General features: G+C 68.3%; 58 protein-coding genes and 1 pseudogene. 49 read left to right on the top strand and 10 right to left on the bottom strand.

Translation table 11 applies throughout. From position 1 onward, the window contains the following. Nucleotides 1–411: 411 nt before the first annotated feature. Nucleotides 412–3,270, bottom strand: coding sequence for a TonB-dependent receptor domain-containing protein (locus AC1RRS_RS24475; RefSeq protein WP_492857445.1), 2,859 nt, complete (start codon nt 3,268–3,270; stop codon nt 412–414). 357 nt (nt 3,271–3,627) lie between these two features. Between AC1RRS_RS24475 and fdhD the strand changes: the two genes are divergently transcribed. The 5 genes from fdhD (at nt 3,628) to AC1RRS_RS24450 (ending at nt 9,870) form a co-directional block, all read left to right on the top strand. Then, nucleotides 3,628–4,443: a formate dehydrogenase accessory sulfurtransferase FdhD gene (fdhD, locus tag AC1RRS_RS24470; RefSeq protein ID WP_492857444.1), complete on the top strand. Its 816-nt coding sequence runs from the start codon at nt 3,628–3,630 to the stop codon at nt 4,441–4,443. Then, nucleotides 4,443–6,752, top strand: coding sequence for an FdhF/YdeP family oxidoreductase (locus AC1RRS_RS24465; protein ID WP_492857443.1), 2,310 nt, complete (start codon nt 4,443–4,445; stop codon nt 6,750–6,752). The genes fdhD and AC1RRS_RS24465 overlap by 1 nt, the downstream gene beginning before the upstream one ends. 52 nt (nt 6,753–6,804) lie before the next feature. Then, nucleotides 6,805–7,974 (top strand): GNAT family N-acetyltransferase, encoded by a 1,170-nt coding sequence (locus tag AC1RRS_RS24460; RefSeq protein ID WP_492857442.1) that lies wholly within the window; start codon nt 6,805–6,807, stop codon nt 7,972–7,974. A gap of 45 nt (nt 7,975–8,019) precedes the next feature. Then, nucleotides 8,020–8,925 carry a transcriptional regulator gene (locus AC1RRS_RS24455; protein ID WP_492857441.1) on the top strand — a complete coding sequence of 302 codons (906 nt, stop codon included), beginning with the start codon at nt 8,020–8,022 and terminating at the stop codon, nt 8,923–8,925. 102 nt (nt 8,926–9,027) lie between these two features. After that, nucleotides 9,028–9,870: a GIN domain-containing protein gene (locus AC1RRS_RS24450; protein ID WP_492857440.1), complete on the top strand. Its 843-nt coding sequence runs from the start codon at nt 9,028–9,030 to the stop codon at nt 9,868–9,870. Between the two features lie 210 nt (nt 9,871–10,080). Here AC1RRS_RS24450 and AC1RRS_RS24445 read toward each other — a convergent pair whose 3' ends face one another. Beyond that, on the bottom strand, nt 10,081–10,836 hold the full coding sequence (locus AC1RRS_RS24445) for an outer membrane protein (RefSeq protein ID WP_487289602.1): 756 nt from the start codon (nt 10,834–10,836) through the stop codon (nt 10,081–10,083). A gap of 616 nt (nt 10,837–11,452) precedes the next feature. On the opposite strand from AC1RRS_RS24445, the gene rpsJ reads away from it, so the two are divergent. The 27 genes from rpsJ (at nt 11,453) to rplQ (ending at nt 25,923) form a co-directional block, all read left to right on the top strand. After that, entirely contained in the window at nt 11,453–11,761 is a 309-nt protein-coding gene (gene rpsJ, locus AC1RRS_RS24440; protein WP_004616952.1) for a 30S ribosomal protein S10, read from the top strand. A gap of 14 nt (nt 11,762–11,775) precedes the next feature. Then, the gene (rplC, locus tag AC1RRS_RS24435; RefSeq protein ID WP_110119910.1) at nt 11,776–12,540 is read left to right on the top strand and encodes a 50S ribosomal protein L3; all 765 of its coding nucleotides are present in this window, start codon (nt 11,776–11,778) and stop codon (nt 12,538–12,540) included. Further along, on the top strand, nt 12,540–13,178 hold the full coding sequence (gene rplD, locus AC1RRS_RS24430) for a 50S ribosomal protein L4 (RefSeq protein WP_110119911.1): 639 nt from the start codon (nt 12,540–12,542) through the stop codon (nt 13,176–13,178). The genes rplC and rplD overlap by 1 nt, the downstream gene beginning before the upstream one ends. After that, nucleotides 13,178–13,474 (top strand): 50S ribosomal protein L23, encoded by a 297-nt coding sequence (locus tag AC1RRS_RS24425; RefSeq protein ID WP_110119912.1) that lies wholly within the window; start codon nt 13,178–13,180, stop codon nt 13,472–13,474. The genes rplD and AC1RRS_RS24425 overlap by 1 nt, the downstream gene beginning before the upstream one ends. A 3-nt stretch (nt 13,475–13,477) precedes the next feature. Continuing rightward, a complete protein-coding gene (gene rplB, locus AC1RRS_RS24420) occupies nt 13,478–14,314 on the top strand; it encodes a 50S ribosomal protein L2 (RefSeq protein WP_110119913.1) in 837 nt (278 codons plus the stop codon). 3 nt (nt 14,315–14,317) lie between these two features. Continuing rightward, complete coding sequence (gene rpsS, locus AC1RRS_RS24415) at nt 14,318–14,596, top strand: 30S ribosomal protein S19 (protein ID WP_012285669.1); 279 nt, start codon at nt 14,318–14,320, stop codon at nt 14,594–14,596. 2 nt (nt 14,597–14,598) lie between these two features. Further along, nucleotides 14,599–14,979 carry a 50S ribosomal protein L22 gene (gene rplV, locus AC1RRS_RS24410; RefSeq protein ID WP_058348435.1) on the top strand — a complete coding sequence of 127 codons (381 nt, stop codon included), beginning with the start codon at nt 14,599–14,601 and terminating at the stop codon, nt 14,977–14,979. Further along, nucleotides 14,979–15,728: a 30S ribosomal protein S3 gene (gene rpsC, locus AC1RRS_RS24405; RefSeq protein WP_110119914.1), complete on the top strand. Its 750-nt coding sequence runs from the start codon at nt 14,979–14,981 to the stop codon at nt 15,726–15,728. The genes rplV and rpsC overlap by 1 nt, the downstream gene beginning before the upstream one ends. 12 nt (nt 15,729–15,740) lie before the next feature. Further along, nucleotides 15,741–16,172: a 50S ribosomal protein L16 gene (gene rplP, locus AC1RRS_RS24400; protein ID WP_109455088.1), complete on the top strand. Its 432-nt coding sequence runs from the start codon at nt 15,741–15,743 to the stop codon at nt 16,170–16,172. Nucleotides 16,173–16,177: 5 nt separating this feature from the next. Next, nucleotides 16,178–16,369 carry a 50S ribosomal protein L29 gene (gene rpmC, locus AC1RRS_RS24395; RefSeq protein WP_110119915.1) on the top strand — a complete coding sequence of 64 codons (192 nt, stop codon included), beginning with the start codon at nt 16,178–16,180 and terminating at the stop codon, nt 16,367–16,369. A 10-nt stretch (nt 16,370–16,379) separates the two neighbouring features. Further along, entirely contained in the window at nt 16,380–16,619 is a 240-nt protein-coding gene (rpsQ, locus tag AC1RRS_RS24390; RefSeq protein ID WP_101715813.1) for a 30S ribosomal protein S17, read from the top strand. Nucleotides 16,620–16,638: 19 nt separating this feature from the next. Beyond that, the gene (gene rplN, locus AC1RRS_RS24385; protein WP_058348440.1) at nt 16,639–17,007 is read left to right on the top strand and encodes a 50S ribosomal protein L14; all 369 of its coding nucleotides are present in this window, start codon (nt 16,639–16,641) and stop codon (nt 17,005–17,007) included. After that, nucleotides 17,007–17,321 (top strand): 50S ribosomal protein L24, encoded by a 315-nt coding sequence (gene rplX, locus AC1RRS_RS24380; protein ID WP_110119916.1) that lies wholly within the window; start codon nt 17,007–17,009, stop codon nt 17,319–17,321. Before rplN ends, rplX begins: the two co-directional genes overlap by 1 nt. Next, nucleotides 17,314–17,871 (top strand): 50S ribosomal protein L5, encoded by a 558-nt coding sequence (rplE, locus tag AC1RRS_RS24375; protein ID WP_487289607.1) that lies wholly within the window; start codon nt 17,314–17,316, stop codon nt 17,869–17,871. Before rplX ends, rplE begins: the two co-directional genes overlap by 8 nt. A gap of 22 nt (nt 17,872–17,893) precedes the next feature. Further along, nucleotides 17,894–18,199, top strand: a complete 306-nt coding sequence (gene rpsN, locus AC1RRS_RS24370; RefSeq protein WP_110119918.1) for a 30S ribosomal protein S14 — start codon at nt 17,894–17,896, stop codon at nt 18,197–18,199. Nucleotides 18,200–18,209: 10 nt separating this feature from the next. Then, nucleotides 18,210–18,608 carry a 30S ribosomal protein S8 gene (rpsH, locus tag AC1RRS_RS24365; RefSeq protein ID WP_110119919.1) on the top strand — a complete coding sequence of 133 codons (399 nt, stop codon included), beginning with the start codon at nt 18,210–18,212 and terminating at the stop codon, nt 18,606–18,608. Between the two features lie 18 nt (nt 18,609–18,626). Beyond that, nucleotides 18,627–19,160, top strand: a complete 534-nt coding sequence (gene rplF, locus AC1RRS_RS24360; RefSeq protein ID WP_110119920.1) for a 50S ribosomal protein L6 — start codon at nt 18,627–18,629, stop codon at nt 19,158–19,160. Nucleotides 19,161–19,163: 3 nt separating this feature from the next. Next, on the top strand, nt 19,164–19,514 hold the full coding sequence (rplR, locus tag AC1RRS_RS24355) for a 50S ribosomal protein L18 (protein WP_487289608.1): 351 nt from the start codon (nt 19,164–19,166) through the stop codon (nt 19,512–19,514). A 10-nt stretch (nt 19,515–19,524) separates the two neighbouring features. After that, a complete protein-coding gene (gene rpsE, locus AC1RRS_RS24350; RefSeq protein WP_110119922.1) occupies nt 19,525–20,130 on the top strand; it encodes a 30S ribosomal protein S5 in 606 nt (201 codons plus the stop codon). Between the two features lie 3 nt (nt 20,131–20,133). Continuing rightward, complete coding sequence (gene rpmD, locus AC1RRS_RS24345) at nt 20,134–20,319, top strand: 50S ribosomal protein L30 (RefSeq protein ID WP_099579521.1); 186 nt, start codon at nt 20,134–20,136, stop codon at nt 20,317–20,319. Between the two features lie 151 nt (nt 20,320–20,470). Beyond that, on the top strand, nt 20,471–20,956 hold the full coding sequence (rplO, locus tag AC1RRS_RS24340; protein WP_110119923.1) for a 50S ribosomal protein L15: 486 nt from the start codon (nt 20,471–20,473) through the stop codon (nt 20,954–20,956). Nucleotides 20,957–21,239: 283 nt separating this feature from the next. Further along, nucleotides 21,240–22,595: a preprotein translocase subunit SecY gene (gene secY / locus AC1RRS_RS24335; RefSeq protein WP_487289611.1), complete on the top strand. Its 1,356-nt coding sequence runs from the start codon at nt 21,240–21,242 to the stop codon at nt 22,593–22,595. Nucleotides 22,596–22,715: 120 nt separating this feature from the next. Beyond that, nucleotides 22,716–23,285: an adenylate kinase gene (locus AC1RRS_RS24330; protein ID WP_492857439.1), complete on the top strand. Its 570-nt coding sequence runs from the start codon at nt 22,716–22,718 to the stop codon at nt 23,283–23,285. Between the two features lie 172 nt (nt 23,286–23,457). Continuing rightward, nucleotides 23,458–23,826 (top strand): 30S ribosomal protein S13, encoded by a 369-nt coding sequence (gene rpsM, locus AC1RRS_RS24325; RefSeq protein ID WP_110119926.1) that lies wholly within the window; start codon nt 23,458–23,460, stop codon nt 23,824–23,826. Nucleotides 23,827–23,839: 13 nt separating this feature from the next. After that, nucleotides 23,840–24,229 (top strand): 30S ribosomal protein S11, encoded by a 390-nt coding sequence (gene rpsK, locus AC1RRS_RS24320; RefSeq protein ID WP_058348453.1) that lies wholly within the window; start codon nt 23,840–23,842, stop codon nt 24,227–24,229. A 73-nt stretch (nt 24,230–24,302) separates the two neighbouring features. After that, nucleotides 24,303–25,319 (top strand): DNA-directed RNA polymerase subunit alpha, encoded by a 1,017-nt coding sequence (locus tag AC1RRS_RS24315; RefSeq protein ID WP_101715822.1) that lies wholly within the window; start codon nt 24,303–24,305, stop codon nt 25,317–25,319. A 190-nt stretch (nt 25,320–25,509) separates the two neighbouring features. Further along, nucleotides 25,510–25,923 (top strand): 50S ribosomal protein L17, encoded by a 414-nt coding sequence (gene rplQ, locus AC1RRS_RS24310; RefSeq protein ID WP_110119927.1) that lies wholly within the window; start codon nt 25,510–25,512, stop codon nt 25,921–25,923. A 91-nt stretch (nt 25,924–26,014) separates the two neighbouring features. On the opposite strand, the pseudogene AC1RRS_RS24305 reads toward rplQ, so the two are convergent. The 4 genes and pseudogenes from AC1RRS_RS24305 to AC1RRS_RS24290 form a co-directional block, all read right to left on the bottom strand. Further along, nucleotides 26,015–26,122 (bottom strand): annotated as a pseudogene (locus AC1RRS_RS24305) (hypothetical protein); the annotation flags it as partial. Nucleotides 26,123–26,170: 48 nt separating this feature from the next. Then, nucleotides 26,171–26,818 carry a hypothetical protein gene (locus AC1RRS_RS24300; protein ID WP_492857438.1) on the bottom strand — a complete coding sequence of 216 codons (648 nt, stop codon included), beginning with the start codon at nt 26,816–26,818 and terminating at the stop codon, nt 26,171–26,173. Continuing rightward, complete coding sequence (locus AC1RRS_RS24295; protein ID WP_492857437.1) at nt 26,815–27,621, bottom strand: DUF2705 family protein; 807 nt, start codon at nt 27,619–27,621, stop codon at nt 26,815–26,817. The genes AC1RRS_RS24300 and AC1RRS_RS24295 overlap by 4 nt, the downstream gene beginning before the upstream one ends. Next, on the bottom strand, nt 27,611–28,513 hold the full coding sequence (locus AC1RRS_RS24290; protein ID WP_487289618.1) for an ABC transporter ATP-binding protein: 903 nt from the start codon (nt 28,511–28,513) through the stop codon (nt 27,611–27,613). The genes AC1RRS_RS24295 and AC1RRS_RS24290 overlap by 11 nt, the downstream gene beginning before the upstream one ends. Nucleotides 28,514–28,674: 161 nt before the next feature. Here AC1RRS_RS24290 and AC1RRS_RS24285 point away from each other — a divergent pair, with 161 nt between their 5' ends. The 11 genes from AC1RRS_RS24285 to AC1RRS_RS24235 all read left to right on the top strand — a co-directional run bounded on the left by AC1RRS_RS24285 (nt 28,675) and on the right by AC1RRS_RS24235 (nt 38,038). Beyond that, complete coding sequence (locus AC1RRS_RS24285) at nt 28,675–29,934, top strand: alkaline phosphatase family protein (protein ID WP_492857436.1); 1,260 nt, start codon at nt 28,675–28,677, stop codon at nt 29,932–29,934. Between the two features lie 99 nt (nt 29,935–30,033). Next, nucleotides 30,034–30,477, top strand: coding sequence for a VOC family protein (locus tag AC1RRS_RS24280; protein WP_492857435.1), 444 nt, complete (start codon nt 30,034–30,036; stop codon nt 30,475–30,477). Continuing rightward, nucleotides 30,474–30,815, top strand: a complete 342-nt coding sequence (locus AC1RRS_RS24275) for an MmcQ/YjbR family DNA-binding protein (RefSeq protein WP_492857434.1) — start codon at nt 30,474–30,476, stop codon at nt 30,813–30,815. Before AC1RRS_RS24280 ends, AC1RRS_RS24275 begins: the two co-directional genes overlap by 4 nt. Further along, nucleotides 30,812–31,132: an ArsR/SmtB family transcription factor gene (locus AC1RRS_RS24270; protein ID WP_492857433.1), complete on the top strand. Its 321-nt coding sequence runs from the start codon at nt 30,812–30,814 to the stop codon at nt 31,130–31,132. The genes AC1RRS_RS24275 and AC1RRS_RS24270 overlap by 4 nt, the downstream gene beginning before the upstream one ends. Beyond that, complete coding sequence (locus tag AC1RRS_RS24265; RefSeq protein ID WP_492857432.1) at nt 31,129–31,602, top strand: SRPBCC domain-containing protein; 474 nt, start codon at nt 31,129–31,131, stop codon at nt 31,600–31,602. The genes AC1RRS_RS24270 and AC1RRS_RS24265 overlap by 4 nt, the downstream gene beginning before the upstream one ends. Before the next feature lie 167 nt (nt 31,603–31,769). Continuing rightward, on the top strand, nt 31,770–33,035 hold the full coding sequence (locus AC1RRS_RS24260) for a TCR/Tet family MFS transporter (protein WP_492857431.1): 1,266 nt from the start codon (nt 31,770–31,772) through the stop codon (nt 33,033–33,035). Between the two features lie 101 nt (nt 33,036–33,136). Then, the gene (locus AC1RRS_RS24255; protein WP_487289627.1) at nt 33,137–34,567 is read left to right on the top strand and encodes a Do family serine endopeptidase; all 1,431 of its coding nucleotides are present in this window, start codon (nt 33,137–33,139) and stop codon (nt 34,565–34,567) included. 69 nt (nt 34,568–34,636) lie between these two features. Continuing rightward, nucleotides 34,637–35,938 carry a replication-associated recombination protein A gene (locus tag AC1RRS_RS24250; protein WP_492857430.1) on the top strand — a complete coding sequence of 434 codons (1,302 nt, stop codon included), beginning with the start codon at nt 34,637–34,639 and terminating at the stop codon, nt 35,936–35,938. Continuing rightward, nucleotides 35,935–36,711 carry a hypothetical protein gene (locus tag AC1RRS_RS24245; protein WP_492857429.1) on the top strand — a complete coding sequence of 259 codons (777 nt, stop codon included), beginning with the start codon at nt 35,935–35,937 and terminating at the stop codon, nt 36,709–36,711. The genes AC1RRS_RS24250 and AC1RRS_RS24245 overlap by 4 nt, the downstream gene beginning before the upstream one ends. Continuing rightward, nucleotides 36,708–37,493 carry an RluA family pseudouridine synthase gene (locus AC1RRS_RS24240; protein ID WP_492857428.1) on the top strand — a complete coding sequence of 262 codons (786 nt, stop codon included), beginning with the start codon at nt 36,708–36,710 and terminating at the stop codon, nt 37,491–37,493. Before AC1RRS_RS24245 ends, AC1RRS_RS24240 begins: the two co-directional genes overlap by 4 nt. Before the next feature lie 38 nt (nt 37,494–37,531). Next, nucleotides 37,532–38,038 (top strand): CC0125/CC1285 family lipoprotein, encoded by a 507-nt coding sequence (locus AC1RRS_RS24235; RefSeq protein WP_487289630.1) that lies wholly within the window; start codon nt 37,532–37,534, stop codon nt 38,036–38,038. Between the two features lie 48 nt (nt 38,039–38,086). On the opposite strand, the gene AC1RRS_RS24230 is transcribed toward AC1RRS_RS24235, so the two are convergent. Both AC1RRS_RS24230 and AC1RRS_RS24225 read right to left on the bottom strand, forming a co-directional pair. Continuing rightward, nucleotides 38,087–39,319: a hypothetical protein gene (locus AC1RRS_RS24230; RefSeq protein WP_492857427.1), complete on the bottom strand. Its 1,233-nt coding sequence runs from the start codon at nt 39,317–39,319 to the stop codon at nt 38,087–38,089. Between the two features lie 137 nt (nt 39,320–39,456). Further along, complete coding sequence (locus AC1RRS_RS24225; RefSeq protein WP_492857426.1) at nt 39,457–40,626, bottom strand: hypothetical protein; 1,170 nt, start codon at nt 40,624–40,626, stop codon at nt 39,457–39,459. Nucleotides 40,627–40,739: 113 nt separating this feature from the next. On the opposite strand from AC1RRS_RS24225, the gene crcB reads away from it, so the two are divergent. The 3 genes from crcB to AC1RRS_RS24210 are packed head-to-tail and all read left to right on the top strand — an operon-like array spanning nt 40,740 to nt 43,596. Next, entirely contained in the window at nt 40,740–41,123 is a 384-nt protein-coding gene (gene crcB / locus AC1RRS_RS24220) for a fluoride efflux transporter CrcB (protein WP_110118190.1), read from the top strand. Then, on the top strand, nt 41,120–42,109 hold the full coding sequence (locus AC1RRS_RS24215) for an RluA family pseudouridine synthase (protein ID WP_110118191.1): 990 nt from the start codon (nt 41,120–41,122) through the stop codon (nt 42,107–42,109). The genes crcB and AC1RRS_RS24215 overlap by 4 nt, the downstream gene beginning before the upstream one ends. Continuing rightward, nucleotides 42,106–43,596, top strand: coding sequence for a putative 2OG-Fe(II) oxygenase (locus AC1RRS_RS24210; protein ID WP_492857425.1), 1,491 nt, complete (start codon nt 42,106–42,108; stop codon nt 43,594–43,596). Before AC1RRS_RS24215 ends, AC1RRS_RS24210 begins: the two co-directional genes overlap by 4 nt. 133 nt (nt 43,597–43,729) lie before the next feature. Here the strand turns inward: AC1RRS_RS24210 and AC1RRS_RS24205 are convergent, their stop codons facing one another. Then, nucleotides 43,730–44,986 (bottom strand): DUF1501 domain-containing protein, encoded by a 1,257-nt coding sequence (locus AC1RRS_RS24205; RefSeq protein WP_492857424.1) that lies wholly within the window; start codon nt 44,984–44,986, stop codon nt 43,730–43,732. Beyond that, nucleotides 44,983–46,422 carry a DUF1800 domain-containing protein gene (locus tag AC1RRS_RS24200; RefSeq protein ID WP_492857423.1) on the bottom strand — a complete coding sequence of 480 codons (1,440 nt, stop codon included), beginning with the start codon at nt 46,420–46,422 and terminating at the stop codon, nt 44,983–44,985. Before AC1RRS_RS24200 ends, AC1RRS_RS24205 begins: the two co-directional genes overlap by 4 nt. Nucleotides 46,423–46,527: 105 nt before the next feature. Between AC1RRS_RS24200 and AC1RRS_RS24195 the strand changes: the two genes are divergently transcribed. From AC1RRS_RS24195 to AC1RRS_RS24185, 3 genes are all read left to right on the top strand, one after another. After that, a complete protein-coding gene (locus tag AC1RRS_RS24195; RefSeq protein ID WP_492857422.1) occupies nt 46,528–47,256 on the top strand; it encodes an ATP12 family chaperone protein in 729 nt (242 codons plus the stop codon). After that, nucleotides 47,253–47,579 carry a YnfA family protein gene (locus tag AC1RRS_RS24190; RefSeq protein ID WP_492857421.1) on the top strand — a complete coding sequence of 109 codons (327 nt, stop codon included), beginning with the start codon at nt 47,253–47,255 and terminating at the stop codon, nt 47,577–47,579. The genes AC1RRS_RS24195 and AC1RRS_RS24190 overlap by 4 nt, the downstream gene beginning before the upstream one ends. Nucleotides 47,580–47,652: 73 nt before the next feature. Next, nucleotides 47,653–47,804: carboxyl transferase domain-containing protein (locus AC1RRS_RS24185; RefSeq protein WP_492857446.1), on the top strand; the 152-nt coding region annotated here is incomplete at its 3' end.

Below are 47,804 nucleotides of genomic sequence, written 5' to 3'. Positions count from 1 at the left end.
CCCTGACGCACTTCTGGCCGCATGAACGGGGGAGCCTTGCGTGGGGAAGGGGTGAAGGGCGGAAGAGGCCCGCGCGCCCCGGCCTGAGGTCAAGAACGATCGCGCGGGGCGTCAGAGCTTCGTCGAAACGGTATTCAAACTCACAGCTCCGGGCGAGGCCCGGACGCCCCGCGCCCTCTCCGATCAACTCGTAGCGAAAGCGCGAGGACGAAGCGCCGTGCTTTCCCCCTCCGGCCCTCCGGGCCACCTCCCCCAGAGGGGGAGGATCTTGACGCCTCGGATGCTCCCCCTCTGGGGGAGCTGTCGGGGAGCGACTGAGGGGGCCGCGCGGCGCCCAAGGAAAAAGGCGGCGGGTCCTTTCGAACCCGCCGCCCCAGTTTTCAACCTAGGCCCTGGTCTAAGCCGTCAGGCTTAGAACTTGGCCTTGATCGCCACGTAGAAGCGGCGGCCGAGCACGTCGTAGGTCGACGGATCGGTGTTGGCCTGGACGTAGGAGGTGAAGGTCGGCGGATCCTTGTCGGCCAGGTTGGTGACGCCGCCCCGGATGGAGTAGGTGTCCGTCACGCGCCAGGTGCCGTTCAGGTCGAAGTAGTTGACGGCCTTGATCTTCTGGGTGGCCACCGCGGCGTCGGTCATTTCGCCGATGTAGCGCCAGCGGACGCCCAGATCCACCGGACCGATGGCGTAGGTCAGGGTGGTGGCGTGCTTCCACTCGGGGTGGGCCACGGCGACCGAGCTGATCGAGGTGTTGCCGATCGTGCCCTTCAGTTCTTCGAACTCCTCGCCCGGCAGGCTCTGGATCTTGAAGGTGTTGAGCCAGGTGCCGACCACGTTCAGCTTGATCGAGCCGTACTTGTCGTCGAGGCCGACGGCGCCGAGGCCGAAGCCCCAGTCGACCTGGAAGTCCACGCCCGAGGTCTTGAACTCGGCCAGGTTCAGGTTCGTCAGCGTCATCGTGTCGATTTCGCCGGTCGAGGTGTTACGCGTGAACAGGCTGCAGTAGTACGAGGCGTTGGCGTCGCCGTTGTAGCACTTCTCCAGCACGGTCGAGGCGTCGATGGTGCCGATCGCGTCCTTGATGTCGATCGAGTAGAAGTCGACCGACAGCGACAGCTTCTCGAACAGCGGGCTCTCCAGGCGCGGGGTCCAGACGGTGCCGACGCTGAAGGTGTTGCTGGTCTCTTCCTGCAGGTCCGGATTGCCGCCGCTGAGGGCGTTGATCTGGCCGTTGGCGTAGGTGTAGCTGTCGATGATCGCCGACGGCACGCCCTGCGCCAGGCACTGGGTGCGGACGCTGGCGGCGTTGGAGCCGGTGCGGGCCGAGCTGTCGATCGCGCAGGGATCCTCGTCGATCGCCGGGTAGCCCTGGTTCTGCGGCGAGTACAGTTCGCCGATCGACGGGGCCCGGACGGCGCGCTGGTAGCCGCCGCGCAGACGGAAGCCGTCGAAGACCTCCCAGTCGCCGTCGATCTTGTAGGCGCCGACGCTGCCGACCGTCTCGTAGTCCGACAGGCGGTAGCCGAGCGACAGGTTCAGTTCCTTGACGAAGGGCAGGTCCTTCAGGATCGGCACCAGGGCTTCGCCGTACAGTTCATAGACGTCGGTCGACGCGTTGATGGCGTCGGCGGCGTTGAAGCCCACGACGTCGCCGGTCGAGAGCAGGCTGTCGGGCACGTACTGGAAGCTATCGAACTTGTAGTCGACGCCCACGGCGGCGCGGACTTCACCGGCCGGCAGGTTGAACAGGCCGCCCTGGACGTTGAACTCGACGACGCGCTGGTCGGCGGCGGTCCAGTTCTTGGTCGTGCGCGAGATGTAGCTCCGGCACGAGTCGGTCAGGGCGTTGTTGCCGAACGGGTCATAGCCGCCGGTGCAGATGCTGGCGCCGCCGTCGGCCGCGTCGAGCAGGGTCTGGACCGCCGAGTGGCTGACGTTGCCCGACTGGATCTCGTTCTGCTCCGAGCGGCCGAACGAGGCGTAGGCGTCGTACGTCCAGTCCTTGAAGCCGGTCTCGCCGCGAACGCCGCCGGCGATCTGGAAGACGTTGAAGGTCGTCTGCGAGATCCGCGCGCCGACGTCGGTGAAGCGCTTGCGCAGCAGGAAGTCGGCGGTCGGGTCCGCGCGGCTGGCCAGGATGGTCGACAGGTCGTCCGGGATGAACGGGTTGGTCACCGGCACGGAGAAGCCGGTCGAGCTGGCGGCCGGCGACGGGGCCAGCTGGGTGCGCGAGTCGTAGTGGGTGAAGGCGAACGAGCCGTAGAACTCGGCGTGTTCGTTCACTTCGTACTCGGCGGCGCTGTAGACCGAGTAGCGGGTCAGCGGCAGCTGCATCAGGTTCAGCGCGCCGGTGTTGTAGGTGCCGTTCACCGGGATCGTCGAATAATCGATCGCGGTCGAGCCGGTGTAGTTGACGCCGTTGTAGAACAGCGTGCCGTCGTTGTTGAAGCCGAGGTTGGCGCTCGCCTTCACGGTGCCGGCGGTATAGCCGTACTTGGCGAACACGGCGTCGATGGCGGCCTGGGTCGGCAGGTTGGTGCCGGTGGCGTCGTAGCGGCCGTACGGGGTGGTCGACGAGGCGCCCGAGACCTTGGCGAAGTCGCGAGCGGAGTTGAACACTTCGCCGCGCTGGGTGTAGCCGACCGACACGACGGCGTGGCCGCGGTCATCGGCGAACTTGCCGCCGGCGGCGAAGGCCAGCGAGCTTTCCTTGCCGTCGCCGCGTTCGGTCTCGCCGTATTGGGAGTCGAACATCAGGCCGGTGAAGTTCTTGTTGAGCTTGAAGTTGACCACGCCCGACAGCGAGTCCGAACCGTAGGTCGCCGAGGCGCCGCCGGTGATGACCTCGATGTTCTGGATCAGGGTCTGCGGGATGATGTTGATGTCGACGGTGCCGTCCGAGTTGGACGGAACCACGCGGTGGCCGTCGAGCAGGACCATCGTGCGCTGGCTCCCCAGGCCGCGCAGGTCGATGTTGGCCTGACCGCCGTTCGACGGGTTGTTCGAGGTCGACGACACGGCCGGCACGAACTGCGGCATCTGGTTCAGCAGGGTGTCGACGGTGACCGAACCGGTCTTCTCGATCGCGGCCTGATCCATGGTCATGATCGGGCTGTTCGACACGTAGTCGCGGCGCGCGATGCGCGAGCCCGTGACGACGACTTCTTCGACGGCGGCCGGTTCGTCTTTCGTCTGGGCCTGCGCCAACGCGGGCGCTGCCGTCATGGCGATGACGAGCGCGGACGCGCTCAGCAGATAGGTATTTCTAGCCATTCATAGTCCCCAGTATTCGCCAAAGCGTCGCCGCAATGGTCGTGATGGCGAAATAAAATTCCGCCGTAAGGGGAGGGATGGGGGCCTTTTGTTTCTCAATTGTGAGATGAAGGTTCTGTAAAATGTATACGAATTACAATATCGAATAAACTAAAGTAGGGTTCAGTCGCATACCGACGTATGCTGGATGTCATTGGAATATTTGCGGCAATCTATGCCTCCATATTTGAAACAAACCGGCGTTCTCTCGGTCTGGTGATATCTTGTGGCAATGTTGGCGCGCGTGGCGGGAAGGCCACACCCCGTGTCCGCGTTTCGTCATGGCGGCGCCGGCGCCTAAACGGTAGTCTTTCGCCCATGTCCGATGCTTCCGCCCGCCTTCGTCCCGCTCTCGAATGGCGCGCGTCTGGGCGGGCCGCGCGTATCGAACGCTGGACGCCGGACGAGACGGCGGTGGGCCTGTCGTTCGACGGTCGTCCCCACACCGTGCTGATGGCCACGCCCACCGAGGTCGAGGACCTGGCGCGGGGCTTCACCATCACCGAAGGCGTCGCCCGGCCTGAAGACATCCTGTCCGTCGAGGTCAAGCCGGACGCGCTGGGCGTGCTGGTCGATATCCGCCTGGTCGAAGGCTCGGCGCGCCGCAAGGCCCGTCCGCGCAACCTGGAAGGCCGGTCGAGCTGCGGCCTGTGCGGCGTCCAGCGCCTGGCTGACGCCGTCCGGCCGCTGCCGCCGGCGGGGGAGGGCGTTCGCGTCGCCCACCAGGCGGTGACGGCCGCCCTGGCGAATCTGGAAGAGGCCCAGGCCCTGGGCCGCAGCACCCGCGCCACCCATGCGGCGGCCTTCTGCGACGCCGAAGGCCGGGTCGTGCTGCTGCGCGAGGACGTCGGCCGCCACAACGCGCTGGACAAGCTGGCCGGAGCCATGGCGCGCGAAGGCCGCGACGCCGGGGCTGGTTTCGTGCTGGTGACCAGCCGTTGCTCGTTCGAGATGGTCGAGAAGGCCGTGCGCATGGGGGCGGGCATGATCGTGGCGGTGTCCGCGCCGACCGACCTGGCCGTGAGCCGGGCCGAGGAGTCCGGCCTGACCCTGGTCGCCCTGGCCCGCGCCGACGGCCACATGGTGTTTTCCCGTCCCGACCGCCTGGTCGAGGCGGTTCTGGAGCAAGCGTGATGGCCGACGACGCCAACAATCCCGGCGCCAAGATCCCAGGCGTGAAGCCCTATGGCGGGCCGGCCGGCGGCTGGGGCGCGCTTAAGGCCGTGGCCGGCGCCCTGGCCGACCAGGAAACCGTGGTCGAGGGCGGCAAGACCCTGATGCGGGCCAACCAGCCCGAGGGCTTCGATTGTCCCGGCTGCGCCTGGCCCGATCCCAAGCACACCTCGTCGTTCGAGTTCTGCGAGAACGGGGCCAAGGCCGTGGCCTGGGAGGCGACCAGCAAGCGCGCTACGCCCGAGGTCTTCGCCGCCCATACGGTCAGCGAGCTGCTGACTTGGAGCGATCACGCCATCGAGGACCTGGGTCGCTTGACCCATCCCATGGCCTATGATCCGGCCAGCGACCGCTACCTGCCGATCGAATGGGGCGAGGCCTTCGCCCGCGCCGGCGCGGCGCTGCAAGCCATGGACAATCCGCACCAGGCCGAGTTCTACGCCTCTGGCCGGGCCAGCAACGAGGCGGCGTTCCTGTTCCAGCTCCTGGGCCGCAAGGTCGGGACCAACAATTTCCCCGACTGCTCCAACATGTGCCACGAGCCGACCAGCGTCGGCCTGCCGGACTCGCTGGGCATGGGCAAGGGCTCGGTCAGCCTAGAGGATTTCGACCACGCCGACCTGATCCTGTGCTTTGGCCACAACCCCGGCACCAACCACCCGCGGATGATGGCCACCCTGCGAGAAGCCTCGCGGCGCGGCGCGACGATCATGGCCTTCAACCCGCTGGTCGAGCGGGCCCTGGAGCGGTTCGCCTCGCCGCAGGATCCGGTCGAGATGGCGACCCTGTCCTCGACCCCGATCGCCTCGCGCTATTATCAAGTGAACGTCGGCGGCGATGCGGCCGTGCTGCAGGGGCTGATGAAGGCCGTGCTGGCCTTCGACCGCGCCGCGCGCGAGGCCGGCGAGCCGGCGATCCTCGACGACGACTTCATCGCCGAGCACACGGCCGGCTTCGAGGCCCTGGTCGCCCAGCTGGACGCCGCATCCTGGGACGAGATCGTCGCCGTCGGCGGCCTGTCGCGCGCCGAGCTCGAGGAAGCCGCCGCCATCTATGCGCGGTCCAGCGCCGTGATCCTCTGCTACGGCATGGGCCTGACCCAGCACCGCAACTCGTCCAGCACCGTGCAGCAGCTGGTCAACCTGCTGCTGCTGCGTGGCAACATGGGTCGGCCGGGGGCGGGGATCTGCCCGCTGCGGGGCCATTCCAACGTCCAGGGCGACCGCACGGTCGGCATCTGGGAGAAGCCGTCGGCGGCCCTGCTCGACAGCCTTGGCCAAGTGTTCGGCTTCACCCCGCCCCGCGATCACGGCCACACCGTGGTCGAGGCCATCGAGGCCATGGAGGCGGGACAGATCAGGGTGTTCGTCGGCCTGGGCGGCAACTTCGCCGTCGCCGCGCCCGATCCGCTGCGCAGCCACGCGGCCATGCGCAAGGTCGACCTGGCCGTTCACATCGCCACCAAGCCCAACCGCACGCACCTGCTGGTCGGACCCGAGGTGCTGCTGCTGCCATGTCTGGGCCGTACCGAGATGGACGTGCAGGGCGGCGTGCGCCAGTCGGTGACGGTCGAGGATTCGATGTCGATGGTCCACGCCTCGCGCGGCCTCAACCCGCCGGCCTCCGAGCACCTGATGTCCGAACCGGCCATCGTCGCCGGGATCGCCCGCGCGGCTCTGGGCGAGGCGGATCCGGTCGACTGGGAAGGCCTGGTCGCCGATTACGACCGCATCCGCGACCTGATCGAACGGGTCTTCCCGACCGCCTTCACCGACTACAACACCCGCGTCCGCCAGCCCGGCGGTTTCCGCCTGCCGCTGCCGCACGCCGAGCGGAAGTGGAGCACCCCCTCGGGCAAGGCCAACTTCCTCACCCATCCGGGGCTAGACGATCCGCGCCGGGGCGACGCCTCCGTCCTGCTGTTGACCACCCTGCGCAGCCACGACCAGTACAACACCACCATCTATGGCGAGAACGACCGCTACCGAGGCGTCTTCGGGCGGCGCGACGTGGTCTTCGTCCATCCCGACGATCTGGCCGAGCGCGGAATCCGCGAGGGAGACGCCATCGATCTGGCCGCCGCCTTCGATGAAACCGGAGCGAGAGTCGTTCGATCCTTTACGGCCGTCGCTAGAAAAATTTCGCGCGGGTGCGTCGCCGCATACTATCCGGAAACCAATGCTCTGGTAGCGCTGGAGGATCACGACCGGCGAAGTGGTACGCCGGCCTACAAGTCGGCGCCGGTGCGGCTTTCGCTGCACGGCGGCTGACCGGGCCGTCTCCACCGTCCGGCGTTGTCCGCAAGGACGAGGGAGCAGGGCGGTGGACAGAGCACTGCAGGCGCGGGTCATCGAGGCCGCCGATCTCGGCGTCGCCGAACGCGCGCGCTGGAACGCCCTACGCGCCGACGATCCGCTGCTGGGCGGCCCCTATTTCGACCTTCGCTATATAGAGACGGCCGCCGACTGCGCCCCGGGCGCGCGGATCGCGGTGCTGGAGCGCGGCGGTCGCATCGTCGGCTTCCTGCCGTTCCAACGGCGCGGCTCGCTGCTGCAGCCGCTGGGCGCGCCGATGAGCGACTTCCACGGCCTGGTCGCCGAGCCCGATATCGAGCTTTCCACGGTGCTGGCCCTGCTGGGCGCCGAGCGCATGCGGGTCAGCGGCCTGGTCACCCGCGAGCCGGCCGGCGAGCTGTCAGTGCGTCACGCCATGGCCGCCGACCTGTCGGGCGGCTTCGAGGCCTACCAAGCCGGCCGTAGCGCCGCCTTCCTGAAGGACAAGCGCCGGCGGGCCCGCGCGCTGGAGCGCGACCACGGCGAAACGGTCTTCACCTTCGAGCGCCCGGCGCCGGACCTGCTGGCCTGGCTGGTCGCCCAGAAGCGCGAGCAGATCCGCCGCACCCACCAGCACGACATCTTCGCCTGCGGCTGGACCCAGGACCTGCTGCTGCGTCTGGCCGAGCACGGCGCGCCTGATTTCGGCCTGCGGCTGGCGGTGCTGCGGGCGGGCGGCACGATCGTCGCCGCCGAACTGGGCCTGACCGCCGGCGATCGCCATCACCTGTGGTTCCCGATCTACGACCCGGCCTTCGCGCGCTACTCGCCGGGCGCGCTGATGACGCTGGAAACCCTGCGCGTCGCGGCCGAGCGCGGCGTCGTCCGCGTGGACTTCGGTCCCAGCGAGGAAGCCTACAAGGAAGACTTCGCCGATCCGATGGAGACGGTGCTGGAGGGCGCGATCGCCGTCCGGCCGTCGCTGATGACGCACCTGAAGGGCGCGCCCGGCGTCGATCGCATCGACGAGGTCGGCAAGCGCCTGGCGCGCCGCCTCGACCGCATTGCCGCCTGCGAGCCCGGCCTGATCGGCCAGGTCAAGGGCGGCGCCAGTTTCGTCACCGGCCTGGGTCGTCGCCACCCGAAGGTGGGCGCGGGCCTGGGCGCCGGCATCGGCGTCATCGGACTTGGAGTGAGCCTCGGCCTGCTGGCCGACTAGGGCGCGGCGGTCGCGCCCCGGACTAGAAGTGAGGGAGGAACGCCAATGACCCGTCTCGTCGCGCCCTGGTCGTCCGACCAGATCCAGAGCTTCCGCAAGGCCCCCGTCACCTTCCGCCACAACCTCGCCGAAACCGGCCTGTTCGACGATGACGCCCTGGCGCGCCTGCTCGACGCCTATCCGGCCGAGCTCTACGATATCAACCTGTTCGACTTCGACGCCGAGGGCCAGGCGACCATGCGCACCGGCGCCCGCGGCCGCCTGCCGGGCCGAGAAGTGCTGGCCGGGGTCAAGGAAGGTCGCATCTGGGTGCAGCTGCGCCGGGCCGAGGCCTGGTATCCGGCCCTGACCCCGCTGATGAACCAGGCCTTCGCCGAGATCGCCGGCGAGGCGAGGGGCTTCTCGCCCGTCCAGCTGAACGGCCAGCTGATCATGTCGGCCCCCGGCGCCAAGGTGCCGTTCCACGCCGACGCGCCCGGCGTCATCCTGTTCCACCTGCGTGGCCGCAAGCGGATCTGGATCTATCCGCCCGACGAGGCCCACATGCCCCAGCAGGGCATGGAGAACATCCTGCTCAAGCAGCAGACCGAGGACCTGCCCTATCGCCGCGACATGGACGCCGGGGCCGTGGTCTACGACCTCGAGCCCGGCACGGCCGCCGCCTGGCCGCTGCATGCGCCGCACCGGATCGAGAACCTCGGCACGTTCAACGTCTCGCTGTCGGTGGACTACCAGACCTGGGGTTCGCGCCTGACCAATGGCGCGCACTACGCCAACGGCGTGCTGCGCCGCTGGGGCCTGCCGGTGGCGGCCATGGACAAGACGCCTATGGCGGCCCGGGCCGGCCTTTGGGCCGCCTCGCTGGGCCTCAAGCGCCTGCGGCTGGTCGAGGACCGGATCAAGGCCTTCGAGCGCACCTTCGAGATCGGCGACGCCCAGAAGGCGGCCTGATCGGGTACGTGACAACCGCGTCATGACCTCGATTTAAGTCGTCCTGGCGGGTCTCGCCGACTAGCGTTCCCTCAACGCAACGCCATCCGAGGGGACAAACAGATGCGCGCACTCTTCAGCCTGGCCGCCGGTGCGGCCGTCCTGGCCCTGGCCGGAACCGCTTCGGCCTCCGAAGCCAATGTGAAGATCAAGGACGCCGTCGCCCGCGTCGTGGTCATTCCCGAAGCCCGCAGCGACGTGAAGGTCGAGTTCTTGACCCGCAATTCGTCGCTGCCGCTGGAGGTCCGCGTCGTCGGCGGCCAGACGATCATCGACGGGAACCTGCACCTCAAGCGCATCCAGAGCTGCAACGGCTCGGGCGACGCCGCCTCGGTGAAGGTGCGCGATCTCGGCGTCGTGAAGTGGGCCGACATCCCGCAGGTGGTCGTGCGCGTGCCGCAGAACGTCTCGGTCGGCGCTTCCGGCGCGGTCTACGGCAGCATCGGCCGCAGCGACAGCGTCGAGCTGGCCAACGCCGGCTGCGGCGATTGGACGGTGGCCAACACCAAGGGCAAGCTCGAGATCAGCCTGGCGGGATCGGGCGACACCAAGGCCGGCAACGCCGACCGCGCCGAGATCAGCCTGGCCGGGTCCGGCGACATCAGCCTGCAGGAAGTGCGCGAGCTGGAAGTGGCGATCGCCGGTTCGGGCGACGTGAAGGCCGCGGCGATCCGCGGCGGCGACATCGACGTCAGCATCGCCGGCTCGGGCGGGGTCAAGATCACTCAAGGCCGGGCCCGCGACCTCGACGTCAGCATCATGGGCTCGGGCGACGTCAATTTCGGCGGCGAGGCCGACAAGGTGTCGCTGTCGGTGGCCGGTTCGGGCGACGTCCGCGTCGCCAAGGTCAACGGCCCGGTCAAGAAGTCGTCCATGGGCTCGGGCAACATCTATATCGGCCAGTGAGCCGACCGGCCCGACGCCAGCGTCGGCATATATAGCGTCGGCATATATAAAGAAGAACGCCCCGGAGCTTTCGCTCCGGGGCGTCTTGCTGTCCGTCGGGTCCCGCCTTTGGGAGGAGGGGGAGGGCGGGGCCCTTGAGGCGCGTGGGCACGCGCCGCGGACGATCGGTCGGAGCCTTCCCCCAAGAAGGGGGAAGGTCCGGGCTTCCGCTTAGCGGACGCCGAAGCCGAACAGGTCGCTGGCTTGGGCCAGGTCGGCGCCGGCGGCGTTGCGGGCCTTCAGGCTGCCGCCGAAGGTGTAGCGCACGCCGATCTTGACCGCGTCCGACTTCAGGTCGGCCAGGTCTTCGGATTCGGTGTGGGTGTACTTGCCGAAGGTCGACCAGCCCGAGTTGGCGAACTTGTATTCGCCGCCCAGGTTCACGTCCCAGGCGTCGGCGTCGATCGAGGAGTCGATCTTGGCGTAGCCGAGGCCGGCGTCCAGACGGAAGTCGTCCGAGACGAAGTAGTTGGCCGTGCCGCGGACGGTCCACAGGTCGGCGTCCAGGTCGTTCGACTGGCCGTAGGCGACCAGGCCCGTCAGGGTGACGTTGCCCAGGTACTTCTGGGCTTCGCCGCCGACGGCCCACAGGGTGTCGTTCTGCGGACGCGACAGGGCGGTGAAGCCGCCGACGCGCCAGCCGTCGCCGACCGTGGTGGTCAGGTGAGCGGCGCCCGAGGCGACGGTTTCGTCAGCGATGTCGTTGTCCGAGATCGAGACGTCGCCGTTCAGGGTGACGGTCCACGAACCGGTCGGGACGGCGACCGAGCCGTCGATCTTCACCGAGGTGCCGTCGGCGTTGGCGACGTTGGTGTCGAGGTTGTTGTAGTTCACGGCGGCGCCGACCGAACCGATGTTCTGGGCGAAGGCGGGAGCCGAAACGGCCACGGCCAGGACGGCGGCGGCGGCGAACAGTTGGGTCTTCATAGTGGGTAATCCCCTTACTCATGTGGGCTCGCCGGCGGGCGGTCGTTTTGGGGGAGGGCCTCCCGTCCGGCGAGCGGGGCGGATCTATGAAGGTTCGATGACGGCCGCAAGGCTTCGTCTGACCGTTGAAGGCCGGATGGTGCGCAAATACTACACTTGCAGGCACGAATTCCGTCCCTATACGCGCGGGTCGCGCATAAAGATTGTGTCCATCTAGCGGCGGGCGGTGAACAATGCTCTTTGAGGCCTTGTTTTCGCCGTCTCCATTAAGGGGGCTCGCGCGGGGTAGGGAAGTATTAATCAAACCCTTCCGAAACCCCGCCCGGGGCGCTTGACGAAACCGATTCAGGCACGTAAAAGCGCCCCTCTGTTGGACCGGCTGTGAGCTCTAGGGCTCAAACGCGGTTCGCAAGCGACCCGTACCCTAGCGTCCTTCTCATCCAGAGGAGGGTTCTCCTCGGAGGACGGCGAGGTTGTGGATCACCGGCCCTCGCAGGCGACTGCGCGGGCCAATTTGTTTTGCGGACGCTGCGTTCGGACGTCTCGAAAGAGGAGTCCGGGTTGGTCTTTGAAATGGTTCGAGACGCGGGCGCAGCCCACTAGGAAACCGAGCGATATGGATCGTCAGAACATCCGCATCCGGCTCAAGGCCTTCGATCACCGCGTGTTGGATCATTCCACGCGCGAGATCGTGAACACGGCCAAGCGCACGGGTGCGACGGTGCGGGGCCCCATCCCCCTGCCCACGCTTATCGAAAAATTCACCGTCAACCGCTCGCCGCACGTCGACAAGAAGTCGCGCGAGCAGTTCGAGATCCGTACGCACAAGCGCGTTCTCGACATCGTTGACCCGACTCCGCAGACCGTGGACGCGCTGATGAAGCTCGACCTGTCGGCCGGCGTTGACGTCGAAATCAAGCTGTAAGGAGGGCCGAACTGATGACTCTCCCCGCTAACCGCACCGGCCTGATCGCCAAGAAGCTCGGCATGACCCGCTTCTTCGACGAAGTTGGCCAGCACGTGCCGGTCACCGTCCTGTCGCTCGACGGTTGCCAGGTTATCGCTCAGCGCACGGTCGAGAAGGACGGTTACACCGCCCTGCAGCTCGGCGCCGGTGCTCGCAAGCCCAAGAACACCTCGAAGGCCCAACGTGGTCACTTCGGCAAGAACTCGGTCGAGCCCAAGCGGATCGTCGCCGAATTCCGCGTCGAAGAAGCCGCTCTGATCGAAGTGGGCGCGGAATTCACCGCCGACCACTACGTCGCCGGCCAGAAGGTCGACATCCAGGGCGTCACCGTCGGTAAGGGTTTCGCCGGCGCCATGAAGCGCTGGAACTTCGGTGGTCTCCGCGCCACCCACGGTGTCTCGGTCTCGCACCGTTCGCACGGTTCGACCGGTAACCGCCAGGATCCGGGCCGTACGTTCCCGGGCAAGAAGATGGCTGGTCACCTCGGTCAAGAAACCGTCACCACCCTCAACGTCACCGTCTGGAAGGTGGACGTCGAGCGCGGCCTGATCCTGGTCAAGGGCGCCGTCCCCGGCCACGAAGGCAGCTACGTGAAGATCCGCGACGCCGTGAAGAAGGCCGCTCCGGCCGATCTGCCGCGTCCGGGCGCCTTCCGTAAGGCTGGTGAAGCCGCTCCGGCTGCTGAAACCCCCGCTGAAGAGGCCCCCGCGGCGACGACCGAAGAGGGCGAAGGCTAATGAAACTCGACGTCATCAAACTTGACGGCGGCAAGGCCGGCTCCGTGGATCTCGACGACGCCATCTTCGGCATCGAAGACATCCGCGGCGACATCCTGCAGCGCGTCGTGACCTGGCAGCTGGCCAAGCGCCGCTCGGGCAACCACAAGATTCAGGTTCGTAACGAGGTCTCTCGTACGAGCAAGAAGATGTACAAGCAGAAGGGCACCGGCGGCGCTCGTCACGGTTCGCGCCGTGCGGCTCAGTTCGTCGGCGGCGCCAAGGCCCACGGTCCTGTCGTCCGCAGCCACGCCTTCGATCTTCCCAAGAAGATCCGGGCTCTGGCTCTGCGTCACGCCCTGTCGTCGAAGGCCAAGGCCGGCTCGCTGGTCGTGCTGGACAGCGTGGTTCTGACCGAAGCGAAGACGGCCGCCCTGCGCGCCACCTTCGACAAGATCGGCCTGAAGAACGCCCTGGTCATCGCTGGTCCGGAAGTGGACGCGAACTTCAAGCTCGCCGCCCGCAACATTCCGAACGTGGACGTGCTGCCGAACGCCGGCCTGAACGTCTACGACGTGCTGCGTCGCCAAACCCTCGTCCTGACCAAGGACGCGGTCGAAGCGATCTCGGCCCGTTTCGCTGAGAAGGAAGCCGCCTAATGGCCGCCACCGCTCGCCACTACGACACGATCCTGTCGCCGGTGATCACCGAAAAGTCGACCCTGCTCAGCGAGCTGAACAAGGTTGTCTTCAAGGTGGCCGCCGACGCGACGAAGGACGAAATCGCCGCCGCTGTCGAAGAGCTGTTCAAAGTCAAGGTCACCAAGGTCAACACCCTGGTCACCAAGGGCAAGACCAAGCGCTTCCGCGGCATCGTCGGACGCCGTTCCGACGTCAAGAAAGCGATCGTGACCCTGGCCGAAGGCCAGTCGATCGACATCACGACGGGGCTCTAAGACATGGCCTTGAAGCACTTTAACCCGACCAGCCCCGGCCAACGCGGCCTGGTGCTGATCGACCGCAGCGAGCTCCACAAGGGCCGTCCGGAAAAGAAGCTCGTTGAGGGCCTCTCGAAGTCCGGCGGTCGTGGCGGCAACGGCCGCATCGCCGTCCGCTTCCGCGGCGGCGGCGCCAAGCGCCTCTACCGTCTGGTGGACTTCAAGCGTCGCAAGCAAGGCGTGGCCACGGTCGTTCGTCTCGAGTACGACCCGAACCGCACCGCCTTCATCGCCCTGATCAAGTATCAGGACGGCGAGCTGAGCTACATCCTGGCCCCGCAACGCCTCAAGGCCGGCGACGAAGTCGTCACCGCCGACAAGGTCGATGTGAAGCCGGGCAACGCTTCGCCGCTGCGCACGCTGCCGATCGGCACGATCATCCACAACGTCGAGCTGAAGCCCGCCAAGGGCGGTCAGATCGCCCGTTCGGCTGGCGCCTACGCCCAGCTGGTCGGTCGTGACGCCGGCTACGCCCAGATCCGCCTGAACTCGGGCGAGCTGCGCATGGTCCTCGACACCTGCATGGCCACCGTCGGCGCGGTCTCCAACCCCGACCACATGAACGAAAACCTCGGCAAGGCCGGTCGTGTTCGTCACATGGGTCGTCGCCCGCACGTCCGCGGCGTCGCCATGAACCCGGTCGACCACCCCCACGGTGGTGGTGAAGGCCGCACCTCGGGCGGCCGCCACCCGGTGACCCCGGCTGGTAAGCCGACCAAGGGCGCCAAGACCCGCGTCAACAAGGCCACGGACAAGTTCATCATCCGTTCGCGCCACAAAGCGAAGAAGGGCCGCTAAGCCATGACCCGCTCCGTCTGGAAAGGCCCGTTTGTCGACGGGTACCTCCTGAAGAAGGCCGACGCCGCTCTCGCGTCGGGCCGCAAGGACGTCATCAAGACCTGGTCGCGTCGTTCGACCATCATGCCGCAGTTCGTCGGCCTGGTGTTCGGCGTCCACAACGGCCAAAAGCACGTCCCGGTCTCCGTGTCGGAAGACATGGTCGGCATGAAGTTCGGTGAGTTCGCTCCCACCCGTAACTTCCCCGGCCACGCCGCCGACAAGAAGGCCAAGAGGAAGTAATCATGGCCAAGCAAAAGCAAGCTCGCCGCCTTGAAGGCGTTGAGGCGATGGCCAAGGTGCGCACCCTGCGCACCAGCGCCCGCAAGCTGAACCTGGTCGCTCAGTCCATCCGTGGCCTGAACGTCCAGCGCGCTCTGAACGAGCTCGAATTCAGCCACAAGCGCATCGCCCAGGACGTCCGCAAGGCGCTGTACTCGGCGATCTCCAACGCCGAGAACAACCACAACCTCGACATCGACTCGCTGGTCGTGTCCGAGGCCTATGTGGGCAAGAACCTGGTGATGAAGCGTTTCTCGCCGCGTGCTCGCGGTCGGGCCACGCGCGTTGAAAAGCCGTTCTCCGAGATCACCATCGTGGTCCGCGAACTGGGTGAGGCCGCCTGATGGGTCAGAAAGTCAATCCGGTCGGGCTGCGGCTCGGCGTGAACCGCACCTGGGACAGCCGTTGGTTCTCCGACGGCGCCCAGTACGGCAAGCTGCTGCACCAGGACCTCGCGGTCCGCACGATGCTGAAGAAGCGCCTGTATCAAGCCGGCGTTTCGCGGATCATCATCGAGCGTCCGCACAAGAAGTGCCGCGTCACGATCTATGCCGCCCGTCCGGGCGTCATCATCGGCAAGAAGGGCGCTGACATCGAGAAGCTCCGCAAGGACCTCTCGGTGATGACCGAAGGCGACGTCCACCTGAACATCGTCGAGATCCGCAAGCCGGAAACCGACGCTCAGCTGGTCGCCGAGTCGATCGCTCAGCAGCTCGAGCGCCGGATCGCCTTCCGTCGCGCCATGAAGCGTTCGATCCAGTCCGCCGTGCGCCTCGGCGCCAAGGGCATCCGGATCAACGTTTCGGGCCGCCTCGGCGGCGCGGAAATCGCCCGCATGGAATGGTACCGCGAAGGTCGCGTGCCGCTGCACACGCTGCGCGCCGACATCGACTACGGTTTCGCGGAAGCCAAGACCACCTACGGCATCATCGGCGTGAAGACCTGGATCTTCAAAGGCGAAGTGCTGGAGCATGACCCGATGGCGCTGGACAAGCGTCTCGCTTCTGAATCCGGCCCGGCCGGCGAAGGCGGCGGACGTGAGCGCGGCGATCGCTCGGACCGCGGCGACCGCGGCCGTCGCAATCGGGACTAAGGATAGAGCGCTATGCTGTCACCGAAGAAAACCAAGTTCCGCAAGCAGTTCAAGGGCCGTATCCACGGCGCTTCGAAGGGCGGCACCCTGCTGAACTTCGGCTCCTACGGCCTTAAGGCCGTTGAGCCGGAGCGCATCACGGCTCGCCAGATCGAAGCTGCTCGTCGGGCCATCACCCGCCAGATGAAGCGTCAAGGCCGCGTCTGGATCCGCATCTTCCCGGACGTGCCGGTCACCGGCAAGCCCGCTGAAGTCCGGATGGGTAAGGGCAAGGGCGCTGTCGACTACTGGGCCGCTCGCGTGGCCCCCGGCCGCATCATGTTCGAAATCGACGGCGTGCCGGACGATGTCGCGCGTGAAGCGCTGCGCCTCGGCGCGGCGAAGCTGCCGATCCGCACTCGTGTGGTCACCCGCCTCGACGCGGGCGTGGCCGTGGAGGCTTGAGGCTCATGAAGATCGCCGACATCCGGGGCATGACCCCCGATCAGCTCGCCGAAACCCTGCTGACCCTGAAGAAGGAGCAGTTCAACCTGCGCTTCCAAGGTGCGACGGGCCAGGTCGAGAAGACCCACCGCGTCAACGAAATCCGCAAGGATATCGCGCGGATCAAGACCGTGCTGCGCGCCAAGGCCGCGGCTTAAGGAGAACGATATGCCCAAGCGTATCCTCGAAGGGGTCGTCGTCTCCGACAAGGGTGACAAGACCGTGGTGGTGAAGGTGGAACGCACCATCGTCCACCCCCTTCTGAAGAAGATCGTGCGCCGCTCTAAGAAGTACCACGCGCACGACGAAGCCAATGTGTACAAGACGGGCGAAACCATTCGCATCGTCGAGTGCGCTCCGAAGTCCAAGCTGAAGACCTGGGAAGTGCTTCCCAAGGCTTCGGCTTAATATCTGGAAGGTCTAAACCATGATCCAGATGCAAACTAACCTGGACGTCGCCGACAACTCTGGCGCTCGCCGGGTCATGTGCATCAAGGTGTTGGGCGGCGCAGGCCGTCGCTACGCCAGCGTTGGCGACGTCATCGTCGTCTCCGTGAAGGAAGCCATCCCGCGCGGTCGCGTGAAGAAGGGTGACGTTCTGCGCGCCGTCGTGGTTCGCGTGAACCAAGGCCTGAAGCGCAAAGACGGTTCGATGATCCGCTTCGACAAGAACGCGGCCGTCATCGTCAACAAGCAGAGCGAGCCGGTCGGCACGCGGATCTTCGGCCCGGTTCCCCGCGAACTGCGCGCCAAGAACCACATGAAGATCATCTCCCTCGCGCCGGAGGTGCTGTAATGGCTGCTAAGATCAAGAAGGGCGACCGCGTCGTCGTTCTGGCCGGCAAGGACAAGGGCAAGCAAGGCGCTGTGTCCCAAGTCCTGCCGAAGGAAAACCGGGTTGTCGTGGAGGGCGTGAACATGGTCGCCCGCCACACCAAGCCGACCCAAGCCGACCCCCAGGGCGGCATCAAGCACAAGGAAGCCGCGCTGCACGTCTCGAACGTCGCCATCGTGGATTCCAACGGCAAGCCCACCCGCGTCGGCTTCAAGATCGAAGGCGACAAGAAGGTGCGCGTCGCCAAGACGACCGGCGAGGTGATCAATGGCTGATCAAGCTTACGAGCCCCGGCTGAAGACCGTTTATCGCGAGCGCATCCGAGCCGCGATGAAGGAGCAGTTCGGCTACACCAACGAAATGCAGATCCCCAAGCTGGACAAGATCGTCCTGAACATGGGCGTCGGCGAGGCGGTGGCTGACTCCAAGAAGGTCCAGACGGCCATCAAGGATCTGACGGCGATCGCCGGTCAGAAGCCGGTCGCCACGAAGGCCCGCAAGTCCATCGCCGGCTTCAAGCTGCGCGAAGGCATGGTGGTCGGCGCCAAGGTGACCCTCCGCAAGGACCGGATGTTCGAATTCCTGGACCGCCTGGTCACGATCGCGCTGCCGCGCGTGAAGGACTTCCGCGGCCTGAACGGCAAGAGCTTCGACGGCCGTGGCAACTACGCCATGGGCCTGAAGGAGCACCTGGTGTTCCCGGAAATCAACTATGACCAGATCGAACAGATCTGGGGCATGGACATCATCGTCTGCACCACTGCGAAGTCCGACCAGGAAGCCAAGGCTCTCCTGAAGGAATTCCAGTTCCCGTTCGTCAACTAAGAGAGCGGGAAGGGAAAAGCACATGGCCAAGAAAAGCGCCGTCAACCGCAACGAAGCCGTCAAGGCTCTCGTCAAGCAACTCGCCGACAAGCGCGCCGCGCTGAAGGCGATCGCCAACGACGAGACCCTGCCGCTCGAAGAACGCTTCGAAGCTCGCCTGAAGCTCGCGAAGCTGCCCCGCTCGTCGTCGCCGGTTCGCATCCGCAACCGCTGCGAAGTCACGGGCCGCCCGCGCGCCTATTACCGCAAGCTGAAGATGAGCCGGGTTGCGCTCCGCGAGCTGGGCTCGCAGGGCCTGATCCCCGGTCTCGTCAAGTCGAGCTGGTGAGGACGATCATATGTCGATGAACGACCCCCTGAGCGACCTGATCGCTCGCATCAAGAACGCCGCCACGCGCAAGCGCTCCAAGGTCTCGACGCCGGCTTCCAAGCTGCGCGCCCGCGTCCTCGACGTGCTGGCCGACGAAGGCTACATCCGCGGCTACTCGCTCGTCGAGAAGCCCGGTGCGTTCCCCGAATTCGAGATCGAGCTCAAGTACTTCGACGGTGAGCCCGTGATCGCCGAGATCAGCCGCGTGTCCAAGCCTGGCCGTCGCGTCTATTCGTCGATCAAGGACCTCAAGCCGATCAAGAACGGCCTGGGCATCTCGATCCTTTCGACGCCGAAGGGCGTCATGTCGGACACCGCTGCTCGCGACGCTAACGTCGGCGGCGAAGTCCTCTGCCGCGTCTACTAGGCGCGGGAGGGAAAGAGCATGTCACGTATCGGTAAGAAAGCCGTCGCAATCCCCTCGGGCGTCACCCTGACGCTCGAAGGCCAGACGGTCACGGTGAAGGGCCCCAAGGGTCAGTCGTCGTGGACCATCGCCGACGAGATCGAGATCAAGCAAGAGGGCTCCGAGCTCTCGCTGACTCCTCGCGACGATACCAAGCGCGCCAAGGCGATGTGGGGCCTGTCCCGCACCCTGGTGGCCAACATGGTGCACGGCGTCACCGCCGGCTTCGAGGAAACCCTCGAGCTGGTCGGCGTCGGTTACCGCGCGGCCATGAAGGGCACCGCCCTGAGCCTCCAGCTCGGTTTCAGCCACGATGTGGACGTCCCGGCCCCGGCCGGCATCACGTTCGCCGTGCCGAAGCAAACCGAAATCAAGATCGCCGGCTCTGACAAGCAGGCGGTCGGCGAGATTGCCGCGAAGATCCGCCGCATTCGTCCGCCGGAGCCCTACAAGGGCAAGGGCGTGCGTTATGCTGGCGAGAAGGTTCGCCGCAAGGAAGGCAAGAAGAAGTAAGCCATGGCGCTCTCACCTCGCGAATCCGCCGTGCGTCGCGCTCAGCGCAACCGCACCCGTCTCAAGTCGCTGGCCAATGGCCGTCCGCGCTTGTCGGTCTTCCGTTCGTCCAAGAACATCTACGCCCAGGTCATCGATGATGAACGCGGCGTGACCCTGGCGTCGGCTTCCACTCTGGAAGCCGACAGCAAGGGCGCGGACAAGGACGCGGCCGCCGCCGTCGGCAAGCTCGTCGCCGAGCGCGCGATCGAAAAGGGCGTCAAGGACGTCGTCTTCGATCGTGGCGGCTACATCTTCCACGGACGGGTGAAAGCCCTGGCCGACGCCGCGCGCGAAGCCGGCCTGAACTTCTAAGGGAAACACAATGGCTCGTGGTGACCAACAGCGCGGTGAAGGCGGTCAACGCCGTGACCGTCGCGACCGCAACGCCCCCGAAGAGCGGGTCGACAGCGACATCGTCGAAAAGCTCGTCCACATCAACCGCGTCGCCGCCACCGTTAAGGGCGGCCGTCGCTTCAGCTTCGCCGCTCTGATGGTCGTTGGCGACCAAAAGGGCCGCGTCGGCTTCGGTCATGGCAAGGCGCGTGAAGTGCCGGAAGCCATCCGCAAGGCGACCGAAGAAGCCAAGAAGACCATGATCCGCGTCCCGCTCCGCGAGTCGCGCACCCTGCACCACGACGGCGCTGGCCGTTGGGGCGCTGGCAAGGTCATGATGCGCGCTGCCCCTCCGGGCACGGGCGTCATCGCCGGTGGTCCGATGCGCGCGGTTCTCGAAACCCTGGGCGTCCAGGACGTCGTGGCCAAGTCGACGGGTTCCTCGAACCCGTACAACATGGTTCGCGCCACGTTCGAGGCCCTGAAGGTTCAATCGTCGCCCCGCCAGATCGCCGCCAAGCGCGGCAAGAAGGTCGGCGACATCCTCGGCCGCCGCGCCGACGGAGCTTCGGCTCCGGACGCTATCGAGGGCTAAGTCATGGCTGAAGCTAAGCAAGTCACGGTCCGCCAAACCGGCAGCCCGATCCGTCGCGAAAAGGACCAGCGCGCCACGCTCGCCGGTCTGGGTCTCAACAAGCTGGGCCGCACGTCCACGCTGGAAGACACCCCGTCGGTCCGCGGCATGATCCGTAAGGTCGCGCACCTGCTGGAAATCGTCGAGTAAGTCTGTTACACGACGACCCAAGATCGCCACCCCGGTGAAAACCGGGGTGGCTTTCGTTTGAAGCTCCGTCTTCTCGGGCGGGGCTTCGCCAAGAATTTCAACGCCGAGTCCGGCCTGGCGGCCGGGCGCAGATCTCCAAGGAGAGGCACATATGACCAAGCTGAACGATCTGGCTCCGGCCCCCGGCTCCACCAAGGGCCGCATGCGCGTCGGCCGCGGCCCGGGTTCGGGCAAGGGCAAGACCGGCGGTCGCGGTGTGAAGGGCCAGAAGGCGCGCTCGGGCGTCGCCATCAACGGCTTCGAAGGCGGTCAAATGCCGCTGCACATGCGTATGCCGAAGCGCGGCTTCAACAACCCCTTCCGTCTCGAGTTCGCTGAAGTGAACCTGTGGCGCCTGGAACAAGCCGTCGAAGCCGGCAAGCTGAAGGCCGGCGCCGAGCTGGACGCGGCCGCCCTGATCGCCGCCGGCGTCATCCGTCGCGAACTCGACGGCGTGAAGCTGCTGGGCAAGGGCGAGATCAAGACCGCTCTGAAGCTGACCGTCTACTCGGCCACCGACGCCGCCATCAAGGCCGTGGAAGCGGCCGGTGGTTCGGTCACCGTGACCAAGAAGGCCAAGGCGCAAGCCGAAGCCTAAGACCACAGTGTCATCCCGGGCGGTCTTGTCGGACCGCGCGGGAGCCCAGGCGGGGAGGGGCGTTCGCGCACCAGTCCGCCATAAAGCCCCATCGGGATGACGTTCTTTCGAGGCTCGCCGTGACATCACGGCGAGCCTCACCTATGTGTGGCTCCGCACTGGGGCCTACGCCCAGCGACCGGCGATTCCTCCGGCGCTTCGGCCAGGCCCCGTCCAATACTTGGAGCGCGCTCCGCGTCCGTCGCTGAAGACGGCCGGTCGCGTTCTCGTCGTGGGGAATTGAATGGCCTCGGCCGCCGAACAGCTCGCAGCCAATATGAACTTCGGGTCCTTCCAGAAGGCCACCGAACTTCACAAGCGCATCTGGTTTACGCTCATCGCCCTGGTGGTCTACCGCCTGGGCACCTACGTGCCGATCCCGGGCATCAATCCGGACGCCTTCGCCAGCGCCTTCGCGGGCCAGTCGAAGGGCATCCTGGGCATGTTCAACATGTTCTCGGGCGGCGCCGTCGAGCGGATGGCGATCTTCTCGCTGAACGTGATGCCCTACATCAGCGCCTCGATCATCGTGCAGCTGATGGGCTCGGTGTATCCGCCGTGGGAGAAGCTGAAGAAGGAAGGCGGCGAAGCCGGCCGCAAGACCCTCAACCAGTACACCCGCTACCTGGCGGTGATCCTGGCCTTGGTGCAGTCGTTCTCGATCGCCGTCGGCCTGCAGAGCCAGCCGAACCTGGTCTATTCCGACCTGCCGGGCTGGTTCTTCGTCCTGTCGACCGTGGTCTCGCTGACCGGCGGCACCCTGTTCCTGATGTGGCTGGGCGAGCAGATCACCAGCCGCGGCGTGGGTAACGGCGTCAGCTTGATCATCTTCGCCGGCATCGTCGCGGCCCTGCCGCGCGGCCTTGGCCAGCTGTTCGTCACCGCCCAGAACACCGGCAACTACTTCCCGCTCCTGGTGATCTTCGTGCTCGCCGTGGCGGTGATCTTCGCCATCGTGTTCATGGAGCGCTCGCAGCGCCGCCTGCTCGTGCACTATCCCAAGCGCCAGCAGGGCAACCGCATGGTCGGGGGCGACAGCTCCTTCCTGCCGCTGAAGATCAACACCGCGGGCGTCATCCCGCCGATCTTCGCCTCCAGCTTGCTGCTGCTGCCGACGACCGCCATGCAGTTCCTGAACCCGGCCAACCTGCCCAGCTGGGGCCAGTGGCTGCCGTCCGTGGTCGGCGCCATGCAGCACGGCCAGCCGCTGTTCATGCTCTGCTACGCGGGCCTGATCATCTTCTTCTCGTTCTTCTACACCTCGGTGGTGTTCAATCCGGACGAGACGGCCGAGAACCTGCGCAAGTACGGCGGCTTCCTGCCGGGCATCCGTCCGGGCAAGCGCACCGCCGAATATCTCGACTATGTGCTGACCCGCCTGACGGTGATCGGCGCGGCCTACATCACGGCCGTCTGCCTGTTCCCCGAGATCCTGATGGGCGCTCTTGGCAACAAGAACTTCGCCCTCGGCGGCACCTCGATCCTGATCGTCGTGACGGTGACCATGGACACCGTCGCCCAGATCCAGTCCCACCTGCTGGCGCACCAGTACGAGGGCCTGATCAAGAAGTCGAAGCTGCGGGGCGGCCGCGGTCGCTGACGCAGGTGTGAAACCGTCGGAAGCCGGATTGTGACAATCCGGCTTCCGTTTTCTTTGTACGCATTCTAGGTCTGACCAAGAGAGGGCGTCAGACCCTGGGAAACGCGTAAAGGGGCTTATATGAACTTGATCCTGTTTGGCCCTCCCGGGGCGGGCAAGGGCACCCAGGCCAAGCGATTGGTCGAACAGCGCGGCATGGTCCAGCTTTCGACCGGCGACATGCTGCGCGCCGCCATCGCCTCGGGCTCCGAGCTCGGCCTGAAGGTCAAGGACGTGCTGGACCGTGGCGACCTGGTCACCGACGAAATCGTCATCGCTCTGATCGAAGAGCGCCTGCCCGAGGCCGAGGCCGCCGGCGGCGCGATCTTCGACGGCTTCCCGCGCACGGTCGCTCAGGCCGAGGCTCTGGACGTGATGCTGGCCAAGCGTGGCCAGAAGATCGACTCCGTCGTGCGACTCGAAGTAGACGAGCCAGCCTTGATCGAGCGGATCACCAAGCGATACGCGGAGCAGGGGCGGTCTGACGACAACCCCGAAACCTTCGTGAACCGTCTGGCCCGCTACAACGCCGACACCGCGCCGCTGCTGCCGTACTATCGTGCGCAGAACAAGCTGGTTGCGGTCGACGGCATGGGGACCGTGGAAGCGGTCGCCGGAGCGATCGACGCGGCCCTTTCGGTCGTGGCGTGACTTTTAACGGAATCCGTTCCCTGAGCGGATTCCGCCATTGACGGATGCGCAACTATCCCTATAACGGGGCGCTTCCGCGAAAGGGCGCGATCTGTGCGCGTCGGTCTGGGTCTTCGGATCGGGCCGAGCGCGCCGTTCGCGTCTTTGGTGCGTGACTAGGAGAACATTAGACGTGGCCCGTATCGCAGGCGTCAACATCCCGACGAACAAGCGCGTTGTCATCGCGCTTCAGTACATTCACGGCATCGGCCCGAAGTCCGCTCGTGACATCGTCACGAAGGTGGGCATCGAGGACGCCCGTCGCGTCAATCAATTGACCGACGCGGAAGTCCTGCAGATCCGCGAGACGATCGACCGTGAGTTCACCGTGGAAGGCGACCTCCGTCGCGAAAACTCGATGAACATCAAGCGTCTGATGGACCTGGCCTGCTACCGCGGCCTGCGTCACCGTAAGGGCCTGCCGGTCCGCGGCCAGCGCACCCACACGAACGCCCGCACCCGCAAGGGTCCGGCCAAGCCGATCGCCGGCAAGAAGAAGTAAGGTAGCCTGACCGATGGCCAAGGAACCGGGTCGCGTTAAAAAGCGCGAACGCAAAAACATCACCTCGGGCGTGGCGCACGTGAACGCCTCGTTCAACAACACCATGATCACCATCACCGACGCCCAGGGGAACACCATCTCCTGGTCGAGCGCCGGCATGATGGGCTTCAAGGGCTCGCGCAAGTCGACCCCGTACGCCGCTCAGATGGCCGCCGAAGACGCGGGCAAGAAGGCTGCGGAACACGGCGTGAAGACCCTGGAAGTGAACGTCTCGGGTCCGGGTTCGGGTCGTGAGTCGGCTCTGCGCGCTCTGCAGGCCGTCGGCATGACCATCACGACGATCCGCGACGTCACGCCGATCCCGCACAACGGCTGCCGTCCGCCCAAGCGTCGTCGCGTCTAGTATTTTTTAGATCCAATTCTCCTTCGCCGGCTGCGTCAAACGCGGCCGGCGAGTCGCGTTCAAGGGACACCACGTGATCGAAAGAAACTGGAACGAGCTGATCCGTCCTGAGAAGCCGCAGATCGAAACCGGCGCCGACGCCAGCCGCAAGGCCCGCATCGTCGCCGAACCGCTCGAGCGCGGTTTCGGTGTGACGCTCGGCAACGCCCTGCGTCGCGTTCTTCTCTCGTCGCTGCAAGGCGCCGCCGTCACCGCCATCCAGATCGATGGCGTGGTGCACGAGTTCTCCTCGCTCGAGGGCGTTCGTGAAGACGTCGTCGACATCGTTCTGAACATCAAGCAACTCGCCGTGCGCATGCACGCCGAGGGCCCCAAGCGCATGACCCTGCGCGCCTCGGGCGCCGGTCCGGTCACCGCTGGCCAGATCGAAACCCCGGCCGACATCGAGATCCTCAACCCCGACCACGTGCTCTGCACGCTGGACGAGGGCGGCTCGGTGCGCATGGAATTCACGGTCAACACCGGCAAGGGCTACGTCCCGGCCGACCAGAACCGTCCGGAAGACGCGCCGATCGGCCTGATCGCCGTCGACGCCCTGTACTCGCCGGTGAAGCGCGTGGCCTACAAGGTCGAGCCGACCCGCGAAGGCCAGCGCCTGGACCGTGACAAGCTGACCCTGGAAGTCGAGACCAACGGCGCCGTCACTCCGGTGGACGCCGTGGCCTACGCCGCCCGCATCCTGCAGGACCAACTGCAGATCTTCATCACCTTCGAAGAGCCCAAGGCCAAGGCCGCGGACGAGTCGAAGCCCGAGCTGCCGTTCAACCCGGCTCTGCTCAAGAAGGTCGACGAGCTGGAACTGTCGGTCCGTTCGGCCAACTGCCTGAAGAACGACAACATCGTCTACATCGGCGACCTGATCCAGAAGACCGAAGCCGAGATGCTCCGCACCCCGAACTTCGGCCGCAAGTCGCTGAACGAGATCAAGGAAGTTCTCGCCGGCATGGGTCTGCACCTCGGCATGGACGTGCCGAACTGGCCGCCGGAAAATATCGAAGACCTGGCCAAGAAGTTCGACGACCAGATCTAAGACACTATCGCGCTGAATCCGGGCCGCTCTTTGTCCTCCATGAGGTCGAAGGGCGGCCTGGGCCTTTTGAAGCCGCTCTGCGGTGGAGGGCCCCGGCGCTTCGTTGTGACCCGGCCGGGATGCGAGCTGGGACTGGTGACAACAGGCGCTTCTTACGCGCCGCTCGGGCCAAGAGCCCAGGAGATACCCAATGCGTCACGGTTACGCCCACCGCAAACTCGGCCGCACCTCGGCTCACCGCACCGCCATGTTCGCCAACATGTCGGCTTCGCTGATCAAGCACGAGCAGATCGTCACCACCCTGCCGAAGGCCAAGGAACTGCGCCCGATCGTCGAAAAGCTGGTCACCCTGGCCAAGCGCGGCGACCTGCACGCTCGTCGTCAGGCCATCAGCTCGGTCCGCGACGTCGAACAAGTCGGCAAGCTCTTCGCCGTGCTCGGTCCGCGCTACAAGGACCGTCAGGGCGGCTACATCCGCGTCCTGAAGGCCGGCTTCCGCTACGGCGACAACGCCCCGATGGCCGTCATCGAGTTCGTCGATCGCGACGTCTCGGAGAAGGGCAAGGACTCGGGTCCGGTCTACGTCAACGAAGCCGAAGACTAAGAGATCTCGGCCTCATAGGCTGAAACGAAAAGGCCCCGGAGCGATCCGGGGCCTTTTTGCTGTCTGGGGCCGGGGGCGGAGGCTCTCAAAAACCTCTCCCAGAGGGAGAGGGAGGGGCCCGCCGCGAAGCGGTGGGAGGGGGAGGGGTTACGAGGTTGGACGATGTGCCGGCGCTCCGTCAGGCGCCGTAACCCCTCACCCCGGCCCTCTCCCTATGGGAGAGGGGGCGTCTGAAGCCCGGGGCCGCTCAACGGCTGACGATGATCCCGTCGAACTCCGGCAGGGCCAGCATCAGCTTCTCGCGCGTGAAGGCGCTGGCGGTCAGCGGGCCGTGCACCGTGCCCGGGCCGTCCTTGGCCGCCTCCACGTAGTAGAAGCGCGGCGTCTCGTCGGGCAGGTCGCGACGGGCGATGACGACATAGCGATCGTTCCCGCCGTACTGGTCGATGCGCGGCCCCAGCACCGTCTCGCAGGTCAGGGCGTCGCGCTCCCAGCACAGGCTCACGTGTTCGCCCTGGGCGTCGGAAGCCAGGCGATAGCGGCCGGCGACGGTCTCGTAGGTCCCGTTGAACAACGCCCAGCCCGAATTGCCGGCCCCTCGAACATAGCGGACGTCGGCGGTCCGCCAGTCACGATAGAGCCGGCTGGTCTCGCGGCAGAGCGCGACATCGGTGATCGAGGTGAGGCGGCAGGGGGCCGGGCGCCAGGCGCTCGGCGTGGGGGCGGGCTGCACTTCGAAGCCCATCGCCTCTTCCTTCGCCATCGCCTGAAAGACGGCGCCTGCGAAGGCTAGCTTCTGCTGAGCTTCGGACAGGACGAAGTCCGGCTCGCGCGACGGCGCGCTCGCGCAGCCGGCCAGGGCCGCCACGGTCAGGACAATGAGAGCCGCCCTCATTCGCGCGTCAGATCCTGCCGCTGGAACAGCGCCAGAGCCGCCGCCGAGAGGCCGATCGCCCAAGCCAGCAGGAAGGCCAGTGCCTTGGCCCAGGGCAGGGGCTCGTCGACGACGCTGCGGTCCTGCAGCAGCGCCGTCTTCAGCAGGTCTCCCGAGAAGGCCGGCAGCAGCAGGGCCTTCAGGCTCGGCTCGTGCATCCAGGTGGCGACCATCGACTGGGCGGCGGCGAACACCAGGCCCACGATCAGTGCGGCCATGGTCGAGCGCGTGGCCACGCCCACCAGGGCCGCCAGGGCGACCAGCACCACCAGCTGCAGCCAGCTGATGGCGAAGGTTCCGGCCAGGTCGGTCAAAGCCTCGCCGCGATAGGCCACGAAGGCCCCGCCGCTGGTCGCCGCGCTGAACAGGCCGCCCAGGGCCGCCGCCAGGGCGTAGAGCACTAGGCTGACCGCCACCGCGATCGCCGCCGTCGCCAGCTTGGCCAGCAGCAGGTTGACCCGGCCGTTGCGCGGGGTCAGCAGGCGCCAGGTCTCCCAGCGATAGTCGCCGGCCAGCACGGCCGCCGAAAGGATCAGCACGAACAGCCCCATGACCGGCGAGGCGCCGCCAGCCAGGGCCTTGACCATCCGTCCCACCAGGTCGACCGGAATGGGCGGCGCGCCCTTCATCAGCCGGCGGGCGAACAGCTCGCCGCCGATGGTCAGCACCAGGCCGGCGATGGGCGCGAACAGCACGCCCCAGAACACCGTGCCGCGGTCCTTCAGAAGCCGGAAGCGCTCGGCGGCGAGGGCGTCAACGAGCATCGGCCGGCTCCTTGGCTTGCAGGATGTCGAGATAGGCGCTTTCCAGGTCGGCCTCGCGCCAGCGGGCTTCGTGGATGTCGACGCCGGCGCCGACCAGGGCGCGGATCAGGGCAGGGGCCTCGCCGCGCTCGATCTGGGCCAGAACGGCGTCGGGGCCGTCGGCGCGGCCCTGGTCGCCCAGCACCTCCAGCACCTGGGCCACGGGGCTGGCGACCAGGCGCAGGGCGGGCTTGCGGCCGGCCAGGGTCTCGACCGGACCTTCGGCGACCAGCTTGCCCTTCGACAGGATCGCCACCCGGTCGCAGACGCGTCGCACCTCGTCCAGCTGGTGGCTGGCCAGGATGATGGTCGCGCCTTCCTCGGCGGCCAGGCGGCGGATCAACTCGCGGATCTCCTGGATGCCGGCCGGGTCCATGCCGCTGGTCGGCTCGTCGAGAATGGCCAGCGAGGGGCGGGTGAAGAACACCGCCGCCAGGCCCAGCCGCTGCTTCATGCCCACCGAGAAGGTCGAGGTCTTGCGGTCGGCCGCTTCGGCCAGGCCCACGCGTTCCAGCCAGCCGCCGATGTCGGCGTCGGCGGCCCCGCTCTGCAGGGCCAGCATCTTCAGGGCGTCGCGGGCGGTCAGGTAGGGCGGATAACGCGGCGTCTCGATCATCGCGCCCACCTGGCGCAGCGACGAGGCGTGGCCGGCCGGCGCGCCCGACAGCCGGGCCACGCCCGAGGTCGGACGCACCAGGCCCATGGCGATGCGGAAGAGGGTGCTCTTGCCCGCGCCATTGGGCCCCAGAACGCCGAACACGCCGCCGGCGGGGATCTTCAAGGTCAGGTCGTCCAGCGCCCGTACGGCGCCGTAGGTCTTGGTCAGCCCCTCGGCCTCCAGCGCGAAACTCATGCGGCGCGGTCCCGGCTCGGCGGCATCGGCGACTCTCCCTTATGAACTTGGCGCGACTATGGGCGCGGAAACGCCGGTCGGCCAAGTTGTTTGGCGCCAGCAATACGAATTGTCGCCAAGCTGTTCTATAGGGGCGGAAGTCTTCGCTTCAGGGCCTGGCCATGACCGTGCTTTCCCGTTTCGCCGCACTTCTGGCGATCGTTGTTCTCTCCGGCTGCGCCACCGCGCCCCGTCAGACGGCGCAGGCGCCGCCGCCCAAGCCCGCCCTGACCATCCTGGTCTCGATCGACGGCTTCCGGGCCGACTATCTCGACCGCGGCGACACCCCGGCGATGAAGGCCCTGGCCGACGGCGGCGTGCGGGCGGCCATGCGGCCCTCGTTCCCGTCGCTGACCTTCCCCAACCACTACGCCCTGGTCACCGGCATGCGCCCCGACCACAACGGCATCGTCAGCAACACCATGGAGGACCCGGAGATCCCGGGCGTCACCTTCACCCTCTCCAACCACGACGCCGTCACCGACACCCGCTGGTGGAGCATGGCCACGCCGATCTGGACCTCGGCCGAGAAGCAGGGCGTGCGCGCCGGCACCATGTTCTGGCCGGGCTCTGAAGCCGAGATCGCTGGCGTGCGGCCCACCAAGTGGGCGGTGTTCGACCAGAAGAAGCTCTCCAACGACCGCGTCGACACCCTGCTGTCTTGGCTGGACGAGACCAAGGACGCGCCGCTGGGCCTGGCCACCCTCTATTTCGACATCGTCGACAGCGCCGGCCACAAGTACGGCCCGGACTCGGCCGAGGTCCGCAAGGCGTCGGCCGACGTCGACGTCGCCATCGCTCGCCTAGTCGAGGGGCTGAAGGTCCGCGGCCTCTATGACCGCACCAACCTGATCATCGTCGCCGACCACGGCATGGCCCCGCTGCCGGCCAGCCAGCGCGTGGTGCTGGACGACAGCGTCGACCTCTCCAAGCTGCGCTACGTCGGCCTCGGCGCCATCGCCAGCATCTATCCCAAGCCCGGCGAGGAGGCCGCGGTCACCACCGCCCTGGTCAAGCCGCACCCGCACATGAGCTGCTGGGAAAAGGCCAGGATCCCGGCCCGGCTGCACTACGGAACCAACCGCCGCATCGGCCCGATCGTCTGCTCGGCCCAGACCGGCTGGTACATCACCACCGCCGCCTCGCAGAAGAAGCGCGAGGGCGAGGGCGGCGAGATGCGCGACGGCGGGGCTCACGGCTACGACAACGCCGACCCGCTGATGCGCGCGGTGTTCATCGCCAGCGGCCCGTCGTTCAAGTCGGGCAAGACCCTGCCGGTGTTCGACAATGTCGACGTCTATCCGCTGCTGGCCAAGGTGATCGGCGTGAAGCCGGAAAAGGTCGACGGCGAACTGGCCCCGGTGAAGGCCGCGCTGCGCTGATCGAAAGGCAAGGGCGGGTCGGAAGGCTCGCCCTTTTCTCTTGCTCAGATAATTGCGTTATGCGTTAAATATTGCGTCCCAACGCAATAGGAGGCGCGCATGGCCCGCCTGACCTCGGCCCTCTGCTACAAGGATCCCAAGGCCGCCCTCAAATGGCTGGAGGCCGCGTTCGGCTTCGAGCTGGTGCTGCTGATCGAAGACGGCGAGGGCAATCTCGCGCATTCGCAGATGACGTTCGGCGAGGCCCACGTGATGGTCGGCAACGAGTGGAGCGCCGACCACGCCAGCCCCGCCTCGCTGGGCGGCAAGAACACCCAGACGGTGCACATCCATATCGACGAGGACGTCGACGACCACTGCCAGCGCGCCCGCGCCGCCGGGGCCGAGATCCTCGCCGAGCCGGAGACCCAGTTCTACGGCGACCGCACCTATCGCTGCCGCGACCCCGAGGGCCACATCTGGACCGTGGGCCAGACCGTCCAGGCCGTCACCCGCGAGGAGGCCGAGGCCGCCACCGGCCTGAAGATCCAGGGCTGGGCGTGAGCCCCGACGACTTCCGTCGTCTCGCCTTGGCCCTGCCTGGCGTGGTCGAGGGCGCGCACATGGGCACGACCGACTTCCGCGTCGGCCGGATCTTCGCCACCCTCGGCTATCCCGACGCCCGCCATGGCATGGTGCAGCTGACGCCCGACCTGCAGGCGATGCTGGTAGCCGCTGAGCCGGCCGCCTTCGTTCCGGTGAAGGGCGGCTGGGGCCTGAAGGGGGCGACCAATGTCGTGCTCGAGGCCATAGACGAGCCGACCCTGAGGAGCGCCCTGGAGCAGGCCTGGCGGCTGAAGGCCGGCAAGCGGCTGGTCGCCGAACTGGACGCGGCCCGGTGAGCATCGACCGCACCCTGGCGGCGCTGGCGGACCCGCACCGTCGCCGCACGGTCGAGCTGCTGGCCGACGGTCCGCGCCGGGCGGGCGAGCTGGCCGACGCCCTGGGCCTGTCGCCGCCGGCCATGAGCCGCCACCTGCGCACGCTGCGGCAGGCGGAACTGGTCATGGAGAGCCATCCGCCGTTCGACGCCCGGGTGAGGGTCTACGCCCTGAAGCCCGGTCCCATGGCCGAGCTCAAGGCCTGGGCCGGTGCGGCCGAGGCTCTGTGGAGCGACCAGTTGCTGTCGCTGAAGGCTCACCTGGAGACGGAAGGGTGAGCGCCCGCATCCTCGTGGCCCTGCGCATCAAGGCCGCGCCGGCTCGGGTGTTCGATGCCTTCGTCGGCGAGATCGGCGCCTGGTGGCGGCCCAACCCGCTGTTCTCGTTCACCCCGCGCTCGCCCGGCGTGCTGGCCTTCGAGGGGCAAGGGGAGGGCGCGCGCCTGGTCGAGCGCCTGGCCTCGGGCAAGGCCTTCGAGATCGGCCGTGTCCGCGTCTGGACGCCGGGCGAGCGGCTGGTGTTCGGCTGGCGTCAGGCCGCCTTCGCCCCCGGCATGGACACCGAGGTCGAGGTCCGCTTCGAACCCGTCGGCGAAGAGACCCGCGTCACCGTCGAGCACCGCGGCTGGGAAACGGTGCCCGCCGAGCACGTGGCCCGCCATGGTTTTCCGGATCAGCTGTTCCTGCTGCGTCACGGCCAGTGGTGGACGGGGCTGCTGGAGGGGTTGGCTGGGCATATCCACCCGTAAAATCCCCGCGAAAGCGGGGACCCAGGCTTTTTCTGAAACGCGTGGCGCTCGACGACAAAACACCTGGGTCCCCGCTTTCGCGAGGATTTTACGGAGAGAAGACCGGGGCTTCAGCCCTTGCCGACTATCCGCCACGCGGTCAAAGATCCCGCCCCTCGGGAGGTCCCATGTCCGAACCCATCGCCCATCCGGCCCGCAAGGCGGCCCTGGGCTTCATCTTCATCACCGCCCTGATGGACGTGCTGTCGCTGGGACTGATGATCCCGGTGCTGCCCAGCCTGGTGAAGTCCATGGCCGGCGGCCGCACCGATGACGCCGCCCAGTGGACCGCCGCCTTCGGCATGGTCTGGGGCGTGATGCAGTTCGTCTGCTCGCCGATCCTGGGCATGCTGTCCGACCGCTACGGCCGCCGGCCGGTGATCCTGATCTCGATCTTCGGCCTGGGGATCGACTACATCTTCATGGCCCTGGCCCCGACCCTGTGGTGGCTGTTCCTCGGCCGGATCATCCACGGGGCGACGGCGGCCAGCTTCTCGGCGGCCGGCGCCTATATCGCCGACGTCACGCCGGAGAAGGGCCGGGCCAAGGCCTTCGGCCTGATCGGCGCGGCCTGGAGCGCGGGGTTCATCGTCGGCCCGGCGCTCGGGGGGCTGCTGGGCAAGATCGACCTGCACCTGCCGTTCTGGGTGGCGGCCGGCATGGCGCTGCTGAACTGGCTGTACGGCCTGCTGGTGCTGCCCGAATCCCTGCCGCCCGAGCGCCGCGTGGCCCGCTTCGACTGGACCAAGGCCAATCCGGTCGGCTCGCTGAAGCTGCTGGGCTCGCATCCCGACCTGCCGCGCCTGGGCGTGGTCAGCTTCCTGATGCAGCTGGCCCACAACGCCTATCCCAGCATCTTCGTGCTCTACACCGGCTATCGCTACGGCTGGGACACCGCCCAGATCGGCCTGCTGATGATGCTGTCGGGCGTGCTGGGCGTCATCGTCCAGGCCGTGCTGATCGGGCCGATCGTCGATCGCCTGAAGGAGCGCGGGGCGGTGATCGCGGGCCTGGTCTGCTTCGTCGTCTCGTTCGGGATCTTCGCCTTCGCCCCGACCGGCTGGATCTTCGCCTCGGGCCTGGCCGTCAGCGCCTTCTCGGCCCTGATCCAGCCTGGCCTCATGGGCATGATGACCAAGCGCGTCGGCCCCAGCGAGCAGGGCCAGCTGCAGGGCGCCAACTCGGCCATCATGGGCCTGACCGCCATCGTCGGGCCGGTGCTCTACGGCCTGACCCTGGCCTTCGCCGTGCGCCACGAGCAGACCCTGCACCTGCCGGGCCTGCCGCTGGTCATCGCCGGCCTGCTGGCCCTGGGCGGCCTGGCCGTGATCCTGCGCACGCGCCGCGCCCGTCCGCTGGCGGTCGGGGAACCCGGCCTTGATCCCGCGCGCTGAAGGCCTTGAATGCGCCCGAAACCTTCGCTGTTTAGGGGCGAACAAACGCGTCCGCTCGCCTTTCGAGCGGTCGCGTCCTGAAGACTGACGGAGTCACCGACTTGTCCAAGCCCGCCCTTCGCGTCCTGATCCCGACCCTGGCCCTGCTGGCCGCCTGCTCGGATCCGGCCTCGCGCAGCCAGGCCCAGTCCATCCCCGACCTCGCCCAGCCGACCCGCAAGTCGCCGACTGATCCGGTGTCGATGAAGGCCTCCTTCGCCCCGGTGGTGAAGAAGACGGCCCCGGCCATCGTCAACGTCGCCAGCCGCCGCGTCGTGCGCCAGCAGGCCGATCCGTTCTGGGACTTCTTCATGGGCGGTCGTGGCGGCGCGCCCCGCTCGCAGGTGCAGGGCTCGCTCGGCTCGGGGGCCATCGTTCGCGCCGACGGGGTGATCATCACCAATCACCACAACATCGAGAACATGAGCGACATCACCGTGCAGCTCGCCGACCGGCGCGAGTTCCCCGCCACGGTGCTGCTCGACGACCCGCGTTCGGACCTGGCCGTCCTGAAGATCGACACCAAGGGCGAGCGCCTGCCCACCATCGCCATCGACGACCAAGAGCAGCTCGAGGTCGGCGACCTCGTTTTGGCCATGGGCAACCCGTTCGGCGTCGGCCAGACCGTCACCAACGGCATCGTCTCGGCCCTGGCCCGCACCGACGTCGGCGCGGCCGAGTTCGGCAGCTACATCCAGACCGACGCGGCCATCAATCCGGGCAATTCGGGCGGTCCGCTGGTCGACATGGACGGCGACCTGATCGGGGTGAACACCTTCATCATCTCGCGTTCGGGCTCGTCCAGCGGCGTCGGCTTCGCCATCCCGGCCGCCGTGGTGCGCCAGGTGGTCTCGACCGCGCTCGGCGGCGCTCACAGCGTCGTGCGGCCGTGGCTGGGCGTGCGCGGCCAGCCGGTCACCGGTGAGATCGCCAAGGGCCTGGGCATGTCCACCCCGCGCGGCGTGCTGATCTCCGACGTCTATCCCGGCGCCTCGGCCGACAAGGGCGGCGTCAAGGAAGGCGACGTCATCCTGTCGATCGACGGCCAGCCGGTGAACGACGAGGGCGGCGGCGCCTTCGCCATCGGCACCCACAAGATCGGCGACCGCGTGCCGGTGGTCGTCCGCCGGGGCGACCGCGAGCAGACCCTGACCGTCCGCGCCGAGGCCGCGCCCGAAATCCCGGCCAAGGACGAGCGCACCCTGACGGGCCGCAACCCCTTCGAGGGCGCGACGGTGATGAACCTGTCGCCGGCCGCCGCCCAGGACGTCGGCGCCGACGCCTTTTCCGGCAAGGGCGTGCTGGTCACCAAGGTCGGCCAGGGCTTCGCGTTGAACGCCGGCCTGCGTCCCGGCGACTTCGTGCGCGAGGTCAACGGCAAGGCTGTCAACACCACCGCCGACCTGGCCGCCGCGATCCGCAACGAGACGGCCACCTGGACCGTCGTCATCGAGCGGGGCGGCCAGCGCATCTCGGCCCGTTTCCGCACCTGATCCGGCCGCGACCCTCTCCCTTCGGGGAGAGGGTTTCCGCTGACCGCGGAACCCCCTAAACCTCTTCCCATGTCCGATCTCTTCCAAGCCGCCGGCATCGCGCCCCATGCGCCCGCGCCGCTGGCCGACCGCCTGCGTCCCCAGAGCCTCGAAGAGGTGGTGGGCCAGGAGCACCTGCTCGGCCCAGACGGCCCGATCGGCCGGATGGCGGCGGCCCATCGCCTGGCCTCGATGATCCTCTGGGGGCCGCCCGGCACCGGCAAGACCACCATCGCCCGCCTGCTGGCCAAGGCCGGCGGCTACGAGTTCATGCAGATCTCGGCCGTCTTCTCCGGCGTCGCCGACCTGAAGAAGGCCTTCGAGCAGGCCCGCATGCGCCGCCAGGCCGGTCAGTCCACCCTGTTGTTCGTCGATGAGATCCACCGCTTCAACCGCGCCCAGCAGGACGGTTTCCTGCCGTTCGTGGAGGAGGGGATCGTCACCCTGGTTGGCGCGACGACCGAAAACCCCTCGTTCGAGCTCAACGGCGCTCTGTTGTCGCGGGCCCAGGTGTTCGTGCTCAAGCGCCTGGACGAGACGGCGCTGGAAAGCCTGCTTGCGAAAGCCGAAGCCGCCGAGAACCGCAAGTTGCCGGTTGATGCCGAGGCTCGCCAGGTGCTGATCGCCATGGCCGACGGCGATGGCCGCTACCTGCTGACCCTGACCGAGACCCTGCTGTCGATCGGCACGGACACGCCGCTGAACCCGACCCAGCTGGGCCAACTGCTCCAGAAGCGCCGCCCGGCCTACGACAAGGACCGCGAAGAGCACTACAACCTCATCTCGGCCCTGCATAAGTCGGTGCGCGGCTCCGATCCGGACGCGGCTCTCTACTGGCTGGCGCGAATGCTCGAGGGCGGGGAAGACCCGCTGTTCATCGCCCGCCGCCTGGTGCGCATGGCCTCGGAAGACATCGGTGCGGCCGATCCGCTCAGCTTGCTTCTGACCACCGCGGCGAAAGACGCCTACGACTTCCTCGGTTCGCCGGAAGGCGAGCTCGCCCTGGCCCAGGCCGTGGTCCATATGGCCAGCGCGCCCAAGTCCAACGCCGTCTACAGCGCCTACAAGGCCGCCCGCCGCGCGGCCAAGGAGACCGGCAGCCTGATGCCGCCGTCCCATATCCTCAACGCGCCCACCAAGCTGATGAAGACCCTCGGCTATGGCGACGGCTACGCCTACGACCACGACGTCGAGGGCGGCGTCTCGGGCCAGAACTACTTCCCCGACGGCATGGCCCGCCCGAAGTTCTACGAGCCCAAGCCGATCGGCGCCGAGGCCAAGGTCAAGGACCGCCTCGACCACTGGAACCAGCTGCGCCGGGGCGGCAAGTGAAGTTCAGTCCTTCGGCCCGGGCGTTCGCCCTGGCGTCCGTTCTGCTGCTGGCGGCCGGCGTGGTGCTGCTATGGCTGGCCGCGATCACGCCCTGGCACACGGATTCCGACGCCTATTTTCGCGACCTGAACGCCCTGCGCGCGACGGTTTACCCAGACTATCCGGAAGGTCGGGCGAATTTCGAGGGCGCCACCGAGCGTTTCCAGGCCCTTCAGGAAGCCTACGCCACCCACAAGTGGCTTTACGCGGATCTCGCCTATCTGAGCTTGGCGCTGGGGGGCCTTTCGACGATCGTCACGGCTCTGGTCGCGCGCTACGGCGCGCGCCTGCTGCGCACCCAGCGCAAGGTGTTGATCGTGCTGGGCATGGCGGTCCTGGCTCTGACCGCCACCTTGACCGGACTGATCGCCATGCCGCTGCACTATCTTCATCGCGAGCAGGTTCCGGAGTGGTCGGACTCGATCGGCATCCCGCTGGCCAGCGCTGTCGCCAGCATGATCACGATCGGCCCGGTCGTCCTCGTGCTGGTGCTTGCGCCGCTGATCTTCCGCCGCCGCGTCGCTGGACCCGTGCTGACGCTGGGGCGGCGACCCTACTGGGCGTCCATCCTGGTCAGCCTAGTCTACGCCCTGCCGATCGCCTTCGCCCTGTTCCTCGTCATCTGCGCCTTTTCGCCAGGCGGCTGGGCCCTGACGCCGGCCGGTCTTCTGCTGTTGTGGCTGTTCCTCAACGCCCGCGCCCTCTGGATAGCGCCTGAGGAGGGCGTCGCATGAGCAAACCGCCCCGCCGTCCGCCCGCCGCGCCCAAGCCCAAGGCCTCCGATAGCCCGATAGAGCTGACGCCGGACGAGATCGCCTTCACGCGCTCGCTGGTGATCCACGAGGACGACAGCATCTTCGTGCTCAACAAGCCCGCCGGTCTCTCCAGCCAGGGCGGCCGCATCAAGGCCCACACGCTGGACGACCTGCTGTGGGCGCTGGCCCGCCGCGACCGGCCGCGCCCGCGCCTGATCCATCGCCTGGACCGCGACACCTCGGGCGTGATCCTCACCGCCCGCACCAAGCCGGCGGCGACCTTCCTGGGCAAGGCGCTGATGGGCAAGCGCTTCCGCAAGACCTATCTCGCCATCGTCGCGCCCGGCGCGCCCGAGCCGCGCGGCGGCCAGATCGACAAGGCCCTGCGCCGCGAATCCATCGGCCGCGAGGCCTATATGCGGGTCTGCGAGGACGACCATCCCGACGCGGAAAACGCCCGCAGCCGCTATCGCACCCTGGCCGCCAACGCCCAGGCCGCGCTGGTCGAGCTTTCCCCCGACACCGGCCGGATGCACCAGCTGCGCGTCCACATGGCCTCGATCGGCCGGCCTATCGCCGGCGACAGCCGCTACGGCGGCGCGCTGATGCTGGCCGGCGCGCCGGTGCCGCGGCTGATGCTGCACGCCGCGCGGCTGGTGTTCCCGCACCCCGAAGGCGGCGAACGACGGATCGAGGCGGAGATCCCCGACGACATGAAGGTGGTGCTGGAAAAGCTGGACTTGGCGCTGCCGGAACGCTGAACTTGGCCGAGCCGTTTGAGAGGCAAGGGAGAAACGCCATGAAGTCCGCCCGCCTCGTCTGCGTCCTCGCCGCCAGCGCCCTGGTCCTGGGGGCCTGCGCCACCGCCAAGCCCACCGTCTACCGGCCGCAGGCCGCCGCCACCGACGTCGGCTTCGCCCAGTACAAGATGGAGGAGGGGCGCTATCGCGTGACCTTCCGCGGCGGCCCCGGCGCGCCGGCCGGCCAGGTCACCGACTACGCCCTGCTGCGGGCGGCCGAGCTGGCCCTGGCCGACGGCTACAGCTGGTTCCGCGTCGCCGACCGCATCACCCAGTCGACGGGTGGCGGGGGCGGCCCGACCTTCTCGGTCGGCGCCGGTTCGGGCAGCTATGGCCGCCGCTCCGGCGTCGGCCTGGGCCTTGGCACCAGCTTCAACCTCGGTCCCGGCCCGGCGCTCAGCACCACGCTGGAAGTCGTGTTCGGCAAGGGCCCGCGCCCGCCGGGCGAGGCCTACGACGCCCAGAGCGTGGTCAACACCATCGGCAAGGGCATGGGCCGGGTCTGAACCCACTCATATCCGTACCCCGCTTTCGCAGGGGGGGCGGAAAACGGATCAGGCCGCCACGCGCGCCGCGTAGGGGTGGGCCGCGCGCAGCGAGGCGTGACTGAGGCCGGCGGTCTCGGCGGCGGCGAAATAGCCTTCCGCCGGCAGGCCCTGCAGCGAAACCATCGGCGCCAGGCCGCGGGCCTCGCGACCAAAGGCCATGATGTCGGCGGCGATCTTCTCGGCCGGTCCGCTCAGGTCGCAGGCGTCCAGGGTCAGCCCCGCCAGGCGGGCGTCGCGTAGGTGCTTGAAGGCTTCCTTGTCCGGCGGCACGCGGGCGACGACGCCGCGGGTCAGGGCCTTCAGCAGGCCGACCACTTCCAGCAGACGCCCGGCGGGCGTGCCGCGGGTCACGTCCACAAGTTCGATCATCACCCCGCCGCGCAGCAGGGCCAGCGACAGGCCCGAGGTGCCGGTCAGCAGGTCGCGGCCGCGCTGGGTGCCCAGGGTGCGGAACGAGGCCGGCAACACCAGGTCGGGGCGCTCGTTGCCTTGGGCGGCCTTGGCGAAGGCCGCGCCGTAGCGCAGCGTCGCCTCGTCGATGAAGGCGATGTCCTTGTCGGCCAGCTTGGTGATCGCCCGTCCGCTGATCGAGCGGCCGGTGCCCAGGTGGGTGACGATCGGCTCGACACGGATGGCGGTGGTGACGTTGCGGCGCAGGCCGATCACGTGCTCCAGCGCGAAGTCGACCCGCAGGGCCGCGCCGCCGCTGGTGGTGAAGGCCACGGGCGTGCGGCGCATCTCGTCGCTGACGTCCATGTCCGTGCGGAACGGCGAGCGCTCGGAGTCGCGGCGCGCGCGGGCGGCCAGCACGACGGATGGATCGATGGTGCGGCAGACGACGCCGCCGGCCTCGACCCCGATCACCGAGCGCACGCCGATGTCGCGCAGCTCGGCCGCGCCCAGCAGGTGGGTCAGCACGTCCTCGAGGATGCGGACGCTGGCGGCCTGGGCCGACAGGCCCTGGTCGTTGTGGGTGGCGATCAGGAAGTCGTCCTCGCTGACCCGTCCCCGCAGGTCGGCGCGGTCGAGATGTTCGTTCAGCTTGCGCTCGACATAGGTCCAGACGTCGGTGCGCTTGTGCTCCCACCAGTCGCCGGCCCAGCGGCGGATGGCCTTGATGCTGATCACGTTGACCGAGCCGCGACCGATCAGGTCGGAGCTGGCCAGCCGGTTCAGCATCGCCGGCGGCAGGGCCAGGCGTTCGGTCGTGTCGTCCTTGGGAGGCAGGGAGGCGGGCATCGGACCGTGGGATTCGCGGGAGGAGATCAGAGATTGACCTGCTCGCCCTTAACCTCCGGTGCAGGAAGAGGGTTTAGGTCGTCTTTACCTTGTCTTCAAAGCCTTGCCCGGCAAGGCCCCGCTTGGTTCCGGACGCGTTAATCCTCGACGATGTCGGGGATGGCGAAAGTGACCGGGATCAGGCAGCCCTTCTGGCCCCAGACCGAGCGGTCGGGGCGGGCCTTGTACAGCATGCTGCGGGCCGCCAGGCCGAAGGTCTCCACGGGCTGGGCGCCCAGGATCTCGATCGGCCAGATCCGGCCCTCGGGCGTGATGTCGAACTGCAGCAGCGCCCAGCCCTCGACCCGCTCGCGGGCGAACGGCACGGGATAGGCCTTGTCGAGCGAGAGGTTCAGGGCCGCGCGCTCGACGCGGCAGGCGATCTGAGGCTTGGTGATCGGCTTGGTCAGGGTGCGGGGAGGCGCATCGGTCGGCCGGGGGCGGGCGGCCTGCACGCCGTAGCAGCCCTTCACCGGCTTGCCCGACTGGAAGCGGGACTCGGCGATCGCGAAGGCGGCCTGGTCGGCCAGCACGGGATCGCCGCCCTGGGCCGCGATCCGCACGTTGCGCACCACGCCCTCGGCGTCGATGTCGTAGAGCACGCCGGCCCAGGCGCCGGCGAAATCGCGGTCGTCGAACCGGCGCAGGTCGGGATAGCTGATCAGGGCCGGCGCGCGGCGAGGGGCCTTGCCGCAGTCGCCACGGGCAGAGAGGGCGGCGCGCACCACGGGCGAGGCCTCGCGCTTCCGCGTCGCTACGTGCTCCAGCAGGATGGCCGTCGTCGCCTTGGCCAGGGGCGTGAAGGTCTGCGGAACCTCGAGGCGACAACCGGCCGCCGCCTGGCCGGGCGCGAAGCGCCAGCGGGCGAAGCTGGCGATCAGGTTCTGGTCGGCCTGGGCGTTCGGAGCCCGGCGGATGTCGATCGGCGCGCCCTTGGCGTCGACCGCGAAGACGAGGGCGCTGGCCGGCTGATCGCCCGACGAGGGCTTCGCGCCGGAAGCGACGTAGCGGACATTGACGTCCGGGTGGAACGGCGCGCTCTCGATCACGCGCACGTCGCGCCCCTCGCAGCGGATCACCGAAGGCGGCGGGCCGTAGGTCTGGATCCGGGTCAGCGGCGCCAGGCTGGCGGGCGTGGGCAGGGGCGGTGTCAGCGGCGGAGGCGGCGGGGCCGAACCTTTCGGCGCCACCACGCCTTGCGTGACGGCGCCTTGCGCGAGGACGGGCGTGGCGCACAGCGCCAGGGCCAGTGCGAGGAACTTGCGCATACCATCTCCGCGAGAGTTAACGCGGCGACGCTAAGCGTGGCTGTCACCCAAGGTCAAGCCGGCCTTGGCGTTCGCACCTTGGCGTTCAGGGCCTGTCGGCGCATAAGGGGCCCATGACCAAGGTGCTTCTCGTCGCCGTGGGCGGCGCCGCCGGCTCCGTCGCCCGCTATCTCGTGGGAACGGCCGCGCTGCGCTGGATCGGACCGGGCTGGCCCTGGGGCACCCTGACCGTGAACCTGGTCGGCGGCTTCCTGATGGGCATGCTGACCGGCTGGCTGGCTTTCCGCTCGGCCGGCCAGCAGGAAACCTTCCGGGTGCTGCTCGGAACCGGGGTCCTCGGGGGCTTCACCACCTTTTCGGCCTTCTCGCTGGAGACCGCGCTCATGATCGAGAAGCGCGCCTACGGCTCGGCCTTCACCTATACCGCCGTCAGCGTCGTGTTCGCCGTGACGGCCCTTTTCGCGGGCCTTTATCTCGCCCGCAGGATGTTCGCATGAAAGAAGTTCGCACCATCTACGTCGATGGGGGCGAGGACGGGGTCCGCCTCGACCGTTGGTTCAAGCGCCGCTGGCCGCACCTGAACCACGTCCAGCTCAACAAGCTGTTCCGCTCGGGCCAGGTCCGGGTCGACGGCTCGCGCGCCAAGGCCGACACCAAGCTGGCGGCCGGCAGCCAGATCCGCGTGCCGCCGCTGCCCGACGCGCCCGATCCGGCCGACAAGGGCAAGCTGTCGGCGCGCGACATCGCCTACGCCCGCTCGCTGGTGCTCTACGAGGACGAGGACGTCCTGGCGCTGAACAAGCCCGCCGGCCTGGCCGTGCAGGGCGGCACCAAGACCACCAAGCACATCGACAAGCTGCTCAGCGCCTGGGGCGAGGGCGTCAACCGTCCGCGCCTCGTGCACCGCCTCGACCGCGACACCTCCGGCGTGCTGCTGCTGGGCAAGACCCCCAGCGCCGCCGCCCGCCTCTCGGGCGCCTTCGCCAAGCGCAAGGCTCAGAAGACCTACTGGGCGATCGTCGTCGGCAATCCGCACCCGACCGAGGGCGTCATCGAGCTGCACCTGGCCAAGCGCGGCGTCAACGACCGCGAGATCGTCGTGCCCGCCGACCCGAAGGACAAGGACGCCTCGCCGGCCGAGACCGAGTTCGTCACCATCAGCCGCGCCGGCCCGCGCGTCAGCTTCATGGCCCTGCGCCCGCACACCGGCCGCACCCACCAGCTGCGCGCCCACATGAAGGCCATCGGCCACCCGATCCTGGGCGATCCCAAGTACGGCGATGAGAAGTCGGCCCAGCTGTCGGAAGGGCTGAAGCTGCAGCTGCACGCCCGCTCGATCCTGCTGCCGCACCCCAGCGCCGGCATGCTGCACATCGAGGCTCCGCTGAGCCCCGAGATGCAGGCGGGCTTCGCCAAGTTCGGCTTCTCCGAGGACGAGGCCGAGCAGAACCCCTTCGCCCGGCGCCAAACCAAGCGGCGATGAACCAAAACCTCGTTCAGCAGGCCTGGGATCTCCTGGGCCGAGGCCGCGCTGACCAGGCCGCCGCCCTGACGGCGGAGGGCGCCGCGCGCGCCACCGCCATGCCGGGCCTGCTGATCGTCCACGCCGCCGCGCTGAAGGGCCTGGGGCGCCACGGCGAGGCCCTGCCGTTCAACGAACGCGCCGCCCGCGCCGCGCCTCAGGACCGCCTGGCCTGGTACAATCTGGCCGCCACCAACGGTGATCTTGGCCGTCAGGCCGAAGCCGAAGCCGCCGTGCGCAAGGCCATGGCCCTGGGCCTCGACGCGCCAGAGGCCTGGCTGGTCCTGGCCCGCGCCATCCAGTTCCAGCACCGCTACGACGAGGCCGAGGCGGCCTTCCAGGCGGCGATCGCCCGCCGCGCCGCCTTCGTCGACGCCCACCGGGATCTGGCGCAGCTGCGCTGGATGCGGACGGCTGATCTCGACCACGCGCTCGCGCCGCTGAAGGCCGTGCTGAGCGGGCAATCCGACCCGCGCCTGCTGCACGTCCAGGCCCTGGTCGAGGAGTTCGCCGGCAAGCTGCCCCAGGCGCTCGACACCCTGCGCGGCGGCCTGCGTCGTCATCCGGGCGACATCCACCTGCTGCTGACCGCCGCTCACGCCGCCGCCGAACTGGGCGACAGCGCCGAGGGCCTGGCCCACGCCCAGGCGGCCGCCCGCCTGGCCCCGAACGCCGCTCCCGTGCTCAAGGCCCTGGCCGAGGCGCTGCTGGCGGCCGGCGACGCGGCCGGCGCATCCTCGGCGGCGGGGGCGGTGGTGGCCGCCTTGCCCTATGACCAGCACGCCCTGGCCTTGCAGGCGACGGCCTGGCGGATCCTGGGCGATCCCCGCTACGGCGGCCTCTACGACTACGACGCCTTCGTGCGGCCCTACATCCTGCCGACGCCGCAGGGTTGGCCCGACCTCGACAGCTTCCTGGCCGACCTGCGCAAGCGTCTGGGCCAGCTGCACGACCTGGAGACCCATCCCTTGCAGCAGTCGCTGCGCGGCGGCGCCCAGGTGCAGTCGCTGCATTCCTCGCCCGAGCCGCTGTTCCAGGCCTTCTTCGCCAGCGCCCGCGCCAGCGTCGAGCGCTACGCCGCCGAGATCGGGGAGGGGAGCGATCCGCTCCGCGTCCGCCGCACCGCCGCCGCCGCCATCCAGGGCGGCTGGTCGGTCAGCCTCAAGCCCAACGGCTTCCACACCGACCACGTCCACCCGCAGGGCTGGGTGTCGTCGGCCTTCTACATCGACCTGCCACCGGGCGTGGACGACGCGAGCAAGCGCGAAGGCTGGATCAAGTTCGGCCAACCCGGCTGCGCCACGGCGCCGAAGCTGGCGGCCGAGCACGCGGTGAAGCCGGCGCCGGGGACCCTGGTGCTGTTCCCGTCCTACATGTGGCACGGCACCGTGCCGTTCACCGGCGACACGCGGCGGCTGACCATGGCCTTCGACGCGGTTCCTGGTTAGGGAACCTCCCCCTCTGGGGGAGGCGGCCGAAGGCCGGTGGGGGGCCGTTCTCAGCTTTCGCTGTATTCGAAAGCCCGCACCCACACCCCCCACCGATCGCTGCGCGATCGCCTCCCCCAGAGGGGGAGGTTCGCTAAACCAACCCCGTAACCGCCTTAGCCCCCGCGCTATCCGCGAACACCTTGCGCTCCACCGCCGCCCGATCCACCCCCAGGTGATCCACCAGCACGCCCTTGAACAGGCCGCGCATGTCCAGCGTCGGGGCCACGTCGCGGTTCTCGAACAGGGCGGTTTCCTTCAGCGTCGGCCAGTCGCCGATGATCCCGCCGGGCTTCAGGCCGCCGCCGAGCACCAGGGCGGTCGAGGCCGTGCCGTGGTCGGTGCCGCCGGTGCCGTTGACCCGGGCGGTGCGGCCGAACTCGGTGGCGGCGACCACCACCGTGTCCTTCCAGTCCGGACCCAGTCCCTCGTGCAGGCCGTCGAGCACGGCGTCCAGATAGGCCAGCCGCGTGGCGATCTGGCCGGGCTGGCCGGCGTGGGTGTCGAAGCCGTCCAGCGACAGGGCGGCGATCTGCGGGCCGTCGGCCTGGCGCATGAAGCCGGCCAGGGTCGAACCCAGCTTGCGCGCCGCTTCGCGACCCTGGCGGTTGTCGGCGGGACGGCCGCCCGGCGCGTTCATGGCGGGGGCGTTGGCCGGCGCCATGCCGCCAGCGGTGGTCGGGGCAGGGGCCATGGCGGTCATCGCCGCCTGGGCCATGGCCTCGGTCTCCAGCCCGCGCGCGAAGGCGGGGCCGAGCAGGGCGTCGCCCTTGTAGAGGTCCTGCAGCAGGGTGGGCAGGCGCGCGGTCTCGTCGACGCCCTTGCCCGGCGACCAGCTGGCCGCCTGCACCGGGCCGCGCAGGATCAGCGGCGCCGTGCCGCCGACCGACAGGGCCTCGGTCTTGCCCGGCCCCATGACCTGCAAGGTGCGGTTCAGCCAGCCGCTGTCGGCGCCGTAGACCTTGGCCTCGCCGGTCTCCAGCACGTCCTGGGCCTCGAAGTGCGAACGGGCGCGGTCGGGCGTGGCGATGGCCGGGGCGATCCGCGCCTGGCCTTTCAGCGCCAGAGCGTGGACGGCGGTCAGCGACGGATGCAGGCCGAAGGTCCCGTCCAGCTTCAGCGCCTCTTCCGGCTTCATCGCGATGGCCCCGCGCAGGGCGGCGTAGTCCGGATCGCCCACCGGCGGGGCGACCGACATTCCGTCCATGCCGCCGCGACAGACCACGACGATCAGCTTCTTGGTCCCGCTTGCGGCGTGGGCCTGTCGTCCGACGAAGCTGACGGCCACGCCCAGGCTGGCGGCCGCGGCCAGGAACGAACGACGCGAGGAGGAGGGCGAGGCAGCGGTCATCGGCGTTGGAACTCCGGACTCATCACCAGCAGGGCGAAGGCTTCGCGGCGCGTCTCGGCGCGGGCGACGGCGCGGGCCGTGGGCTCGCTCAATCGCGCCCCCAGCGCCGAGCGCGCCAGGGCGTCGGGATCGCGGGTGTCGGCGACGGCCGAGGCGAAGCCCTGAGCCCACTGCATGCGCTTGATCAGCCCGTCGGGCGAGGCCCAGGCCTGGGCCTCCTCGGGCCAGCCCTTGGGCGAGGGTGGGGTGAACGGCTTCTGGTTCAGGCTGGTCAGGATCGGGTTCAGCTTCTCGATCTTCTCCGGCCGGCCGCCCACGGCCCTCCAGGTCGAGACCACGAACTCGTAGGGCGTCTTGATCTTGGCCGCATCAGGATCCCAGGCCTCCGGGGCCTCGATCAGGGCCTGCGCCACCTCATCCAGCCGCCCGCCGGTGTCCATCCAGCGCTTCTCCAGCCGCGCGACCAGGGCCGGCGGCGGATCGTCGGCGACGAAGTGGCGGGCCAGCTTGCCGCAGACGTGGCGGGCGGTGCGCCGGTCGCTCGCCAGCGCCTTGAGCACCGCCAGCCCCTGGCCCTCGCCGTCCTCGGCGTAGCGCGCACCCAGGATGCTCCGCTGGCCCGGCTCGTGGGCGTTGACGCGGAACAGGAAGGCGCCGGCGTCGGGGTCCTGCGCCCGGCCGATGCTGAAGCCGGTCAGGGCGCGGGCGAACTCGGTGACGTCGGCCTGGGCGTAGCCGCCGTCGACGCCGATGGTGTGCAGCTCCAGGATCTCGCGCGCCAGGTTCTCGTTCAGCCCGACCCGCCGATTATTGCCGCGCCCCGCCGCCCGGCTGGTCGGGCCGATCGACTGGGCCTGGTCCAGATAGGTCAGCATGGCCGGATGGGTGCTGGAGGCGACCAGCAGGTCCTCGAAGCGTCCGAACACGTTGGGCCGGATCGCCTCGCGCTCGAACGGCCCGATCATCACCGCCGTCTGCTGCTTGGTGGCCGAGACCGTGAAGTGGTTGGCGAAGAACAGAGCCCAGCGCTCGCGAAAGCCCGCCGGGGTGTCGCAGGCCAGCTGGGCGCGGGAGAGAAAGTCGTCGCTGGTCTTGTCGCGCAGATAGCGCTGGGCGTCCTTCTGGGCCTGCTGCAGGGCGTCGCGGCCGGGCTTGGCGTCGACCAGCGGGATCGGCTTCATGCCGTCCTCGCCCTTGATCGCCCGCGTCTCCTGGCGCATGGCGCGCCGCTCCATGCGGTAGTCGGCGAAGGCGGCGAAGCGTGTGGCGGCGCTGTCGCCGTCGCCTTGCGGCAGGTCGGCGCCCTCGCGGCGGATCTGGTCGGTAAGGAACCCCTTGGGATCGCTTCGCGCCGCGTCGATCTCGCCCGGTCGCGCGCCCATCCCGAAGCGGGTGGCGGCCAGGGCGGCCATCAGGTCCTTGGAAGGCGGGCTCAAGGCGGCTCTCCCTTGCGGTCTGGCTTGCAGTCCAGTTGGCGATCGCTCATTCAACGCGGCGGCGACGCTCTTGCTTCGCCCCTATCCAAGAAATGAGCCTTTCCCGTGTCCGACAAGCCCGACCTGATCGACAAGCCGCGCCGCTTCTACAAGGCCGCGACCGCCGGCGAGGCCAAGGACGGCGCTTATCCGGTGCTGCTCGACGGCCGCACGCCCAAGTCGCCGCAGAAGAAGCCGCTGGCCCTGCCGACCCTGGCCCTGGCCCAGGTCGTCGCCGGCGAGTGGGAGGCCCAGGAAAAGGTCATCGATTCCACGGCCATGCCGGCCACGCGCCTGGCCTTCACCGCCATCGACCGCATCGCCGAAACCCGGGCCGAGGTCGCCCGCGAGGTCGCCGCCTACGCCGGCTCGGACCTCTTGTGCTATCGCGCCGATGGCCCCACGCCCCTGATCGAACGCCAGGAGCGCGAATGGGGCGCCATGCTCGACTGGGCCAAGGCCGAGCACGGCGTGGCGCTGACGCCGGTCACCGGCGTCATCCACGCGCCGCAGCCGCCGGCCACCCTGGCCACGGTCGAGGCCCTGGCCCTGACCCTGGACGACTTCAGCCTGACGGGCGTGGCCTACGCCGCCGGCCTGCTGGGCTCCACGGTGCTGGCCCTGGCCCTGCGCGCCGGCCGCGTCACCGGCCAGAAGGCGCTGGATCTCTCCCGCCTCGACGAGATCTATCAGGCCGAGCAGTGGGGCGACGACCACGAGGCCGTGACCCGCGCCGCCAACCTGGCCATCGAGGCGGCCGCGCTAGAGCGGTGGTTCGCCGCCCTGCGACGGTGAGAAGTTTCCTCGTCTACGTCCTGGCCGCGGCTTGCGAGATCGGCGGCTGCTTTGCCTTCTGGACCTGGCTGCGGCAGGGCCGTTCGGCGCTGTGGGCCATCCCCGGCGTCCTGGCCCTGATCGCCTTCGCCTGGCTGCTGACCAAGGTCGAGGCCGACGCCGCCGGCCGGGCCTTCGCGGCCTATGGCGGGATCTACATCCTGTCGTCCATCGTCTGGATGCGGACGGTCGAGCAGGTGCGTCCCGACCGCTGGGACCTGATCGGGGCGGTGGTCTGCCTCGCCGGCGCGGCGATCATCCTGTTTGGACCGAGAGGCGCCTGAAGGCTGCGCCTTGCCAGCCCCGCCGGGGCTCTTTACGCCTTTGGGTTCCAGTCCCTGCTTGGAGCCCACGACCTTGCAACACATCCTCGAAGAGCTGGATCGTCGTCGTGAGCAGGCCCGCGCCGGCGGCGGCGAGCGCCGTGTCGCGGCCCAGCACGCCAAGGGCAAGCTGACGGCCCGCGAGCGGATCGACCTGTTGCTCGACGAGGACTCGTTCGAGGAGTT

The organism is Caulobacter sp. GW821-FHT12A07, from assembly GCF_058807655.1.
The sequence above is the reverse complement of the archived record's forward strand: the minus strand, read 5'-3'. Positions and strand labels throughout refer to the sequence as shown.

What these genes read in the sequence shown, in the direction of transcription:
- AC1RRS_RS24475 (WP_492857445.1), bottom strand. Translation starts at nt 3,270, where the DNA reads ATGGCTAGAAATACCTATCTGCTGAGCGCGTCCGCGCTCGTCATCGCC.
- fdhD (WP_492857444.1), top strand. Translation starts at nt 3,628, where the DNA reads ATGTCCGATGCTTCCGCCCGCCTTCGTCCCGCTCTCGAATGGCGCGCG.
- AC1RRS_RS24465 (WP_492857443.1), top strand. Translation starts at nt 4,443, where the DNA reads ATGGCCGACGACGCCAACAATCCCGGCGCCAAGATCCCAGGCGTGAAG.
- AC1RRS_RS24455 (WP_492857441.1), top strand. Translation starts at nt 8,020, where the DNA reads ATGACCCGTCTCGTCGCGCCCTGGTCGTCCGACCAGATCCAGAGCTTC.
- AC1RRS_RS24450 (WP_492857440.1), top strand. Translation starts at nt 9,028, where the DNA reads ATGCGCGCACTCTTCAGCCTGGCCGCCGGTGCGGCCGTCCTGGCCCTG.
- AC1RRS_RS24445 (WP_487289602.1), bottom strand. Translation starts at nt 10,836, where the DNA reads ATGAAGACCCAACTGTTCGCCGCCGCCGCCGTCCTGGCCGTGGCCGTT.
- rpsJ (WP_004616952.1), top strand. Translation starts at nt 11,453, where the DNA reads ATGGATCGTCAGAACATCCGCATCCGGCTCAAGGCCTTCGATCACCGC.
- rplC (WP_110119910.1), top strand. Translation starts at nt 11,776, where the DNA reads ATGACTCTCCCCGCTAACCGCACCGGCCTGATCGCCAAGAAGCTCGGC.
- rplD (WP_110119911.1), top strand. Translation starts at nt 12,540, where the DNA reads ATGAAACTCGACGTCATCAAACTTGACGGCGGCAAGGCCGGCTCCGTG.
- AC1RRS_RS24425 (WP_110119912.1), top strand. Translation starts at nt 13,178, where the DNA reads ATGGCCGCCACCGCTCGCCACTACGACACGATCCTGTCGCCGGTGATC.
- rplB (WP_110119913.1), top strand. Translation starts at nt 13,478, where the DNA reads ATGGCCTTGAAGCACTTTAACCCGACCAGCCCCGGCCAACGCGGCCTG.
- rpsS (WP_012285669.1), top strand. Translation starts at nt 14,318, where the DNA reads ATGACCCGCTCCGTCTGGAAAGGCCCGTTTGTCGACGGGTACCTCCTG.
- rplV (WP_058348435.1), top strand. Translation starts at nt 14,599, where the DNA reads ATGGCCAAGCAAAAGCAAGCTCGCCGCCTTGAAGGCGTTGAGGCGATG.
- rpsC (WP_110119914.1), top strand. Translation starts at nt 14,979, where the DNA reads ATGGGTCAGAAAGTCAATCCGGTCGGGCTGCGGCTCGGCGTGAACCGC.
- rplP (WP_109455088.1), top strand. Translation starts at nt 15,741, where the DNA reads ATGCTGTCACCGAAGAAAACCAAGTTCCGCAAGCAGTTCAAGGGCCGT.
- rpmC (WP_110119915.1), top strand. Translation starts at nt 16,178, where the DNA reads ATGAAGATCGCCGACATCCGGGGCATGACCCCCGATCAGCTCGCCGAA.
- rpsQ (WP_101715813.1), top strand. Translation starts at nt 16,380, where the DNA reads ATGCCCAAGCGTATCCTCGAAGGGGTCGTCGTCTCCGACAAGGGTGAC.
- rplN (WP_058348440.1), top strand. Translation starts at nt 16,639, where the DNA reads ATGATCCAGATGCAAACTAACCTGGACGTCGCCGACAACTCTGGCGCT.
- rplX (WP_110119916.1), top strand. Translation starts at nt 17,007, where the DNA reads ATGGCTGCTAAGATCAAGAAGGGCGACCGCGTCGTCGTTCTGGCCGGC.
- rplE (WP_487289607.1), top strand. Translation starts at nt 17,314, where the DNA reads ATGGCTGATCAAGCTTACGAGCCCCGGCTGAAGACCGTTTATCGCGAG.
- rpsN (WP_110119918.1), top strand. Translation starts at nt 17,894, where the DNA reads ATGGCCAAGAAAAGCGCCGTCAACCGCAACGAAGCCGTCAAGGCTCTC.
- rpsH (WP_110119919.1), top strand. Translation starts at nt 18,210, where the DNA reads ATGTCGATGAACGACCCCCTGAGCGACCTGATCGCTCGCATCAAGAAC.
- rplF (WP_110119920.1), top strand. Translation starts at nt 18,627, where the DNA reads ATGTCACGTATCGGTAAGAAAGCCGTCGCAATCCCCTCGGGCGTCACC.
- rplR (WP_487289608.1), top strand. Translation starts at nt 19,164, where the DNA reads ATGGCGCTCTCACCTCGCGAATCCGCCGTGCGTCGCGCTCAGCGCAAC.
- rpsE (WP_110119922.1), top strand. Translation starts at nt 19,525, where the DNA reads ATGGCTCGTGGTGACCAACAGCGCGGTGAAGGCGGTCAACGCCGTGAC.
- rpmD (WP_099579521.1), top strand. Translation starts at nt 20,134, where the DNA reads ATGGCTGAAGCTAAGCAAGTCACGGTCCGCCAAACCGGCAGCCCGATC.
- rplO (WP_110119923.1), top strand. Translation starts at nt 20,471, where the DNA reads ATGACCAAGCTGAACGATCTGGCTCCGGCCCCCGGCTCCACCAAGGGC.
- secY (WP_487289611.1), top strand. Translation starts at nt 21,240, where the DNA reads ATGGCCTCGGCCGCCGAACAGCTCGCAGCCAATATGAACTTCGGGTCC.
- AC1RRS_RS24330 (WP_492857439.1), top strand. Translation starts at nt 22,716, where the DNA reads ATGAACTTGATCCTGTTTGGCCCTCCCGGGGCGGGCAAGGGCACCCAG.
- rpsK (WP_058348453.1), top strand. Translation starts at nt 23,840, where the DNA reads ATGGCCAAGGAACCGGGTCGCGTTAAAAAGCGCGAACGCAAAAACATC.
- rplQ (WP_110119927.1), top strand. Translation starts at nt 25,510, where the DNA reads ATGCGTCACGGTTACGCCCACCGCAAACTCGGCCGCACCTCGGCTCAC.
- AC1RRS_RS24300 (WP_492857438.1), bottom strand. Translation starts at nt 26,818, where the DNA reads ATGAGGGCGGCTCTCATTGTCCTGACCGTGGCGGCCCTGGCCGGCTGC.
- AC1RRS_RS24295 (WP_492857437.1), bottom strand. Translation starts at nt 27,621, where the DNA reads ATGCTCGTTGACGCCCTCGCCGCCGAGCGCTTCCGGCTTCTGAAGGAC.
- AC1RRS_RS24290 (WP_487289618.1), bottom strand. Translation starts at nt 28,513, where the DNA reads ATGAGTTTCGCGCTGGAGGCCGAGGGGCTGACCAAGACCTACGGCGCC.
- AC1RRS_RS24285 (WP_492857436.1), top strand. Translation starts at nt 28,675, where the DNA reads ATGACCGTGCTTTCCCGTTTCGCCGCACTTCTGGCGATCGTTGTTCTC.
- AC1RRS_RS24280 (WP_492857435.1), top strand. Translation starts at nt 30,034, where the DNA reads ATGGCCCGCCTGACCTCGGCCCTCTGCTACAAGGATCCCAAGGCCGCC.
- AC1RRS_RS24260 (WP_492857431.1), top strand. Translation starts at nt 31,770, where the DNA reads ATGTCCGAACCCATCGCCCATCCGGCCCGCAAGGCGGCCCTGGGCTTC.
- AC1RRS_RS24250 (WP_492857430.1), top strand. Translation starts at nt 34,637, where the DNA reads ATGTCCGATCTCTTCCAAGCCGCCGGCATCGCGCCCCATGCGCCCGCG.
- AC1RRS_RS24240 (WP_492857428.1), top strand. Translation starts at nt 36,708, where the DNA reads ATGAGCAAACCGCCCCGCCGTCCGCCCGCCGCGCCCAAGCCCAAGGCC.
- AC1RRS_RS24235 (WP_487289630.1), top strand. Translation starts at nt 37,532, where the DNA reads ATGAAGTCCGCCCGCCTCGTCTGCGTCCTCGCCGCCAGCGCCCTGGTC.
- AC1RRS_RS24230 (WP_492857427.1), bottom strand. Translation starts at nt 39,319, where the DNA reads ATGCCCGCCTCCCTGCCTCCCAAGGACGACACGACCGAACGCCTGGCC.
- AC1RRS_RS24225 (WP_492857426.1), bottom strand. Translation starts at nt 40,626, where the DNA reads ATGCGCAAGTTCCTCGCACTGGCCCTGGCGCTGTGCGCCACGCCCGTC.
- crcB (WP_110118190.1), top strand. Translation starts at nt 40,740, where the DNA reads ATGACCAAGGTGCTTCTCGTCGCCGTGGGCGGCGCCGCCGGCTCCGTC.
- AC1RRS_RS24215 (WP_110118191.1), top strand. Translation starts at nt 41,120, where the DNA reads ATGAAAGAAGTTCGCACCATCTACGTCGATGGGGGCGAGGACGGGGTC.
- AC1RRS_RS24210 (WP_492857425.1), top strand. Translation starts at nt 42,106, where the DNA reads ATGAACCAAAACCTCGTTCAGCAGGCCTGGGATCTCCTGGGCCGAGGC.
- AC1RRS_RS24205 (WP_492857424.1), bottom strand. Translation starts at nt 44,986, where the DNA reads ATGACCGCTGCCTCGCCCTCCTCCTCGCGTCGTTCGTTCCTGGCCGCG.